The 55952-nt window shown below is 69.7% G+C and carries 50 protein-coding genes and 4 pseudogenes (1 of these 54 running past the window's edge); 20 read left to right on the forward strand and 34 right to left on the reverse strand.

The features are described 5' to 3' along the window. Window positions 1–528: the 3' portion of an aldehyde dehydrogenase family protein gene (locus AB0B50_RS20910; protein WP_362333663.1), read on the forward strand. It extends 879 nt beyond the left edge of the window; the window shows 528 of its 1407 coding nt (coding positions 880–1407); its start codon lies off the left edge, out of view; its stop codon occupies window positions 526–528. Between the two features lie 157 nt (window positions 529–685). Here AB0B50_RS20910 and AB0B50_RS20915 read toward each other — a convergent pair whose 3' ends face one another. Then, window positions 686–1573 carry a LysR family transcriptional regulator gene (locus AB0B50_RS20915; protein ID WP_362333665.1) on the reverse strand — a complete coding sequence of 296 codons (888 nt, stop codon included), beginning with the start codon at window positions 1571–1573 and terminating at the stop codon, window positions 686–688. A 134-nt stretch (window positions 1574–1707) separates the two neighbouring features. On the opposite strand from AB0B50_RS20915, the gene AB0B50_RS20920 reads away from it, so the two are divergent. From AB0B50_RS20920 to AB0B50_RS20950, 7 genes are all read left to right on the forward strand, one after another. After that, window positions 1708–2124 (forward strand): phosphopantetheine-binding protein, encoded by a 417-nt coding sequence (locus tag AB0B50_RS20920; protein WP_362333668.1) that lies wholly within the window; start codon window positions 1708–1710, stop codon window positions 2122–2124. Next, window positions 2118–4982: a beta-ketoacyl synthase N-terminal-like domain-containing protein gene (locus AB0B50_RS20925; protein ID WP_362333671.1), complete on the forward strand. Its 2865-nt coding sequence runs from the start codon at window positions 2118–2120 to the stop codon at window positions 4980–4982. The genes AB0B50_RS20920 and AB0B50_RS20925 overlap by 7 nt, the downstream gene beginning before the upstream one ends. A gap of 41 nt (window positions 4983–5023) precedes the next feature. Then, on the forward strand, window positions 5024–5797 hold the full coding sequence (locus AB0B50_RS20930) for an alpha/beta fold hydrolase (protein ID WP_362333674.1): 774 nt from the start codon (window positions 5024–5026) through the stop codon (window positions 5795–5797). Beyond that, window positions 5797–6855 (forward strand): aldo/keto reductase, encoded by a 1059-nt coding sequence (locus tag AB0B50_RS20935; protein ID WP_362333677.1) that lies wholly within the window; start codon window positions 5797–5799, stop codon window positions 6853–6855. Before AB0B50_RS20930 ends, AB0B50_RS20935 begins: the two co-directional genes overlap by 1 nt. Window positions 6856–6875: 20 nt before the next feature. Continuing rightward, entirely contained in the window at window positions 6876–7292 is a 417-nt protein-coding gene (locus AB0B50_RS20940) for a lipocalin-like domain-containing protein (RefSeq protein ID WP_362333680.1), read from the forward strand. 72 nt (window positions 7293–7364) lie between these two features. Further along, window positions 7365–8189: an SAM-dependent methyltransferase gene (locus AB0B50_RS20945; RefSeq protein ID WP_362333683.1), complete on the forward strand. Its 825-nt coding sequence runs from the start codon at window positions 7365–7367 to the stop codon at window positions 8187–8189. Window positions 8190–8264: 75 nt separating this feature from the next. Further along, entirely contained in the window at window positions 8265–8753 is a 489-nt protein-coding gene (locus AB0B50_RS20950; protein ID WP_362333685.1) for a hypothetical protein, read from the forward strand. 57 nt (window positions 8754–8810) lie between these two features. Here the strand turns inward: AB0B50_RS20950 and AB0B50_RS20955 are convergent, their stop codons facing one another. The 5 genes from AB0B50_RS20955 to AB0B50_RS20975 all read right to left on the reverse strand — a co-directional run bounded on the left by AB0B50_RS20955 (window position 8811) and on the right by AB0B50_RS20975 (window position 13795). Continuing rightward, on the reverse strand, window positions 8811–9452 hold the full coding sequence (locus AB0B50_RS20955; protein ID WP_362333687.1) for a hypothetical protein: 642 nt from the start codon (window positions 9450–9452) through the stop codon (window positions 8811–8813). A gap of 28 nt (window positions 9453–9480) precedes the next feature. Continuing rightward, complete coding sequence (locus AB0B50_RS20960; protein WP_362333690.1) at window positions 9481–11193, reverse strand: pyruvate, phosphate dikinase; 1713 nt, start codon at window positions 11191–11193, stop codon at window positions 9481–9483. Window positions 11194–11256: 63 nt separating this feature from the next. Beyond that, complete coding sequence (locus tag AB0B50_RS20965; protein WP_362333693.1) at window positions 11257–11889, reverse strand: transcriptional regulator; 633 nt, start codon at window positions 11887–11889, stop codon at window positions 11257–11259. Further along, on the reverse strand, window positions 11886–13040 hold the full coding sequence (locus AB0B50_RS20970; RefSeq protein ID WP_362333696.1) for a helix-turn-helix domain-containing protein: 1155 nt from the start codon (window positions 13038–13040) through the stop codon (window positions 11886–11888). The genes AB0B50_RS20965 and AB0B50_RS20970 overlap by 4 nt, the downstream gene beginning before the upstream one ends. Before the next feature lie 167 nt (window positions 13041–13207). Continuing rightward, window positions 13208–13795 carry a histidine phosphatase family protein gene (locus AB0B50_RS20975; protein WP_362333698.1) on the reverse strand — a complete coding sequence of 196 codons (588 nt, stop codon included), beginning with the start codon at window positions 13793–13795 and terminating at the stop codon, window positions 13208–13210. A 1280-nt stretch (window positions 13796–15075) separates the two neighbouring features. Here AB0B50_RS20975 and AB0B50_RS20980 point away from each other — a divergent pair. Beyond that, complete coding sequence (locus tag AB0B50_RS20980; RefSeq protein WP_362333701.1) at window positions 15076–15558, forward strand: flavodoxin family protein; 483 nt, start codon at window positions 15076–15078, stop codon at window positions 15556–15558. A gap of 112 nt (window positions 15559–15670) precedes the next feature. Here the strand turns inward: AB0B50_RS20980 and AB0B50_RS20985 are convergent, their stop codons facing one another. Continuing rightward, window positions 15671–16843 carry an epoxide hydrolase family protein gene (locus AB0B50_RS20985; protein ID WP_362333704.1) on the reverse strand — a complete coding sequence of 391 codons (1173 nt, stop codon included), beginning with the start codon at window positions 16841–16843 and terminating at the stop codon, window positions 15671–15673. A gap of 103 nt (window positions 16844–16946) precedes the next feature. Here AB0B50_RS20985 and AB0B50_RS20990 point away from each other — a divergent pair, with 103 nt between their 5' ends. Then, the gene (locus AB0B50_RS20990) at window positions 16947–17522 is read left to right on the forward strand and encodes a CGNR zinc finger domain-containing protein (protein WP_362333706.1); all 576 of its coding nucleotides are present in this window, start codon (window positions 16947–16949) and stop codon (window positions 17520–17522) included. 179 nt (window positions 17523–17701) lie between these two features. On the opposite strand, the gene AB0B50_RS20995 is transcribed toward AB0B50_RS20990, so the two are convergent. Beyond that, window positions 17702–18739 carry a winged helix DNA-binding domain-containing protein gene (locus AB0B50_RS20995; RefSeq protein WP_362333709.1) on the reverse strand — a complete coding sequence of 346 codons (1038 nt, stop codon included), beginning with the start codon at window positions 18737–18739 and terminating at the stop codon, window positions 17702–17704. 533 nt (window positions 18740–19272) lie between these two features. Between AB0B50_RS20995 and AB0B50_RS21000 the strand changes: the two genes are divergently transcribed. The 3 genes from AB0B50_RS21000 to AB0B50_RS21010 all read left to right on the forward strand — a co-directional run bounded on the left by AB0B50_RS21000 (window position 19273) and on the right by AB0B50_RS21010 (window position 20596). Next, window positions 19273–19716 (forward strand): peptidoglycan-binding domain-containing protein, encoded by a 444-nt coding sequence (locus tag AB0B50_RS21000; RefSeq protein ID WP_362333711.1) that lies wholly within the window; start codon window positions 19273–19275, stop codon window positions 19714–19716. Between the two features lie 167 nt (window positions 19717–19883). Continuing rightward, window positions 19884–20219, forward strand: a complete 336-nt coding sequence (locus AB0B50_RS21005) for a hypothetical protein (protein ID WP_362333714.1) — start codon at window positions 19884–19886, stop codon at window positions 20217–20219. Continuing rightward, entirely contained in the window at window positions 20204–20596 is a 393-nt protein-coding gene (locus AB0B50_RS21010) for a hypothetical protein (RefSeq protein ID WP_362333717.1), read from the forward strand. Before AB0B50_RS21005 ends, AB0B50_RS21010 begins: the two co-directional genes overlap by 16 nt. Window positions 20597–21531: 935 nt before the next feature. Here the strand turns inward: AB0B50_RS21010 and AB0B50_RS21015 are convergent. From AB0B50_RS21015 to AB0B50_RS21040, 6 genes are all read right to left on the reverse strand, one after another. Continuing rightward, window positions 21532–21876: a hypothetical protein gene (locus AB0B50_RS21015; RefSeq protein ID WP_362333719.1), complete on the reverse strand. Its 345-nt coding sequence runs from the start codon at window positions 21874–21876 to the stop codon at window positions 21532–21534. Window positions 21877–22084: 208 nt separating this feature from the next. Continuing rightward, window positions 22085–22423 (reverse strand): STAS domain-containing protein, encoded by a 339-nt coding sequence (locus AB0B50_RS21020; protein WP_362333965.1) that lies wholly within the window; start codon window positions 22421–22423, stop codon window positions 22085–22087. Window positions 22424–22662: 239 nt separating this feature from the next. Then, window positions 22663–23241, reverse strand: a complete 579-nt coding sequence (locus AB0B50_RS21025) for a sigma-70 family RNA polymerase sigma factor (RefSeq protein ID WP_362333722.1) — start codon at window positions 23239–23241, stop codon at window positions 22663–22665. Next, window positions 23238–23498 (reverse strand): hypothetical protein, encoded by a 261-nt coding sequence (locus AB0B50_RS21030; protein WP_362333725.1) that lies wholly within the window; start codon window positions 23496–23498, stop codon window positions 23238–23240. The genes AB0B50_RS21025 and AB0B50_RS21030 overlap by 4 nt, the downstream gene beginning before the upstream one ends. Before the next feature lie 135 nt (window positions 23499–23633). Further along, window positions 23634–24560, reverse strand: coding sequence for a hypothetical protein (locus AB0B50_RS21035; protein ID WP_362333727.1), 927 nt, complete (start codon window positions 24558–24560; stop codon window positions 23634–23636). Window positions 24561–24565: 5 nt separating this feature from the next. Then, window positions 24566–24928, reverse strand: a complete 363-nt coding sequence (locus tag AB0B50_RS21040) for a peptidase inhibitor family I36 protein (RefSeq protein WP_362333730.1) — start codon at window positions 24926–24928, stop codon at window positions 24566–24568. Window positions 24929–25311: 383 nt separating this feature from the next. Between AB0B50_RS21040 and AB0B50_RS21045 the strand changes: the two genes are divergently transcribed. Next, window positions 25312–26109, forward strand: a complete 798-nt coding sequence (locus AB0B50_RS21045; RefSeq protein ID WP_362333733.1) for a phytanoyl-CoA dioxygenase family protein — start codon at window positions 25312–25314, stop codon at window positions 26107–26109. A gap of 439 nt (window positions 26110–26548) precedes the next feature. Next, window positions 26549–27295 carry an aminoglycoside phosphotransferase family protein gene (locus tag AB0B50_RS21050; RefSeq protein WP_362333736.1) on the forward strand — a complete coding sequence of 249 codons (747 nt, stop codon included), beginning with the start codon at window positions 26549–26551 and terminating at the stop codon, window positions 27293–27295. A 146-nt stretch (window positions 27296–27441) separates the two neighbouring features. Here the strand turns inward: AB0B50_RS21050 and AB0B50_RS21055 are convergent, their stop codons facing one another. The 4 genes and pseudogenes from AB0B50_RS21055 to AB0B50_RS21070 all read right to left on the reverse strand — a co-directional run bounded on the left by AB0B50_RS21055 (window position 27442) and on the right by AB0B50_RS21070 (window position 31484). Continuing rightward, complete coding sequence (locus tag AB0B50_RS21055) at window positions 27442–27870, reverse strand: signal peptidase I (RefSeq protein ID WP_362333739.1); 429 nt, start codon at window positions 27868–27870, stop codon at window positions 27442–27444. 306 nt (window positions 27871–28176) lie between these two features. Beyond that, window positions 28177–28398: pseudogene (locus tag AB0B50_RS21060) on the reverse strand (hypothetical protein); the annotation flags it as partial. Between the two features lie 283 nt (window positions 28399–28681). After that, on the reverse strand, window positions 28682–29644 hold the full coding sequence (locus tag AB0B50_RS21065) for a hypothetical protein (RefSeq protein ID WP_362333742.1): 963 nt from the start codon (window positions 29642–29644) through the stop codon (window positions 28682–28684). A 628-nt stretch (window positions 29645–30272) separates the two neighbouring features. Beyond that, window positions 30273–31484: an MFS transporter gene (locus tag AB0B50_RS21070; protein ID WP_362333745.1), complete on the reverse strand. Its 1212-nt coding sequence runs from the start codon at window positions 31482–31484 to the stop codon at window positions 30273–30275. Window positions 31485–31712: 228 nt separating this feature from the next. Between AB0B50_RS21070 and AB0B50_RS21075 the strand changes: the two genes are divergently transcribed. After that, window positions 31713–32648 (forward strand): helix-turn-helix transcriptional regulator, encoded by a 936-nt coding sequence (locus AB0B50_RS21075; protein WP_362333748.1) that lies wholly within the window; start codon window positions 31713–31715, stop codon window positions 32646–32648. Window positions 32649–32697: 49 nt separating this feature from the next. On the opposite strand, the gene AB0B50_RS21080 is transcribed toward AB0B50_RS21075, so the two are convergent. The 8 genes and pseudogenes from AB0B50_RS21080 to AB0B50_RS21115 all read right to left on the reverse strand — a co-directional run bounded on the left by AB0B50_RS21080 (window position 32698) and on the right by AB0B50_RS21115 (window position 40106). Beyond that, the gene (locus AB0B50_RS21080; protein ID WP_362333751.1) at window positions 32698–33972 is read right to left on the reverse strand and encodes an MFS transporter; all 1275 of its coding nucleotides are present in this window, start codon (window positions 33970–33972) and stop codon (window positions 32698–32700) included. Window positions 33973–34053: 81 nt separating this feature from the next. Beyond that, complete coding sequence (locus AB0B50_RS21085) at window positions 34054–34584, reverse strand: carboxymuconolactone decarboxylase family protein (RefSeq protein WP_362333754.1); 531 nt, start codon at window positions 34582–34584, stop codon at window positions 34054–34056. Between the two features lie 122 nt (window positions 34585–34706). Next, complete coding sequence (locus AB0B50_RS21090) at window positions 34707–35576, reverse strand: hypothetical protein (protein WP_362333757.1); 870 nt, start codon at window positions 35574–35576, stop codon at window positions 34707–34709. A 1116-nt stretch (window positions 35577–36692) separates the two neighbouring features. Next, window positions 36693–37433 (reverse strand): peptidase E, encoded by a 741-nt coding sequence (locus tag AB0B50_RS21095; RefSeq protein ID WP_362333760.1) that lies wholly within the window; start codon window positions 37431–37433, stop codon window positions 36693–36695. A 494-nt stretch (window positions 37434–37927) separates the two neighbouring features. Next, window positions 37928–38029: pseudogene (locus AB0B50_RS21100) on the reverse strand (GNAT family N-acetyltransferase); the annotation flags it as partial. 243 nt (window positions 38030–38272) lie between these two features. Next, window positions 38273–38809, reverse strand: a complete 537-nt coding sequence (locus AB0B50_RS21105) for a GNAT family N-acetyltransferase (protein ID WP_362333763.1) — start codon at window positions 38807–38809, stop codon at window positions 38273–38275. A 464-nt stretch (window positions 38810–39273) separates the two neighbouring features. Then, a pseudogene (locus AB0B50_RS21110) lies at window positions 39274–39393 on the reverse strand (glycosyl transferase); the annotation flags it as partial. Window positions 39394–39452: 59 nt separating this feature from the next. After that, complete coding sequence (locus AB0B50_RS21115; RefSeq protein WP_362333766.1) at window positions 39453–40106, reverse strand: CatB-related O-acetyltransferase; 654 nt, start codon at window positions 40104–40106, stop codon at window positions 39453–39455. Between the two features lie 99 nt (window positions 40107–40205). Here AB0B50_RS21115 and AB0B50_RS21120 point away from each other — a divergent pair, with 99 nt between their 5' ends. Further along, window positions 40206–40832 carry a TetR/AcrR family transcriptional regulator gene (locus AB0B50_RS21120; protein WP_362333769.1) on the forward strand — a complete coding sequence of 209 codons (627 nt, stop codon included), beginning with the start codon at window positions 40206–40208 and terminating at the stop codon, window positions 40830–40832. Window positions 40833–41214: 382 nt separating this feature from the next. Here the strand turns inward: AB0B50_RS21120 and AB0B50_RS21125 are convergent, their stop codons facing one another. Beyond that, window positions 41215–42600, reverse strand: a complete 1386-nt coding sequence (locus AB0B50_RS21125) for a hydrolase (RefSeq protein ID WP_362333772.1) — start codon at window positions 42598–42600, stop codon at window positions 41215–41217. A 428-nt stretch (window positions 42601–43028) separates the two neighbouring features. Then, window positions 43029–44249: a metallophosphoesterase gene (locus AB0B50_RS21130; RefSeq protein WP_362333775.1), complete on the reverse strand. Its 1221-nt coding sequence runs from the start codon at window positions 44247–44249 to the stop codon at window positions 43029–43031. A gap of 483 nt (window positions 44250–44732) precedes the next feature. Here AB0B50_RS21130 and AB0B50_RS21135 point away from each other — a divergent pair, with 483 nt between their 5' ends. Next, window positions 44733–45914 carry a serine hydrolase domain-containing protein gene (locus AB0B50_RS21135; protein WP_362333777.1) on the forward strand — a complete coding sequence of 394 codons (1182 nt, stop codon included), beginning with the start codon at window positions 44733–44735 and terminating at the stop codon, window positions 45912–45914. Between the two features lie 432 nt (window positions 45915–46346). On the opposite strand, the gene AB0B50_RS21140 is transcribed toward AB0B50_RS21135, so the two are convergent. Further along, a complete protein-coding gene (locus AB0B50_RS21140; protein ID WP_362333968.1) occupies window positions 46347–46715 on the reverse strand; it encodes an STAS domain-containing protein in 369 nt (122 codons plus the stop codon). A 180-nt stretch (window positions 46716–46895) separates the two neighbouring features. Beyond that, window positions 46896–47143, reverse strand: a pseudogene (locus AB0B50_RS21145) (transposase); the annotation flags it as partial. Between the two features lie 153 nt (window positions 47144–47296). On the opposite strand from AB0B50_RS21145, the gene AB0B50_RS21150 reads away from it, so the two are divergent. Further along, window positions 47297–48112, forward strand: a complete 816-nt coding sequence (locus AB0B50_RS21150) for a phosphotransferase (RefSeq protein WP_362333780.1) — start codon at window positions 47297–47299, stop codon at window positions 48110–48112. 226 nt (window positions 48113–48338) lie between these two features. Here the strand turns inward: AB0B50_RS21150 and AB0B50_RS21155 are convergent, their stop codons facing one another. The 3 genes from AB0B50_RS21155 to AB0B50_RS21165 form a co-directional block, all read right to left on the reverse strand. Further along, window positions 48339–51311: a tetratricopeptide repeat protein gene (locus AB0B50_RS21155; RefSeq protein WP_362333783.1), complete on the reverse strand. Its 2973-nt coding sequence runs from the start codon at window positions 51309–51311 to the stop codon at window positions 48339–48341. Next, entirely contained in the window at window positions 51308–51718 is a 411-nt protein-coding gene (locus AB0B50_RS21160; RefSeq protein ID WP_362333786.1) for a hypothetical protein, read from the reverse strand. Before AB0B50_RS21160 ends, AB0B50_RS21155 begins: the two co-directional genes overlap by 4 nt. 305 nt (window positions 51719–52023) lie before the next feature. Continuing rightward, window positions 52024–53766 carry an ABC transporter ATP-binding protein gene (locus AB0B50_RS21165; protein WP_362333788.1) on the reverse strand — a complete coding sequence of 581 codons (1743 nt, stop codon included), beginning with the start codon at window positions 53764–53766 and terminating at the stop codon, window positions 52024–52026. 74 nt (window positions 53767–53840) lie between these two features. Between AB0B50_RS21165 and AB0B50_RS21170 the strand changes: the two genes are divergently transcribed. Continuing rightward, window positions 53841–54425: a TetR/AcrR family transcriptional regulator gene (locus AB0B50_RS21170; protein WP_362333791.1), complete on the forward strand. Its 585-nt coding sequence runs from the start codon at window positions 53841–53843 to the stop codon at window positions 54423–54425. A gap of 322 nt (window positions 54426–54747) precedes the next feature. Here AB0B50_RS21170 and AB0B50_RS21175 read toward each other — a convergent pair whose 3' ends face one another. Then, window positions 54748–55596, reverse strand: a complete 849-nt coding sequence (locus AB0B50_RS21175; RefSeq protein ID WP_362333794.1) for a hypothetical protein — start codon at window positions 55594–55596, stop codon at window positions 54748–54750. Window positions 55597–55952 lie beyond the last annotated feature (356 nt).

Genomic DNA, 55952 nt, shown 5'->3' on the forward strand with positions numbered 1-55952 from the left:
ACCGGCGTGCTCGTCGAGGGTGACCCGGCGCCGCTGGCCGGTGCCGTCGCCGAGCGCCTCGCCGCGCTGCCGAGCCTGCCGCCGCAGGACGAGAAGGCATGTCTGCCGGTGCAGTCGGTCCAGTCCGCGCGGGCGCTGGAACGGTACGTCCTGGGGCGTGCGAAGGGCACCAGGGCCTGGCTCGGCGGAACCGGATTCGTCGACGAACTCGGCGACGGCAGCGCGGTGTTGCGCCCCGCCGTCCACCAGGTCGACTCGCCCGACGCGCCGCAACTGGGTGCGGAAGTCCCCTTCCCTTGCGTATGGGTGGGCTCCTGGAGCCGCGCGGACGGCGTCGCGCCGCTGCGGGACACGCTCGTCCTGACGGCCGTCACGGGCGACGAGGCCCTGGTCGACGCCCTGGCAGCGGAGCCGACGATCAGCAACCTCCACGTGGGCCGGGCCACGCACTGGCATCGGCCGGGGCTGCCGCACGACGGCTATCTGGGGGAGTTCTTGATGCGCAGCAAGACGCTCGTACGGATCTGAGCCCGCGCAGGGGGTCTCGTGCGCGGTGCGACGGCTCGTGCACGGTGCGACGAGCTCGTACGCGGCCGTACGAGCTCGTGCCCGGCCGTGTGCGCTTGCTTAGCCGTGTGTGTTCGCGTATGGCCGTACGTGTTCGCCCACGGCCGTACGCGTTCGCTCACACCGGCTTGAGCATGGCGCACGCCAGGTCCACGAACGCCTGGCCCGCGGGGCTCATCGGACGCTCCGCGGGCCAGGCGAGCGCCACGCGGGCGCGGATGCGCGGCGCGACGATCTCTATGGGGCGCAGGCGCCCGCCATGCGCCCGCACGATGGGCGCGGGCAATATCGCCGAGCCCAGCCCCCGCTCGGCCAGCTCCACCAGGCGCTGCGGGTCGCCCGTCTCCATGGTGACGCGCGCCCGGACCCCGATCTTCTCGCAGGCCTCCTCAAGGCCGGTCCGCAGCCCCGCGCCCAGCGGCAGGGTGATGAGCGGCCGCTCCGACAGCGTGCTGAGCTCCACCTTCGTCCGCTGCGCCAAGGGATCCTCCGGTACGACGGCGGCGACCACCGGCTCGTCCGCCACCACACGGGAGTTGAGCCCCGGCACGGGGGCCGCACCCGTGCCGATCAGGGCCACGTCGAGACGTCCTTCGCGCAGGGCGGCGACCAGCCGGTCCGAGGCGTCCTCCAGAAGGGAGATCTCCACCTCGGGGTAGGAGCGGTGGAAGTCCGCGAGGAGGTCGGCGACCGGGACCGAGGAGCAGGACATCACGATGCCCGCGGAGAGCCTGCCGCGGACCAGGCCCGCGAGTTCGTCCAGGGCGAGCCGGCCTCCCGAGACCGCGCCGAGCGCCTCACGCGCGTACGGCAGGAGCGTCGTACCGGCCTGGGTCAGCAGGATGACGGGACCCGAGCGGTCGAAGAGGTTCTGACCCAACTCCCGTTCCATGCGCCGGATCTGGGCGCTCACGCCGGGCTGCGTCAGGTGCAGGCGCGCGGCGGCCTTGGTGAAACTCCGCTCCTCGGCGACCGCGAGGAAGTACTCCAGCTGACGCAGGTCCATCCCGATCCCCGATCCTCGATCCCCGATCCCCATAACGATCCGTTCTCCGGCTCAGTCGATCACCTTATTGGACCCGGCGTTCCGCGCCCCAGCACGATGGCGCTGCCGACCGGATCTCGAGAACTGGAGGTTGCATGAAGACGCATGACGATGGCATCGGTGCCCATGACGGACGCACCACCGCGGGCCTCGTGGGGCTGGTGTCGGACCTCTGGTGCGAGGTGCTCGAACTCCCCGAGGTGAGCCCCTCGGACAACTTCTTCGACCTGGGCGGGCACTCGCTGCTGCTGCACACCGTGCGGGACCGGCTGGCCGAGCACCTCGGCAGGGACGTGCCGTTGGTCGACCTGTTCCAGCACCCGACGGTCGGCGACCTCGCCGATCACCTCACGTCCGGGACGTCCTCCGGGGTCGGCTCAGATGCCGCTCCTGGAGGCCGGCTCGCCCGGCTCGAAGCACGGCGCGCCGGACGTGGAGCACGGTCCCGGACGGCTCGGGGCGGCGCGCAGGACGTGGCGGACGTGGAGGACGTGGAGGACGAGGCATGGTGACCGAACAAGGAACGAGGCCGGCAGGGCAGGAGCCCTCGGCGGCGGAATCCGTCGAGCACGGCCAGGCCGTCGCCGTCATAGGGATGGCCTGCCGCTTCCCGGACGCGCAGAGCCCCGAGGAGTTCTGGCAGAACCTCGCCGACGGGGTCGAGTCCCTCACCCGCTCCGCGCCCGCCCACCTGCCCGGCACCCGCGCGGACGGCACCACGGCGACCTATGTGCCCGCGCGCGGGCTGCTGAAGGACCCCGAGTGGTTCGACGCCCGGTACTTCGGCTACTCGCCGCGCGAGGCACGACTGATGAGCCCGCAGCACCGCGTCTTCCTGGAGGTCTCGGCCGAGGCCCTGGAGAACGCGGGCCAGGACCCGGCCCGCTCCCCGGCCACCTTCGGCATCTTCGGCGGCGGCACCGACACCGCGTACGCAGGCATCCTGCGCGAGCGCCGCGAGGAACTGGCGGGGGCCACCGACTGGGAGATCCTGCTCGGCACCGCCCCCGACTACCTGGTCTCCCGAGTCGCCTACAAGCTGGGCCTGACCGGACCCGCCGTCACCGTGCAGTCCGCCTGCGCCACGTCTCTCGTCGCCGTGCACCTGGCGGTGCGGGCGCTGTTGGAGGGCGAGTGCGACGTCGCGCTCGCGGGCGCCGCCGCCGTGCACATGCCGGCCAAGGAGAGCCAGTACACCGAGGGCGGCATCATCTCCGCGCAGGGGCAGTGCCGGACCTTCGACGCCTCGGCCGACGGAACCGTCGGCGGTGACGGCGCCGGTGTCGTCGTACTCAAGCGTCTCGCGGACGCGCGGCGGGACGGCGACCACGTCCTCGCGGTGCTGCGGGGCACCGCGGTCAACAACGACGGCGCGCAGCGCGTGGGCTTCACCGCGCCGAGCGTCGACGGGCAGGCCGCGGTGATCCGCGAGGCCCAGCTCGTCGCCGGGGTGGACGCGGGCACCATCGGGTACGTGGAGGCGCACGGCACGGCGACACCGCTGGGCGACCCCATCGAACTCACCGCGCTCACCCAGGCGTTCCGCCGCGACACCGACCGCACCGGCTTCTGCTGGATCGGCTCGGTGAAGACCAACATCGGACACACCGACGCCGCGGCGGGCATCGCCGGCTTCATCAAGGCCGTACAGGCGCTGCGCCACCGCATGGTGCCGCCGAGCCTGCACTTCAAGGAGCCCAACCCGCAGTTCGACTTCGACGCAAGCCCGTTCCGCGTGGCCACGGGCCTCGCCGCGTGGCCCTCACCGCTCGGGCCCCGGAGGGCGGCGGTGAGTGCCTTCGGCATCGGCGGCACCAACGCGCACGTGATCCTGGAAGAGGCGCCGCCCGCTCCCCGCGCAATCCCCGAACAGCGGGACGAGGGCGTGCAGTTGCTGGTTTTCTCCGCCAAGACCCCCACGGCTTTGGAGGCATCCGTCGAGCGCCTGGCCGGGTGGCTGCGGGGGAGTGGTGACGACGCCGAACTCGCCGACGTGGCATGGACGTTGCAGACCGGACGCCGCGAGCACGACCACCGCGGCTACGCCGTCGTGCGCGACGCGCGGGACGCGGTGGCCGCGCTGACGGGCCGACGCCTGGTGACGTCCGCCGATGCCAGGGCCCAACAGTGCGGTGGGCAGGACAGCATCGCCTTCCTCTTCTCCGGCGCCCCCGGGCGGGCCCCGTCACCCGGCCGGTACCGGACGGACGCCGCCTACCGCGCCGCGGTGGACGTGTGCCGAACCGCGGCCGCCGACTGCGGCGCCGACCCCGACGCGATGCTGGGCCGGGCCGCGGCGCGGGAGTCCCGTACGGCGTTGGCGGCCGCGTTCGCGTACGAGTACGCGCGGGCCCTCACCTGGATCCGCCGGGGTGTCCGACCTGGCGCGGTGCTCGGCACCGGGGCGGGTGTGGCCGTGGCGGCCGCCGTGGCGAAGGTCCTTGCGGTCGAGGACGCGCTACGGCTCGCCGTCGAGCACGGTGACCGCTGGGGCGCTGCGAATGTGCCCGGAGGGCAGGAGGTGGAGGTGCCCAAGGAAGCGGTCGAGGACTTCGCCGAGCTGTTCGCGAAGGCCGATCCCCGTACGCCGCGGGTGGCGGTGTTCTCGCCCGTGCTCGGACGCGCGCTCACCGACGAGGAGGCCGTCGACCCCCACCGCTGGGCGCGCGCCGCGCTCAGGCCCGAGCGGGAGCGGTGCGCACAGGCCGTGTCCGCGCTGCTCGCGGACCCGGGGCGGACGCTCCTCGCGCTCTCGCCGGACGACGTACTGCTCGATCTCGCCCGCACCCGGCCCGAGTTCACGAGCGGACACACGCTGCTTCCGGCCGGAGGCGAGGGCGAGGGAGAGGGCAATGGTGAGAGCGAGGGAGAGGGCGAGGATAAGGGAGAGGGCGAGGACAAGGCGAGCGACCTCGACACCCTCGGCCGGCTCTGGCTCGCGGGCGCCGCGGTGAACTGGCGGCACGTCCACGGCGGCCGACGCCGCGCGCTGACCCCCCTGCCCGGCTACCCCTTCGAACGGCAGCGGTTCCTCGTCGAGCCCAAGTCCGCCGAACCGGAAGCCGCCACCGTCCCGGACGACCCGCAGATCAAGGTGGTCGGAGGGCCGGGCGCAGCGGCCGACGGGCGTCCTGAGGTCTTCCCCGCCCTCCTCGTGCTGTACGCCGAGATCCTCGGCGTGGAGGAAGTCGGCGGCTCGGACGACTTCTTCGACCTCGGCGGCGACTCCCTGATCGCCGCCCGGCTGACCGAACGCGTCCGCGCGCTCTACCCCGTCGACCTCGACGTCCTGGCCGTCTACGAGGCCCCGGAACCCGCCGAGCTCGCCGCCGTGATCGAGGAGCTCCTCTCCGGCACGGACGAGGGCTGACCGCCGTGACCGCGGCACCCCATCAGATCCCGAGGTATCCCATGAAAACCAGAGAACGCCCACCACGCTGGCTGGGCCGCCGCCGCGCGCGCCCCGATGCGCGGCTGCAGGTGTACGTCTTCGCGCACGCGGGCGGCTCGCCCGGCGAGTACCTGCCCTGGTCCGACGAATTGACGGACCTTCAGATATGGGGCGTGCAGCTCCCCGGCCGAGGCGCGCGCCTGGCCGATCCCGTCTACACCGAGCTGGCACCGCTCGTCGACGACCTGGTCTCCCAGGTCTCCTTCACCGGGCCGTTCGTCCTCTTCGGCCACAGCTTCGGTGCCCTGCTCGCCTACGAGACCGCGCGGGCCCTGCGGCGCGCGGGGCGGGACCTGCCCGAGCACCTGATCCTGTCGTCGGGCCCTGTCCCGAACACCACCGGAGCGCGCGACCGGTCCACCTGGCTGCACACGCTCGCCGACGACGACCTGATCACCGCGGCCGAGAAGCGCTGGGGCCCGCTGCCCGACCAGGTGCGCACCGATGCCCGGCTGCGGCAGCTGATCCTCGGCCCTCTGCGGGCCGACCTGGGCGTCATGGAGACGTACGTGCACGTGCCCGGACCCCGTCTCGACATCCCGGCCACGCTGCTGCGTGGCACGCGGGAGGGTCCTCGGTCCGGAGCCGAGGGCGTGGGCTGGGACGAGCACCTCGCGCGGATCACGGCACGGCACGCGCTGCCCGGCGGTCACTTCTACTTCCGTGAGGACCGCGCTCCCGTCCTCGACGTCATCCGCGCGGTGACCGGCCCTCTCGTGGAGGTGAGCGCCTGATGCAGCACATGACCTTCGGACGGCGCTGCGGTCTGCGCGTGTCCGCGTACGCCCTGGGCACGGTCAACTTCGGCACCCGCTGGGGCGGCGGCACCCCGCCCGACGAGGCACGCCGCATCCTCGACCGGTTCGCCGAAGCGGGCGGCACCTTCATCGACACCGCCGACGGCTACCAGGACGGCGAGGCCGAGACGCTGCTCGGCGACTTCCTCGGCCCCCGCCGCGACCACTTCGCGCTCGCCACCAAGTACTCCTACGGCGCGGGCACGGCCGGCTCCATCCAGACCACCGGCAACGCCCGCACCAACCTGGTCCGTTCGCTCGACGGCAGCCTGAGGCGCCTGCGCACCGACCGCATCGACCTGTACTGGGTGCACTTCCCGGACACCGTCACGCCCGTCGACGAGATCGTCATGACCCTCGACGACCTGGTGCGCGCGGGCAAGATCGGCTACGCGGGGCTGTCGAACTTCCCCGCCTGGCGCGTCGCCCGCGCCGTCACCCTCGGTGAACTGCACGGCCGCACCCCGGTGGTCGGCATCCAGACCGAGTACAGCCTCATCGAGCGCACCGCCGACCGTGAACTCCTGCCCATGGCCGAGGCCTTGGGCCTCGGTGTGGCGCAGTGGGGGCCGCTCGGTGGCGGGCTGCTCACCGGCAAGTACCGGCAAGCCGCCGAGGGACGGCTGACCGACTGGAACGGCGGCATGATGCGGCACGAGGACAGTGCCCACCGCACCGCCGTCCTCGACGAGGTCATCGCCGTGGCCAAGGAGGTCGGCACCTCGCCCGCCCAGGCGGCCGTGGCCTGGCTCAACTCCCGGGCGCGCGCGGCGGACACGGCTCGCATCACCGTCATCGGCCCGCGGACCGTGGCGCAGCTGGAGGGGTATCTCGAGGCCCTCGACCGCACGCTCGACGACGCACACCTCAAGCGTCTGGACGAGGTCAGCGCCACGTCGCTCGGCTCTCCGCACGACATCATCGGCAGCACACGCGACGCCCTGCTCGGCGGCGACGCCTCGCGAGTGCGTACGCCTGGAGGTCAGGTGCAGTGACGTACGCGACGGAGCACCGTATGACCGACGAAGCAACTGGAGCCACAGACGTCGCCGAAGCCACCGGTGTCGCTGACGTCGTCGGAGTGTGGCGGCTCGTCTCCTTCCACACGCTCGACGAGCACGGCACGGTCACGCCGGGCCCGCTCGGCGACGACCCGGTGGGCCTGCTCTTCTACACCCCCGACGGCCACGTCGCCGTACACATGACATCTGCGGCGGGACCACCGCCCTACCTCAGCTACGCCGGCACCTGGCACCGCGAGGGCGACCGCGTGGTCCATCACCTCACCGTCGCCGCCGAACGGGAGTGGATCGGTACCGACCAGATCCGGCGCCTGGAGCTGGACGGCGACCTCCTCACACTCACCGGCACCTCGCTGTCGACCCAGGACCGCCGCGTCCTGGTCTGGCAGCGGCTCGCGCCCAGCGGCTGAGAAACGCCCGGCGCACTCCTCATCTCCGTTTACTCGCACGCCACTTCTCCCACTTCTCTCTGGAGGCACACCATGACCGTCCGTCCCGACTGGGTCCCCACCGAGGTCGACACCGACGTCCCGAGCGTGGCCCGTATGTACGACGTCTACGTGGGAGGCGAGAACAACCTGGAGTCGGACCGCGACACGGTGCGCGAGGCGCTCACCGCCCTCCCCGGCCTCGACATCGCGATCCGCGCCAACCGGGCGTTCCTGCGCCGCGCCGTACGCCTGGCGGCGAGCGAGCACGGCATCACCCAGTTCCTCGACGTCGGCTGCGGCATCCTCACCCCCGGCGAGACCAACGTGCACGACGTGGCCAGGCGCACCCACCCGGATGCGCGCGTGGCCTATGTCGACCAGGACCCGGCCGCCGTGGCGAAGAACCGCGCCCTGCTCGCCGACGATCCCAACTCCGTGGCCCTGGCAGGGGACTTCCTTCAGCCGCGCGACATCCTGGACCACGCGGACGTCCGGGGCCTGATCGACTTCGACAAGCCCGTCGCGCTGCTGCTCGTGGCCGTCCTGCACTTCATCGAGGACCTGGACGACCCGTGCGAGAAGATCCGCCAGTTCCGCGACGCGCTGGCGCCCGGCAGCGTGCTGATCCTCACGCACGCCTACGTCGACGGCGCCCCCGACGGCGGCTCCTCCGCTGCCGACCTGCAGGACGTCTACCGCACCTTTGGAGCCAAGCTGCAGAACCGCGGCCCCGCCGAGACCACGAAGTTCTTCGACGGCTTCAAGCTGCTCGAACCCGCCCTGGTCGGCATGGCCGACTGGCGGCCCGACGCGGACACCGAGAGCGACCACCCGATGACCCACACCGGCGTGGTCGGCGTGGCCGTCAAGGAATGACCTAGCCCTTCAAAGGAATGACCTAGCCCTTCAAGGCGACACATCTCCAGATCGATACATCTCCAGGAGGAAAAGATGCAGCAGATCCACGGGACACAGGGGAGATCCGCGTCCTGGCGCCGGGGCCTGGTGACCCTGACCGCCGTCGGCCTGTTGGCGCTGCCCGCCACGGGCACGGCCCTCGCCCAGGACAAGGCGGCGAGCGCGAGCCCGGCCGCCGCCCGCCTGGCCGAGTCGGCCGCGGGCACCTGGTCCGTGATCGCCACCGGCGACGACGGCAACGTGATCAAGACCGTCATGCAGCTGACGTCGGACGGCAAGGCCACCAACGACGCGGGCGCCACCGGGACGTGGAAGACGACCGGCGCCGCCACCTTCTCCTTCCATCTGACCGAGTCCATACACCAGGGCGGAAACCTCGTCACCCGCATCGAGATCGACCAGGACGTCACCCTGTCCGGCACCAGCTTCTCCGGCTCGGGCGCGGCGCAGACGTACGACGGCGCGGGCGCGCTGGTCGCCACCAACCAGGTGACGACCAAGGCGGATCGCGTATCCCGGTAGGAGCGCGACGCGGGGTCCCGCCGAGCTGTTTCGCGCGAGGCCCCGCGCCGAGGCCGGTTACAGCTTCCCGAGCCAGCGGTGCCCTGGGCGCGCACGGGCGAGGAGGCCGGCCAGTGTCGTGCGCTGAGCCGAAGTCATGTGCGGGAGGGTTGCGTCGAAGTCTGCCTGGTCCTTGGGGCGTGCGTGCTTGGCCTTGAACAGCAGGACCAGTTCAGGCGCCAGGTAGGGGATGCCGTCCGGGGTGTGGTGGATGATCTCGCTGTACGGGAGCCGGATCGTCTCGTCGTGTCGGCAGATCCAGGTGCTGCCGTCGTGGGGTTCGCGGAACACATCGAGCAGGTAGTTGCCGGTGGCGGGATCGCGTAGCCAGGTCTGGTGTGTGGCGGCCAGCACGTCTGGTGTGGTGTTCTCCCAGATCCGGCCGCTGCCGACCGCGTCGAAGGCGTATCCCGGGAAGCGGCTGCGAACTTCGGGGAACATCGCGGTGGGGATGGCGATCTCCATGTCTCCGTGCGCGCGCGTCTGCGTGCCGCGGAACAGATCCAGCGCCCAGCCCGCGGCCACGCACCAGGGAGCGGCGATGCCGGCCAGGTGCTGTGCGACCTCACGCGGGGTCCAGCAGGATGACCACCTGGCGTCGAGGGCATCGAGCTCGGCGGGCGACAATTCGATGCTGCCACTGGGAAGTTGCTCGCTCACCAGAAGGAATCTATCAGCGGGATCGGAGCTACTGACTCCGGAGAAGAACGGCCCGCGCCGCGGCGAGGCGTTGCCCTTCGTCGCGGCCCGCGGCAGCGCCCGCGATCTCGTCGACCCAGTCCAGCAACCGCCGCAGCTGCGGGCTGCTCGCGGCCGAGACGACGGGCGGGTCACCGAGGACGACCTCCCCGCCCGTCCCGTCGAGGGCGATGAGGGTGCCTTCGGGCACGGTACGGCCACCCACCCGAACACAGGCGCCGACATCGTCGACAACGAGGTGCGTGGCCCCCACCACGGCAGGCTTCCCCAACGCCCGCGCCACGACGGCCGCGTGACTCGTCGGCCCGCCGCGCGCGGTGACGACCCCCGCGGCGGCGGCCAGGCCGTGCATGTCGAGGGGTGAGGTCTCCGGGCGCACCAGGACGACCGGCCCTTGCGCGGCCAGCCGCGCCGCGTTGTCGGCCGTGGTCGCCACCCTGCCGACCGCGACGCCGGGAGAGGTCCCCAGCCCGCGAGTGAGCACGTCCTCCGCCTCGCCCACCGCGATCCGCGGCGTACGCACGTGCTGGAGATGCTGTGGCGGTACCCGGAGAATCGCCTCGGCGCGCCCGATCGTGCCCGCGTCGGCCAGGTCGACGGCGACTCGGACCGCGGCGCGTCCGACGAACCGCCCGGGGCGCACCTGGAGGACCCACAACTCGCCCGCCTCGAAGGTGAATTCCACATAACACGCGTCGCGGTAGTGCTCCTCGAGACGTTCCAGGGCGTCCAGCAGACGGGCCCACACCTCCGGCTCCCGGTCGGTCAGTTCGTGCAGAGGCGTGGTCAGGAAGCGTCCCGAGACGACGTCCTCGCCCTGGCGGCCGAACAGGACCTCGCCGAACGGGACATGCTCACCGGTATTGGGGTCGTGGCTGAACGCGACCCCCGTCCCGCTGTGCTGATCGCGGTTTCCGTACACCATTGCCTGTACGGTCACGGCCGTGCCGAGGTCGTCAGGAATGTCGTGCAGTGCGCGGTACGTCTTCGCGCGCGGTGTGTGCCACGACGAGAAGACGGCGGCGACCGCGAGCTCCAACTGCCGCCTCGCGTCCTCGGGTACGGGCTCGCCGCTCCGCTCCCGGATGAGTCGCTCGACATCCCGGACCGCCTCGGCGAGACGGCTTACGTCGGCACCCTTTCCGACTGCATCGGCACCCTGTCCCGATACGTCGGCACCTTGTCCCGTTACGTCGGCATCCCGTCCGGTCACGTCGCCACCTTGCCCGGCGATCGTACGGTCGACGGCGGCCAGGCTCTCCCGGCCGGCACCGAGGACCTCGGTGGCGAAGCCGGTCAGGAACCGCAGCCGTGAGTCGAGCGCGAAGCGCGGGTCACCGGTCTCGTCGGCCAGAGCCGCGGTGGCCTCGGCGGTGAGTCCGAGATTGAGGACGGTGCTCATCATGCCGGGCATCGACACGCTTCCGCCGGAGCGGACGGAGACGGTCAGCGGCCGCTCGGCCCCACCGAGCCTGCGGCGCGTGGCGGCTTCCAAGCTCGCGACGGCAGCCACCAGTTCGGCGCCGAGGCCGCTCGGAAGCTGCCCGTCCCGGAAGAAGGCGCGGCACGCCTCCGTCGTGATCACGAACCCCGGGGGCACGGGCAGCCCGAGACGTCCGAGCACGACAAGACCGTGCGCCTTGCCGCCAAGGACCTCTGCCGACTCATCGACGTCCGCCGAGAGCGGGTGAATCCAGGTCATCGCATCGTCGTCTTCGTGTCGCTGGTGCCGGGTCGGTGGAACGGGCGGGTTCGGCGGGCGGGTTCAGTGCCGCGGGATGCCGAGTGTGGCCAGCAGATCCTCGTGGAGCTGGAACCACACCGTGTGATACGAGGAGGTGCTGTCCGCCACGTACTCCAGTTCACCGGCCTTCGCGCGGGCGAGGGCGTCGGCGAGCCGGACGGGGTAGCGCTGGAACCGCATCAACGCCGCGGACAGCTCCGCGCAGACGGGCTCGGCGCGTTGATGGAATTCCACGAACCGGTTCAGGACCTGGGCGTCGTAGGCGGGGTCGGTGTGATCGTTCATCGACATGGCGCCGTCGGCGGACCGCATCTGCCAAGCCGTGCACAGGTCGAGCAGCTCGGGGTTGAGGACCAGGAACCGCTCGAACGCCGCGGTCACGGCCTCCCGGGAACCGGCAGCCTCCAGCTCATCGGCGATCCGCTCCGCGTCGGCGGCTCGGCCGGCCTCCGTGAGCCCCCATCCGCCGAAGTCGCCCGCGGTGTGGGTGACAAGTCCCGCCACGGCGAGGTCGATCAGCTCCGACTCCACGTCGGACTCGGACAGCCCGGTCACCGCGGCCACCGCGGCGCGCCCCGAGAAGCCGCCGCAGCGAAGGGCATGGAGTACGAGGAGGTCGGCACCGGTCGGTCGGGACGAAACGGGCTGGGTCATCGTGAGGCCCCATCGCGAGAGGTGTGGGAGATGCCAGAGGTCGTGCGCCCGACGGTCGCCGCGGCGTGCGCGGCACCCCGGCCGCGGGCTCGGGCGATGAGCGCGCCCTGCCGCACACGCACCGCGTGTTCGGAGGTGTCGTCGGCGTCGGTCACGCCGACGGCCGAGGCCAGCAGGCCGCTGTCATCGAGGACGATGCGCAGGCGCGGCCGGACTTCCGGGCCGAACACGCGCCGCAGACACCGGGTGAAGTCACCGATCCGCAGCTGTACGAGACGTCCGATCTCGGCAGGGTCGCCTGTCGCCACGGCCACGGTGACCCGGTCGCCGTCCTGCGCGGCGCGGACGGCCTCCTCGGCGGCTTCGAGGCGATGGCTGCCGAGCACCACGACCAGGCCGTCCTCATCGAATCCGACGGCGCGACCGGTGATCAGGTCCCGCAGCTTCTCCGGCGGGTTCCACGGCTCGTGGCAGACCCGCGCCGGAGGGATGTAGGGCAGGTACGCGGGGTCCCAGGTGTCGGCGAGGGCGAGTGTGCCCAGGTGCGCGCAGGCCTGTGCGACGTCGAAGGGGTCGCCGAACACGAGCGCCGGATCGACCGACGCGCCAGGACCGTCCAGCAGCCGCAGCACCAGCTCGGCCCGCCGTACCTGCCGTGCGGGCGCGGCACCTTCCGGAGCCCGCGACTCCAGCGCCAGCGCCAGCAGCAGCGACTCCAGTCGGGTCACCTGGCCGAACGCGGTGCGGATCGGCTCGTCGTCGAGCACCCCGGACAGGGAACGCAGCTGCACCGGCCCGAAGGCGGCCGCGTCCCCGGCCAGGGGAAGCTGCTCGAGCCAGGAACGGGCGAACGCGCCGAGTGCTTCGGCGGAGGACAGGGGAGCGGGCGACGGAGCGGTGGGGGACGGGGGAGCGGTCGTGGCAGCGGGTTCGCTCGCGCCGTGCTCGACCAGATCGAGCAGCACCGCCAGATAGAGCGCGCGCTTGCCCGGGAAGTTCGAGTACACCGCGCCACGGGTGAGTTCGGCCCGCTCGGCGATCTTGTCGACCTTCGCTGCGGCATAGCCGCGCTCGGTGAACTCCGCCCTCGCCGCGGTCAGCACGGCCGCGCGCGTGCGCTCCTGCTGCTGGGCCCGAGTGAGCCGGACCATCCGCTGCTCCTTCCTGCTCGTGTGCCTACGAGAAGCCTGCGGAAGAAAGCTACAGCAACATCCCGATGATGAGAACATCTGAAATTGGGGTGACGTGGGACCCGGATGGACCCGGCCTGCAACGGCCAGGCGGGCGGCACCGGCTCAGCGCGGGGGTGTGCGTGCGCTCAAGGCCGGATGCCGGGCCCGAACCCCGTCCAGCGAAGGGCCGTCGGCAGATGACTCATGTCGTTGTACTGCACCAGCACCGGCGCCGCGCCGTCGTAGTACTCGATCGCCGTCACCGCCGCGTTCCCGCAACTCATCCCCAGCCACCGGGCCCTCGGCGCGTCCAGGGCGTCCCGCACCAGCCAGGCCACCTGATAGGCGTGGGTGACCAGGACCTCGTGCGTCTCGGTCTCCGCGGAGCACGCGAAGCGCTTGGTGAGCGCGTCGGCAAGGCGTTCCCCTTCGGCTGCTTCGGCGGGGTCGTACCCGTCGAAGATCCCCGCCCACGCCGCCGGAAGCTCCTTCGGTACGTGGGGGACGTGGTCGACCAACTCGGCCGCCTCCCGCACGGGAACACCCCGCAGGCGCCCACCGATGAGCTGAGCCGAGCGCACGGCCCGGGGGAGCGGCGAGTGCCACACGGCATCGACAGGCAGGCGAGCCAGCCGCTCCGCGAGCAACTCCGTCTGCCGCTCGCCGACCTCGGTCAGTGCCCCGAACGCGTCCGCCGCACCATGCCTGACCGCGTACAGACGCCGAGTCGCCATGACGGCCCTTTCCCGGAGCGGCAGTTGGATGTCCAGAACACTCGGATGCTAGCAACATCCCAAGTACGAAGGGAGAGTGGAGCGCACGGTCGGCGGAGCCCTGTCACGCAGGCTCCAGCCATGCCGCCAGATCCCCCGCCGTGACCCGCGCCAGCGGCGCCGCGTCGACAGGCCCAGGGTAGAGCCGGTACGTCGTACCGCCCGCGGCGCTCTCCCGGTGCGCTACGGATCTTTTGCAGAGAAGAAAAAAGAAGGAAGCACACCGCGGAGCCGCCCCCGCATACGCAACGGTACGCGGGGACGGAAGGGACGTCACACGATTAATCGCTGGTGAGCGACCCGGCCGACGCGCCCGCCGCACCGCTTGCTCACGACGCACCGGCCGTTCCTGATCTTGAGCGGCGGCCTCGCCGCTGCTCTGGCCTGCTGCACGTGGCCGGCCGCGCGCCTTCGACGAGACCTTCGGCGGGAAGGTCCCTCAGAACGGCGTCGATGTCTCAGGACAGGGGCGGCCGCACGGCCAGACGGGCCCGGGGCGTCACTGCTGCGCGCACTGCGCCGATGGTCTCGCGAGTGAGGTGGTGCCATCGCGAGGCACCATCGAGATAGGTCTCTTCCAGGATTCCGGCACTGCCATCGACGACGGCCTGGTGCACACACCGGCCCAGAAGCCGTCGTCACCGGGCCGCTGAACACCTTCCTCCTCGGCTTCGAAGCCGTACGGGGAGGCGTCCAGACGCTCTGGGAACAACCCAAGCCGGCGGGTTCCCGCCTCCGCCTCCTCGCATGGCCGACTGCTGCTGATGTAGAGGTACTGGTCCCATGCCGAAGTGCGCGAGGCGGACGGGGTGGCCGGCGGCGTCGATGCGACGGGGGGCGATGAGCGCCGCGTAGTCGGGGTGGTGTCCGTCGCCGGACCGGGCGGGGCGGGCGTTCGTGCGGACGGAGGTCAACTGCCGGGTAGAAGACGGACACCATCAGCTTCCGGGACTCCGCCGAGGGCGCCCGCGGGTCACGGCGCCTGTCGTCCACGAGCTGGAGGGTGTCCCGACCGATCCCGTACGGCCCGGCAGGACATGGAAGGAAGAGCGGCGCGGCTTCCTGCAGAAGGGAGGGCGTCAGCTCAGGAGCACGCTGAGTCCCGCCGGGGCCGACCGAGTCGACGCCGAGGCGGGGGCGTCGATACCGGGACCGGTGGGTGACGGGGGTCACGGTCGAGCGGTGTCACGGTTGTGGATCGGGCGGTGTCCTATGGGCACCCGACCGACAGGAGCATCGCCATGAAGGCCATGATCGTTTGTGTTTCCGTATCGCATGGCAACACGAAGAGGATCGCCGACGTCATGGGGAACGTTCTGGAGGCCCCTGTTGTCGCCCCTGAGCAGGTCGACATGGCAGAGCTCTCCACCTGTGACCTCGTGGGATTCGGCTCGGGGATCTACTCGATGGCATTCCACCCGCGGCTGCGTCAGTTCGTCCGTTCTCTCCCGAAGGGGGAACGGCGCAAGGCATTCGTGTTCGCCACCAGCGGGTTTCCTGAGACGCGGTTCCGTCCCTTCACCCGCCCCCTCGTGCGGCTTCTCGAGCGGCGGAGCTTCGAGGTGGTCGACAGCTTCTCCTGCCGCGCACTGGACACCTGGATTCCGTTCAAGCCCGTGGGCGGCATCAGGAAGGGGCACCCCGACGCCACCGATCTGGAGGCGGCACGAGCGTTTGCTGAAGGGCTGCGCGTCAGGACCGGCTCCATGTCCCAGCCGATGTGAGAAGCCGCAACTGTGGTGAGGGCGCAGTCGGGTGTGTTGGCGGGTGGGCGTCGAGGTCTTCCAGGAGGGAAGACCCTGCACTGCCCATCCGAGTGCCGGCACCCAGCCGTGCTCACCGATGGGCGGCCAGCACTGCCGCGAGGCCCTCTTGCAGATCCTTGACGAAATACTCGGGAACCTCCAGAGACGGGAAATGCCCCCCGATTTCGGGTTCCCTCCATCGGACGATCCGCCGGTACCGCTCCTGCGCCCAGGGGCGCGGGCACTTCTCGACGTCGCGGGGATACATGGTGATCGCTGATGGGACGTCGACCCGAAGTTCGGGGTCCAGCGCGTTGTGGCTTTCGTAGTAGATGCGGGCCGACGACGCACCGGTCCGCGTCAGCCAGTACAGGGTGACGTCGTCAAGAACCCTGTCTAGGGAAATCCTCTCGAACGGACTGTCTTCGGTGTCCGACCACTCGGCGAACTTGTCGAGGATCCAGGCAAGAAGCCCGACCGGCGAGTCGACGAGCGAGTAGCCGATGGTCTGCGGTCGGGTCGCCTGCTGCTTCGCGTACGCCGCGCGGTGGCGCCAGAAATCGCGGGTCTCCTCGGCCCACTTGCGCTCGACCGCCGTCAGCCCGTCCGTGGTCAACCCGGGCGGCCCCTCCGCGAACGTGGTGTGGATACCGAGGACGTGTGCCGGGAACCTGCCGCCGAGAACCGTGGTGATATTGCCTCCCCAGTCGCCGCCGTGGGCTGCGAACTTGCTGTAACCGAGCCTTCCCATCAGCTCCACCCATGCGGCCGCGATCTTTTCGGTTCCCCACCCCGTGGTGGCCGGCTTGTCGCTGTAGCCAAAGCCGGGCAGCGACGGGACCACGACGTGGAACGCCGGCGCGTCTGCGTCTTTCGGATCTGCCAGCTCGTCCACTACATCGATGAACCGAGCAATGCTGTCCGGCCAGCCGTGCGTCAAGAGCAGCGGAGTGGCATCTGCGCGCGAGGACCGGCGGTGCAGGAAGTGGATTCCCAGATCATCGATGGTCGTGCGGAACTGGCCGATTCCGTTGAGGCGCGCTTCGAACGCCCGCCAGTCGTACCCGGTGCGCCAGTACTTCACGACATCGACGAGGTCGGCGAGAGGAACGCCCTGTTCCCATCGGCGTGGGCCGGGAGGGGCGCCATGGACCGTCTGGGCCTCCGGCAGTCGCGCCGCGTCCAGTCGCGCGCGCAGATCGTCGAGGTCGGCGTCAGGTGCGTGGGCTTCAAAGGCTTGCACGTCGCGGGTTGGACGGGGCATGAGACCTCCTGGCCGTCGTGGAACCGGCTACGACCTGTCGAGAACCGGCTAAGGCGGTTCTAGCAGTCCTCCTGGTCATGCCGCAACCGGCTAAGGTGGTTCCATGCGTGCTGCGTTCCCTGACTTCCGCCTCGGTCCTGTGCTGGCGACCAGCTTCACGGGGACGCTGTCGGAGCGTCATGGCGACGCTGTGGAGCGCATTCCCACGCCGCACCGGCTCGTCGACTGGCTGGCAGTGAGCGGCCTCGCCGTGGACGCCTGCACCACTGCTCAGCTCGACCTCGCCCGGGAACTGAGGGAGTCGATTCACGCCGCCGCGACAGCGGCCGCGATCCAGGACGCTCTGCCCGCTTCTGCGGTCGAAGTCATCAATGACTGCAGCGCTCAGGGCCGGGCCGCCGCGATCCTGACACCTGAGGGCAAGCGGCGATGGCGGCTCAGCTCGGTTTCCCGCGTGGAGGATGCCCTCGGCGTGATCGCCGCCGACGCGATCAGCGTCATCGCGGGCGAACGAGACGGAAAACTGGCCTTGTGCGCATCGCCAACCTGCCGAGCCGCCTTCTTCGACACCAGCCAAAGCCGCACCCGTAAATGGTGTGACATGAACACGTGCGGGAATCGCCAGAAGAAGGCGCGCTTCAACGCCAACCAGCGCAAGAACTCCAGATCGGCGGAGTGATCGACACCCTCGGTGCATCCAAGTGGGCCCCACGCCTGTGGCACTTCTGACGCGTTGGGTGGTGCACCCCAGCGGCACCACCGAACGCCATCCACTCCTCACACCGGCCCGCACAAGAGATCCACACCCGCGCCTGACGCCACACATGAGGACGGTGGGCGCGTCGGCACGGACGGCCTTCAGGCGTGGGCGCCCACGGAGATCGGCCCGATCGTGAGGGTCGGTCGCGCTTCGAGGACCGCACCGATCCGCTGCACTTGTTCGTCGAGCAACTTCCGCTGCCGGGCAGCCAGTGCACGGAACGGTTCGACGGTGATGGCGACCGACTTCCCGGTCTTCTTCTGCTGCCAGACACCCGCGACGACACCGTCGACCATCAGCACGGGAAAGTTGCCGGCCTGTCCCCGCGCGAGCGCGCGGTCCCACGCGTTGCCGGGGAACAGCAGCTCCCGAGGCTGTGAGCCGACGACGAACGCGTCGAAGTGCGGCAGGAGCAGAACGCCTCGCGCCGGGTCACCGAACGTCGTGTCTCCGGCGGACACCCAGCCGGGCTCCCCGTCGACCGACACTTCCGTGAGATCGTTCCGCTCGAAAACCTGACGCGCCCAGGCGGGCGTGGTGGCCAGCCACCGGGCGAAGTGTTCGGGGGTGGCAGGGCCATACGCGTACAGGTAGCGACCGAGGAGCCAGTCGGCCGCCTCGGTGTGCGGGGCGGGTGAGAAACCGGGGAGCCACCGGGCCGGGTTGGTGTAGGTGACCTTGCGGCCCTTGTTCGGCCCGAAACACAGGACACCGCGGTGCCCGGCGATCTCGGTCATCTGACGCCAGCGCGGCCACAGGGTCTGAAACGCGGGCATGACCGGTTCGACGGCCCACGCCCCGACCTGGCCGGCCAGCGCCTCGGTCAGCTCGTCGACGGTCAACTGCGCGTCGCTGAGGATCTCCCCGACCGCGGCGACGAGTTCGTCGGTCTGTTCTGCGCTGAGCCGAACGTCCGGGGCGAGCATGCCGCGGGAGGGAACCGCGCCGAGCGCGCCGCACCACAAGCCGAGCTCGGAAGCGGGGAGCAGATGGACCGTGCCGCGCGGGCCGAAGGACTTGACCAGGTTGTGGTCCGTCCAGAGCGCGTCCTGCACGTGTGCGCGGGTCGTCTCCGCCGAACGCAGGCCGATCGACACCTCGGCGGCGGACAGGACCTGGGCATGGGCCCCGCACATGGCTGAGGCAGCCGCGGCCGGGCCACTGTGTGCCGCGTGGGGCGCAAGACCATGACGGCGCAGCCTCCGCCCACACACATCACTCCACTGCAGCTTCACGTACGGAACCTCGATCGTGTCTACGGATACGGGTGTCTCGACAACCCGTTCAGGTCGTCACCCACGCTAGACCCGCAGAGCTGCGCAAGGAGCCGCGGTCGCTCTCGTCGTACCGAGCACGGCGTGTTCTGCCGTGACGCGGCGCTTCGCCGAGCGCCGGACCCGCCTCTGAGCAGGGACTGTGCGCTCAGGCGCACGCAGCTACCGGTCGGAGCCCGGCACTCGGCAGGCTCTTCTCAGCGAGAAGCGCGTTCACCACGGGACATCCGGACCCCGGCACCTGACATCGCCGCAGGCCTTCCGACTCGTCCCAGGGCTTTCATCCGCACGGACACAGGCTGCTGAATCGGTCGACCGGCGCGCGTCGTGGGACGACTCACCTTGGCTGCCCGTGCCCCCACACGATCGATCACTCCACGACAGGAGGAATCACAGTGAAGCGACAGCTTGTACTACTCGGCGCCAGTGCCGTCTTGGTGGGCGGTTCAGGCCTCGCTGCCCCGGCCGCATCTGCCGTCTCCCGCGCAGACGCCAGCGCGGCAGCCGTCCACTGCGATGGCGCGAAGTACGTCGCCAAGGGCTCCAACTGGCACTGGCTGCCCAAGGCCGGCAGCGGCAGCCTCACATGTGAGATGGGCCGAGGAGCCAACGGCAAGCATGTCTCCGCCCTGCAACAGACGCTCATCCGCTGCTACAACCTGAACACCGGAGGCTACGACGGCGACTTCGGGCCGAGCACGGAATCCGCCTTGCGGACCGCTCAGAGCCGTGCGGGAACACCCGCTGACGGGATCTACGGACCACATACCCGTGACGCGCTCAAGTGGCCGGTCTTCAACAGCTCGGGCGGCTTCACCGGAAGCTGCGTCAAGCACTGACGAAAGTCTGTACCAGAAGCCTCTACCGGACAGGCCGTTGGTCCTTCCAGGATCACGAGGTGAGTTTTGAACAGTGGGGCCCCAGGCAGGGGCTGCCGAAGCGGCGAACAACCGGCAGGAAGCTCCTCAAGCGGGCATTGATCGGGTGCGGTGCGACGTGCGTCGGCATGGTTGCCGTTGGTGCCGTCATCGGATCGCAGATGGACGAGAAGGACACGGCGGAGGCGGTCACGCCGTCCAGGACGGCGAGTGGCCCAAGGGCGTCCGAGTCGGCTGCCGCGCCGCCCCCGCAGCCGACCCTGTCCGCCTCGCCGAGGAGCGAGAGCAAGCCTGAGCGGAAGCCTTCGAACGAGGGCAACTGCGCGAAGGCGTACGCGACTCTCCAGGAGCACAACCCTGTGGGCCCGGCCCGCAAGGGCTCGGAGCTGAGCCATGAGGAACGCAGGGCCATCCCTGATCAGCAGCAGCGAATCATCGACTCGATGCAGTGGAAATGCGCCTGATCCCGGTGACGGCAGCAGCCGTCCTCGCGCTCGCCGGATGCGGTGTACTCGATGCGGAAGAGCCGGAACCCGTGGACGTCACCGAGAAAGTTCTCTCCGGTTTCCCCGGCGGACCTACAGCGGACAAGGCCCGTGGATACGTCGACAGAGTCCTGAAGGCTGACGACCGCCATGTGGAGGTGACGTTCACCGGCCGTCTGCCGGACGGCTGGGTCAGATACCAGGGTGACTCATGGGACGACTACATCGCCGCTCTCGTGATGAAGTCGGCCGATGCGCATCTGGGGCCGTGCCACCACAGCGTGACGCTGAAGTACGGAGAGGACGCGTACCGCTGGTACGGGCGTAGTCACTGCCCCGTCGGAGGAGGGTCGTAGCCCTTGGGCCCCCGCGGCGGCACGCCGACACGTAACCCCAGAACAGGCAGTCCTGAGATCTTCGAGGCCAGCCGGTGGCGTACTGATCGGAGTGTTCCGCGGGCCCCCAGGACACCCCGCAGGCCGGTTGGCCCAGCGCCGCAGGAGTACCGGCTCCTCGGGCATCGACAGCGCCCAATGGGCGTCCTCACTGGCGTTGATGGACCCGACCCACTCGTTGTGGAAAGCCGTACCCGCTTGCGTAATCGTCGTGCCCGAGGGGACCTCGAACGAAGCGAATGCCCAGACGCTCGAGCAGACCAGGACGAACTCCTGCGCGGGGACGTCCCGAAGGGCAGCGACAGCGGTTTTGGACCAGCGCTGGTCACGCGCGTCATCAACGAGCATCTCGCCGATGAAAGCCCGGAGGTCATCATGCGACGTCCGGAAGGGCTTGAAGACGTAGTAATTGAACTGGCCCTGCACCCACTGGGAGTTGAAGGGGCGTGGGACCCACATCCAGCTCCACCCAGGACCGGAGCCTCTGTGAACAGCCTCTGATTCCGGATAGTCGCGATTGGACATCACGGGTACGAATAAGTCATCCGGAGCATCCAGTAAGTAATCCGGAGCATCCAGCTTCTGCGTGATCCTCCCTGCGATCACCAATCGGGCTACGTCATCGGAGACACGTAATCCCCACCCGCAACCTCTTCAGCCGGCGGCAGGTTACACGGACACACCACATGGCGACCGGCTTTGAGGCGCCTCTCCACCGTTGCCGCACATGCCCGGAGCGGAAGACGGAACTCCTCCACGCCCTCTACCTCTCCTGCGAGGCGGGACAGGTGCACGGGCTGGGCATGCTGGGCCTGGTGTGCGGGGCCGTGCGCGATGCCGCGTACGGCGTGCTGTCTGTCGTCGCCCGGCCACGGACTCAGTCCGACGCGACGGACTCAGTCCTCCACGTCGGAAAAGCCCTGTGCGATGCGGCGATGTGCGTCTGCGGCCTGCTGTCCCTGGGCGGGGCTGATGGTGGATCCCGGCATGCGGCTCAAGCGTTCGATCTCCTCCGCGAAGCGAAGGTGCGCGCGTCGTGCGTGCTCACGACAGGCGAGGCAGGTGACGCGGTCCGGGCGCGGAGAGGTCATCGCGTACGGTACCCGCAGCCCGCAGCCGGTCGTGACGAGGCTGGGCAGGTCCCCGGCCAGACCGAAGGCGGATGCCACCACGTTGCGGACAGCGGCATCGCCGCGGACCACCTGCGACTCGACATGGATGTGCGGATCGTCTCCGCCCATGAGCCCTCCCCGGTCCGGCAACTGGACTGAATCAAGAGTGCTCCAGCCCGGCCGCATCCTGTTCAAAAGGAGTCTGCCACCTAGCCCCCTTCAGCGGACTCGGCTGCCAAGGGCGTCCAAGACGCGGTCAGCGACGTCGATCCGGTCTGCGAACGCGGAGCCCGCGATGTCCTGTCCATCGACCAACTCGTCAGCTGCGGGGACATGCTCAGCGGTAGCGTCCGGCCGTGTCTTCGCACAGGCCTGGCGCCGGGTGAGGTGACCCGTCGCCTTCCGAAACGTAACCCTCGATCTCCAGAATGCGGTCGAGGCGGGTCGCCACGAAGAGCCTCTCCAAGGAACGAGGTACGTCCTGAAGGATCAGGCGGCGCCCGAGACGCGCCGCGCGACGATGGGCCCCCATGATCACGCCGAGTCCCGAGGCGTCGCAAAAGGTGACGCCCCTCAGGTTCAGCACCAGGTCTCCGGTGCCGTCGTTCAGCGCTGAGTGCACGACGTCGCGGACGTCCTTGGCAGCCGCCACGTCGAGTTCTCCGGTGAGTGCCAGCGTGTCCGATGCGCCGGTGTGCGGCGGCCACTGCGGCTTCCCGGCCGAGGACGGGGCCTCCCGCTTCATCCAGTCCATCAGGTCCTTGACACCGTCGACGGCGCTCGGCGTCGGCCGATGTGTGTCGACCACGCGGTCGAGCTGCCGCAGGAGGTCGTCGGCGTCCACTGGCGTGCCGGTCACTGGTGTGCCGGTCCGGGGAGGGGTGTCGGGCCCATCCGGCCGTTCCTGACGGTTGCTCATCCTGCCGCCTCCTCTCCCAGGTCGTCGTCCCTCCAGGACGACGGGAAGACCACTTCGTCCCCCAGCTCCACCGCAAGGGTGTTCCGTGCGTTGCGCACATGGACTCGCACGGTGCTCTGGGCGATGGTCAAGTGTTGGCTGATCTCACGGTTGGTCCATTCACCCTGCCACTTGAGGAGGGCAACTCTTCGCTGCGCGGTGGGCATGCTGTCGATGACCTTCCAGCACTTCTGCAGCAGCAGATTGGACACGGCCGTGCGCGGGGTGTCCAGGTCGGCCACCGGGTCCTCGTATCCGACGCCACCCCCAAGACGGTGGCGTCCGGTCGCGCCCCACTGGTCGAAGACCTTGTTCTTCACCACCTGGTACAGCCAGCGTTTCCGGCCGCCGGCCCCGTACTTCCGCAGCGCGTCCCACCGTAGGGCGGCGGCCTGGAACGTCTCCTGGACCAGGTCGTGTGCCAAGTGGCGTTCGGCGCCCAGCATCCTGGTGGCGAACCTGACCAAGTCGTCTCGGTGCCGCAGGTAGAGGTCCACGACCTCCGCCCAGTTCTCCGGTGGAACCCGGGGCGTCACGAGGCCCTCTCCGTATGCCCGCTGCCGACCTGGATCACCATCCGCGGACCCCCTGCCCCTCGCTCCTGCGCCACCACCGTGCCGGGCGGCGCCTGCGTCGTGATGGCCAGCAGTGTCTTGCGGCGCGACCTCTCGGCAAGGCCCCGGGCCGCCGCGGTGACGAGTACGACACCGCAGGCCGACCAGGGCAACAGGTGCAGGCCGAGGCCGATCCACTCAACTGCCCATCCGGGCACGGGGAATGTGAAGACATCCATGCTCGTACATCTCCAGCCGCGGCAAAAGCGTTTAGCGCCGCGAGCGGTTCTCCGCCCCGCGCCCGACGCCCCGCGCCGCCTCCGCGGTCGAGTGCCGCGGTTCCCCGTCCGGTCTGCGCGAGGCCGTCCGGGGGTTCAAGTCGGGCCGTCAGCAGCTGTGTTGCGAGGTGTTGCCGTGCCGGCAGGTGTGTCGGCGACGACTCGCTGGCGAGCGGCGGAGACTCGTTCGGCGAGGCGGTGCGCACTGTCGGGCAGTTGCTTCTCCGCGCGACGCTGCCCGGTGCGGATGATGTCGGCGAGCTTGCTCTCGTCCTGGCATTGGGCGTCGCCGACGGCGAGGTCGAGCTCCTTGCGTGCCACGCGACGCAGGGCCTCGGGGGTGGTGCCTGCCCCGGCCAACTGCTGCTGTATCGCGCCGCGGGCATCATCGAGTGTGGAGTACGGCTCTCCCCTGGAGCGCATGCAGCGGGCCCAGGCACGTTGCCCCTTGGCGTATGCCTTCGTGCTCGTCACGTCATCGAGGAGCTTCGCGTTCACGCCTTCGAGGGCCAGGCGGGCCTCCTCCCAGCCCCGTCCGTACAGTTCGATCTGGCTCTGGTAGACGCAACCGTTCGTGTTGACCCGTAGGGAGGGCGCGTGGCGGGCGGTGATGGTGCGTTCGTGACGGGAGGTACCGACCAAGGCCCGTTCCCAGCCCTTGCGTCGCTCGGTCGACCAGCCTTCGGTGAGGCGTACGTTGGGGTCGGGTCCCGGCGCCGCGAGTGCCGCGCTGGTCATGCCGTAGCCGTCGTCCTCCGCTTCTTCGCGCGTGAGCAAGCCGTACGGGTTGGCGCCGGGAGCGGGGACAGGCGGCACTCTGCGGTAGCCGAAGCCCTTGTCCCGCATACAGGAGGCGACGGCGCGCTCCTCCGCCTCGTGAAGTACTCGTTCCTCATCGGGGGCGGGCTGCGCTGCGCCGTTCAACGGCACCGGCAAGGGCATGGACGCCCGGTGGTCGGGTGCTTGGGAGCACCCGACCACCGTCAGCAGCGCCGCTGCCGCCACTGCTGTTCTGATGCGCATGTGTGTCACGGACACCAGCGGTTGGACGCCACGTTCTTGTAGTACGCCGTTCCGGTCAGGTCACCGATGCCGTAGCCGCGGCGGATGTCGACATGACTGCCCGCATAGCCGGTCTTGCTGTAGATGCGTACGGTGCACTGGGTGCCGCTGTTGGACACGGACAGGGCGTTGTTGAACTTGTTGTACTGCAGCAAGTTGCTGTTGTCGCCCGCTACCTCGCCGGGGTCGCCCACGTAGTTCTTGTTCAAGTAGGCGCAGAGCTTGGTGCTCGGGCACGCGGCGGCGCTCGCGGGAGCGGCGACCGCAACGGTGACTCCGCCCGCCGCCATGGTCAGGGCGGCTGCGGATGTCAGCAGCTTCTTGAGCATCGTTCCCCCTTTCGACTCGCACTGGTCACCTCTGGACCGTGCGCCCACAGATTTCACCGGGCCGTGGCTGGACGACAGAGTTCCGTGCGCGACGGCCGAAATTCGAGGGTTTCCTGGCGAGAGGGACGCTCTTGATACCTGGTGTGACATACGTGCCTACTCGGCCGCGATCAGCGGTTTGAGCTCGGCCACGAGCGCCTCGCGGCTGTCCCCGCTCAGCCCGCAGGCGCCGAGCGGAACTGACCAGTCGAAACCGCAATCGGATCCGACCCCTCTCGCGACGCAGGAGGACGGCCCCCTGCGGGAACGAGTGTTGAGCACCCGACAAAGTCGGTGCGGAAAATGTCGGGTGAGCCGGACCGGCGTCACCGCACGATGGAGGCATGGATGACACGACCTTGGTATCCCGTTTCCTGCGCGATGGCTTCGTGAAGCTGGAGGGCGCCGTCGCACCGCGCGTGGCCGCGGACTGCGCGCGGCTGCTGTGGCGAGAGACGGGCTGCGACCCGGACGATCCAGCGACGTGGACGCAGCCCGTGCACTGGGTGCCGGGCATGGCGCAGGGGCCGTTCGCCGCCGCGCCCAACTCTCCAGCCCTGCACCGCGCCTACGACTTGCTCGTCGGCGCGGGACGCTGGGCGCCGCGCTACTCGCTGGGCACGTTTCCGCTGCGCTTCCCGCACGAGGACGAGCCGGACGACGCGGGCTGGCACATCGAGGGCAGCTATCTGCCGGAGGGGGAGAGCTGGTACTTCACCAATCTGCGCTCCCGGGGCCGAGCGCTGCTGATGCTGTTCCTGTTCAGTGAGGTCGGCCAGGAGGACGCGCCGACCCGGATCCGAGTCGGCTCGCACCTCGACGTGCCGAAGGTGTTGGAGAAGTACGGGGAGGACGGGGCAAGCGGGCTGACCCTGGCCCCCGACCTGGTGGCAGCGTCCGACCACCGGCCACTCGCCCTGGCCACAGGGGCCCCGGGCGACGTCTTCCTGTGCCATCCGTTCTTGGTGCACGCGGCGCAACCGCACCATGGGGTGCGCCCGCGCTTCATGGCCCAGCCACCGCTGATGCCGGCAGCACCGTATGAACTGGAACGGGCCGACAGCGCGTACTCTCCCGTGGAGGTCGCGATCCGTCGTGGCCTGGGACAGGACACCTCGCCTGATGAAGTGCACGCGGTGTAGCCGGAGCACCCCGCCTCACTGAACCTCGATGCCCTCGACGCCGACGGGCGGCACCACGGAACTTGCGCAGCCGCGCTCATGTGCGCCGGACCCCTGCGAGGCCACACTGGGGCCGGACGCGGCGGCCTCCGCACGTTGGATCCCTGTCGGCCAAAGGCAGCGAACGGGTAGGGGGTACCCGTCCGCCGATGGTCAAACGTCTCAGCGAAGCAGTTCCACTGCCAGGAGGATTGCGCCAAGGCCGTGAAGGCGCCCCGCGGCACCAACCTGTACGCCCTGCGTGAGGCCGAACGTGTCACCCCTTTGGCCATGCCGATCGCGTCATGCGTGCTGCGTGTCCTGAGCGATCGAGGCCGCCGGGCAGCGGCGCCCAGCCGGCCGTGCAATCGCACGGAATAATCCCGGCGACGTCGACGGCCATCTGGGATAGTGACCGCCCATGGATGAGGTGAAGGTCGTCGTTGCCCATTCCGAGCGCGCGACCCTGCGCGTCGGCGATGTGTTCTTGAAGGTGGACGCCGATCAGGAGCGCATGGACGTCGAGGTCGAGGTGATGGCCTTGGCGCCGGTCCCGACCCCGGAGATCCTGTGGCGCAAGCCGCCCGTGCTCGCGATCGCCGCGGTCCCTGGCACGGTGCTCGGCCGTCTCGGCGAGCCGTCGACCACACCGCCGAAGGCGTGGGCCGCGGTGGGCGCCGCCATCCGGAAGTTGCACGACGCCCCGTTGCCGCCCCGTCCCGGCCGGGCCGGCCGGAGCATCGACGAGTTGGCGGCGGAACTCGACGCCGAGTGCGAGTGGCTCGTGACGAACGGCGTCCTGCCCGCCGACCTCGTCACCCGCAACCGTCAGGTCGCCGAGGCCGCGCTCCGGCCGTGGAATCCGGTGTTCACGCACGGCGACCTGCAGATCGCCCATGTGTTCATCGAGGGTGACGAAGTCACCGGCATCATCGACTGGTCCGAGGCGGGCCAGGGTGATGCCCTGTACGACCTCGCCACCGTGACGCTCGGACACGAGGAGCGCCTCGATGACGTCATCGCCGGCTACGGCGCCGACGTCGACCTGGAGGTGATCCGCGCGTGGTGGTCCTTGCGAAGCCTGCTGGGGATTCGTTGGCTGGCCGAGCACGGCTTCGACCCGACCACGCCGGGCTGTGAGGTCGACGTACTGAGAGCCCAGATGTGAGGCCGCGCAGGCCCGACTGTCGGGAGCGTGTGCTGATGACGCATTGAGCGGGCCATCCTCTGGGGGCGCGTCGCCTGCCCCTCAACCCCGGCTCCCGGCAAAGTACGGTGCGGAGTCGTCGTCGGCGGATGACGCGCGGCCGACCGCTACGAGGCCACCGTGCCGGTCGTGTCCCGCAACGGACGGCTATGACCAGCAACGGATTCGTCCTCGTCGATGACCTTGTAGCCGGGGACAGAGGGCCAGCGGACCGTCAGTACCACGGACTCTTCCTCCGCGAACCACGAGTGATCGACGCCTCGGCCCCACACGACGTAGTCCCCTTGCTGCTCCAGAAGAACACTGCGCCCAGGAAGTTCCACCCGGAAGCGCCCCGTGATGAGGACCAGCAGCGCGGTGCGCTCTTCGCCGGTCACCCACTGAGCCCGCTCATCGCCCTGCGCGTGGACGCCCCATTTGATCTCCACATCCTCGCTGTGCCGAGGATCCGAGGCGTCCTTGAAGTGCCCCAGCAGCCACCCCCGGTCCAGTGCCGCATCCTTGCCCGCATTGCCCACGTACACGCTGTCGGTCATGGCTACGGAAGGTAGCAGCCAGCCGTATCAGCACTCACACACGCAGCCACCGCCACTTTCGCAACAGGCCCTGAGCCCTGTCCGGCAGATCGAACGCTGCCGGACAGGGCTCAGGGCCGAGCTCAGGGCCGAAACCTTCGGCGATCAGTCGCACCGGCCGCACAGGTGTCCGTGCCGCACTGTGGAGCGCGACCGGCGGGCCAACACAGGAACGGGCGCCCACCGGCCGCGGTGCGCCCGGTGTGGCGGTGGACCGTACGGGGACTGCCAGGCAGGCCGGTCGGGGCGGCCCGGTCCGCTCACGTGGAGCCCGGGGCGTGTGGAGCGCACGTCCATCCGCTCCAGGGCAGTGAGCTTGGTGGAGTCCCCGCCCTCGGTGCACAACGCGAGGAGCCAGGCGCCGAGGAGCTTGTGGTGCGTATGCACGGGGAATCCGCCGTCTGCCCGGAAGCGCCCGGAGGCGCAGCTGTGGCAACGGCGGCGAAGGGTTGGCAGACAGGTGGGTGCGACCACCCAGTTGTCGGACACAGAGATACACCGGTTCCAGTGAGAAGACCGCAGCGAAAAGGAGCACGTCGCAGATGTGCGACGCGTGACGGATCAGCGCTCGGGGGATCTCACTTGGTGTACAACGGACGTCCTCGACAGGGGGACTGGGGCGGGAGCACGGTAACGGTGCGGGGGCGTGCGGTTCCACTGATTTTCGGGCGGACGGTGCCGGCTCGCGGCGGGCGCCCGCACAACACAGACGCCCGACCCACCGGACATGCCTTGGAGCGCAGCCCACCAGCGGCAGAGCGTTCCGTCCTTGTCAGGCGGTGCAGTGCTTCTGTGAGTCCAGGCGCACCTTGCGACCGGTGAATTCCTCCAGGACGGCGATGTTCTCGGGGGCGTAGTTGGTCGCGGTGATCTTGTCGGCGTCCTTGCTGCCGAGCTTTCCGGTGTAGGGCGCGGACTTCTCCAACCAGTAGGCCGTGCGCAGGAACTGAGTCAGGACCAGGTCGCGCAGCTTGGGCTCGGCCTTGATCTTGGCCCAGTAGGCGGGGTGCTTGCCCTTGGCGACGCGCAGGTAGAGGAGCAGGTACCGCAGGTTGGTGGCGGCGATGTCACGGGCGTTACTGGCGCCGACCCCCTTGATGTACTCCTGGAGCACCGTCACCGCGGGCAGTCCGGTCAGACCGGCGTTCTGCTCGGCCAGTACTCCCTGGAGGCGGTAGGACCCCTGTTGGCTGTCCCTCAGGTAGATGTCGTCCATGGAGGAGCTGAGGTTGTCCTTGATCAGCGGCAGGATCTCCTTGCGGGGGAAGCCGCCGTGCAAGGGCACCTTCAGGGCCTGCTGACCGGCATTGATCCACGACGCAGTGTGGACGTCCCACTCGGTCCGGGCGGCGTCGAGGTCCCACATGTGGGTCTCCTCGTGGATCGCCACCATCATCGACTCGGCGAACCCGTCGAAGCTCCGCTTGTCCACGAACTGGTCCCAGTACTTGTCGTTGACCTGGGCGATCGCCAGCGCCTCTCCGCTGGGCCAGCGTCGCTTGTACATGGCCTGGAGGGTCCGCATCCAGTTCGAGGAGTTGAAGGCGGCCTTGAGGTCGCTCAGATCGGCGTTCGGCTGCGACGGTTCGTCGTAGCAGTAGGGATCGGGGACACGGCTCTGTCCGGTGACTTCGGAGGTGCTGGCCGACGCGGGACCGGAGGCGAGTGCGGTGCCCGAACCCAGGGCCAGGACGAGGCATGCGGTCAGCAGACGGGCGGAACGTCCACGGTTCACGAGAACCTCTTCTCGAAGCGATCGTGTGGGGGCACGGCAGGTGACGGCAGCTGCACCGCCCGCCGCTCGCCAAGCAACGTATTGCCCCGCACGTCCCACGCCTACCTGTCATGTACCCATAACATTCGCGTGTGGGTTCCCGGCTGCTGCCCTCCCCCCCCCTCGGGGGGCGTCCGTCGCGTTCTGAGGCCGACGGCGGCGGCCCTGTGGCGTGAAGGTGAAGCGGTCGACGACGTCACCTTCACCGAGGCGCACAGCAAGAAGTACCGGCTCCTCGAGTGCCGGCCAGGTCGTGTGGCCGGGTTCGGTTCGGTTCCGTTCCGCAGACGGAATCCGACCACCGTCGGCTGGGTGCGGCCCTGGGAGGCGTGGACGAGCGTCTTGTCGTAGTTGGGATCGGTGCTTGCGATGAGGGCAGAGGGAGGCCCGAAGGCCGCCGTCACTTCGGGCCGCACCCGGTCCTGCCCTGCCCATCGGCCAAGATCCTCCCGCAGTGCCGCGTAGGCATCCGCGCTCAGTTCCCGGTCGTGCTTCAGCCCGCCCGCCCACCGTGTGAACACCGTCCCGGCCTGCGGGAGTTCAGCGCGGAACATCGATCAGGGCGAACTGCCGCAAGCCGTGCACGGTTTCAAGATTGGCCGTGGGCTTCTAGGGCACCGCGGCCCTGGGCCTTCCGCCCCACGGCCCCGGCGGCACCCCGCCGCCGCTGGGCGACCGTCACACCTACCGCCAGCAGCAGCCCGACCCCCGTCAGTAGGCCGCCGACCCCGTTCAAGGCGGCGTACCCCATCCCGCCGTCGATGACCAGACCACCGAGCCAAGCGGCCACCGCGGCGCCCGCGTTGAAGGCCCCGATGTTCGCCGCCGAGGCGAGCGTCGGCGCCCCCTCGGCCTGCTTGAGGATCCACGACTGGAGCGCCGGTACGGTCGCGAAGCCGACGGTGCCGAGCAGGGCCAGCGTGATCGCCGCCGGCACCTTCGCATGCGCCGTGAAGGTGAAGGCCACCAGCACCGCCGACAGCAGCGCCAGCACGATCAGGATCGTGCGCAGCGGTGCGCGGTCCGCGGCCTTGCCCCCGAGCAGGTTACCGACGACCAGCCCGGCCCCGTAGAGCACCAGGAGCCAGGGGATGCTGCCCGCGGCGAAGCCGGTGACGTCGGTCATCATCGGCGCGACATAGGTGAAGGAGATGAACAGCCCGCTGATCCCGCAGGCGGTCATGGCCAGCGCGATCCACACCTGCGGGCGCCTGAACACGGCCAGTTCACGGCCGAGCCGCGCGTCCGGGTCCGCCGGTGCGTTCGGCACCAGAACGGCGACCCCGGCCATCCCCAGCACCCCGAGCACCACCACGCCCCAGAACACCGAGCGCCAGCCCAGGTGTTGGCCCAGCACCGTGCCCATCGGGACGCCGAGCACATTCGCCAAGGTCAGACCGGTGAAGAGCGCCGCGATGGCCCCGGCCTTGCGGTCCGGCGCGACCAGCTCCGACGCGACCACCGAGGCCACCCCGAAGAACGCTCCATGGGTGAGCGCGGAGATGATCCGCCCGGTCATCAGGACCCCGTAGCCGGGCGCCACGGCGGCGAGCAGATTGCCCACGACGAACAGCACCAACAGGCCGAGCAGCACGTGCTTGCGCGGCAGCCGGGTCGCGGCCGCGGTCAGCACGGGCGCGCCGACGACGACGCCGAGCGCATAGCCGGACGTCAGCAGCCCGGCGTCGGCGATGGTCACCCCGAGGTCTCCGGCGACCGCGGTCAGTAGTCCATTGAGGATGAATTCGGTACTCCCGATGGCGAACGCGCTGATCATCAACGCGATGAGGGCAAACGGCACGACAGGCTCCCGGCCTCGACTCGTTTCACAACGGTTCGCCGCGCCTCTGCGGCCGCGAACCGCACGGACGAACAAGACCCTCGAACGACCGGGCCGACTTACCCAGCCCGCCGTTCTCCGTACGAACGCCGTCCCTAGTGGCGCCGCCCCTACTGCAGCCGTCCCTACTACTCACAGCATCAGGACCGGCTGTTCCGCCGCTCCGGCCCGTCGAGCACAATCGGCCCCATGCACAACACGCCCGCCATACCCGCGCCCTCAGCAGCCCCCCGCGCCCTCAGCCCGGCCGTCGAAGGGGGCACCCCGGCCACCCAGTCGCTGGGCGCGTTCCTGCGCTCGCGCAGGGCGCGGCTCCAGCCGGAGGACGTCGGGCTCGTCGCGCACGGCACCCGCCGCCGGGTGCCCGGCCTGCGCCGCGAGGAGCTGGCCATGCTGGCCGGAGTGAGCGTGGCGTACTACACCACCCTCGAACAGGGACAGAGTCGCAACGCCTCCGAAGGGGTCCTGGACGCGCTGGCCCGCGCACTGCGCCTGGACGAGGTGGAGCGCGCCCACCTGCACGATCTGGCCCGTCCTCCGCGTACTGTCAAACGCCCAGCGGCCCGCACCGAAGCGGCCCACCCCCGGATGCGGCAGCTACTCGACGCGGTGGACGCGGTTCCCGGCCTCGTCCTCGGCCGACGCCTGGAAATCCTGGCGTGGAACCACACGGGCCACGCACTGATGGCCAGTCACCTCCCTTACGAGGCCCCCGCCGACCCTGCCCGGCGCCCCAGCTTCCCCCGGATGCTCTTCCTGGACGCGCACACCCGCGAACTGCACGTTCCCCGCTGGGAGGACGAGGCCCGCGCCAACGTCGCCTACCTCCGCCTGGTCGCCGGCCGCCACCCCGACGACCAGGACCTGGCCGCGCTCATCGGCGAACTGTGCATCAAGAGCGAGCGTTTCGCGGAACTCTGGCAGCGCCGCGGTGTACGGGAGTGCACCCACGGCATCAAGGAGTTCCACCACCCCCTGGTCGGCCGACTCTCGCTCTCGTACGACATGCTGCGCCTCCCGGACCGCCCCGACCAGCAACTCCAGCTCCTCAGTGCCGAGCCGGGTTCCCCCTCGGAGGCCGCCCTGCGCCTCCTGAACACCCAGCTCACATTGTCTGGCCGGTAGCGCGCGCTGTGCGGGGCGCAGCCGGTCGGAGAGTGCTGTGCGGGGCGCTTCACGCGGCCTTGGACAGGGTGGAGCGGTCGGTGCTGGGTGTGTGCCGGGCGGCTGTCACGGGGCTGGTCGTCGCTCCTCGTCCGTCGTGGCGCGGCCACAGGAGAAGGGCACCGATCGCTCCCGCTGAGGCAAGGACCGCGAGGACGGGCCAGGCGAGGGTGAAGCCCGCGTTCGTGCCGAGCCATCCCGCGATCGGATACGTGATCAACCAGGCCAGGTGCGACAGGGAGAACTGGGCCGCGAACGCCTCGGGGATCGCGTTACGTTCGACGGAAGCGCGCAGGACCATGCCGGTCGGCGTGATGATCAGCGCCATGCCAATGCCGATCACAGTCCATACGACGGCCGTGCCGATCCATGAGGTGAGCCCGACGGCGATGAGCGTCACCGCGGCAGCAGTGCCGCCGACGAGGACTCCGGCTCCGGCCATCATGACGGTGCGGGGAGTCAGCCGGCCGAGAACCCGAGGCAGTACGAGGGCGGTCAGGAGGGTTCCGGTGCCGGAGGCTGCGAGCATCCAGGCGACGCCCGACTGCGAGCCGCCGAGTTCGTCACGAACGTAGTTGACCGTGTTGACGACGACGATCGAACCTGCCGCAGCGACCACGAGGTTGAGCGCCATGATGCCGCGTAGCCGTGGCGTCCTGAGGAAGGTCCTGATCCCCGCTGCTGCCTTGTCCCATGCCTTGGCGTGGGCACTGGGGCGGGCGTCGGGGACGCGCGTCGACAAGACGAGCAGGGCGGAGATGAGGAATCCGGCGGAGGTGCCCAGGAACAGCCAGTCGAAACTCATGAACGTCAGGGCGACGGCTGCCAGGACGGGGCTGAGCAGGCTCTCCATGGTGGAGGCGACCTGGGAGGCGGACAGGGCCCGCGTGTAGGCGGACTCGTCGGTGACGATGTCGGGGATGACGGCCTGGAAGGTCGGGGTGAACGCCGCGGAGCCGGCCTGGAGCAGACCGATCAGGACGTAGATGTGCCAGACCTCGGTGACCAGCGGCAGCGCCAGGACCACGGCGCCCCGGACCGCGTCGAGGAGGACCAGGAGCGTTCTTCGGGGGAGCCGGTCGACGTACGCGGCAGTCAGCGGGGCTATGACCACGTACATGACCATCTTGATGGTGAGGGCGGTGCCGAGGACCATGCCGGCGCGCGGGCCGGCGAGGTCGTAGGCGAGCAGTCCGAGGGCCACGGTGGTGAGGCCGGTACCGAACAGGGCGATGACCTGGGCACTGAACAGGTGCCGGTAGTCGCGGATGGCGAACAGACGCATGGCGGGTTCCTTCCGTATCCATGCGGCGGGGCACGGCTCCGGGGTGGCGGCCGTGCCCCGCGCGTACAGGCGGGGGTGTCTTCAGGCACCGGTGTCGCTCCCCGGCGTGAGACCGGCGAGCAGATTGAAGGCGCCGGTGAGGATGTTGAGTGCGACGACGCCGACGACATCGGCGATCGCGCGGTCGCTGTAGCCGTGCTCCCGCAGCGCGATGACCTGTTCGTCGGTGATCGACGCAGGTTCGCGATGGACCTGGAGGGCGAGGGTGATGACCGCGGTGATCGCGGGGTCGGCCGAGGTGCCCGCGTGGGCTCGCTCGATCTCTTCCTCGTCAACTCCCAGGGAGCGGGCGGCACTCACATGCGCGTCGAGGCAGAGCCGGCATCCCTGCAGAGCCTGGACGGCGATCGAGATCCGTTCGCTGATCCCGCGGTCGAGTTCGGCTCGTCCCATGGCACGGCTGAGCTGGAGGTAGCCGCCCAGTACGGCTGGTGAGTGCGCCATCGTGGAGACCATGTCGCCGATCTGGCCGTGGCGGGCGACCAGGTCGGCGAGGAGGTCGCGCGAGGCACCGACCGCCGTGTCGGGCGTGAGTTGGGTCAGGCGGGGCATGACGCTCCTTCTGGTACGGGGGGTGTGCTGAGGGCGTTCGGGTTCGACGCGCGGAGCGTCCTTTGGCCGCGCCCTTTGGCCGCGCCGTGTGCCACGGCAGCCGGCCAGTGGCGTGCATGCGGTCAGTGGTGTGCGTGGTGGCTGTGGTGCGCGTGGTGGTGGCTGGCGTGCTCGGGTGTGGCCTGGGGTGCCGCGTCCGAGTGGGGAGCGGTCGCGGCGGTCCGCACCGTGAACTCGGCCGTCCGGACAACGCCGTTGTGCTGGAAGTCCAGGTACAGGCGGTAGGCGCCGACCGTGGGCGCGACCGCCATGAAGGCGATCTCGGGTCCCGGTGCGGTGGTGCCGTCGCCGGGTTCGCCCTCCGGGTGGACGTGGAGGTAGCCCAGGTCGCCGACCCGCAGTGCGACCAGGTGCCCGTACGCGGCCAGGTAGGGCTGCAGATCGGTGACGGGGCGGTGGTTCCGGCTGACGGTGAGGGTCAGTTCGCTCGCCGTGCCGGGCACAAGTGCGCCGTCGAGCGTGACGGTGTATTCGCCGATCTGGGCGATCCCAGTGGCCTCGGGGAGCGGGCGCGGCTCATACGGTCCGGCGACGGCGACGTCGATCCCCAGCGTCATGGTTCCCTCGTGGCCTGCCGGGTGGACGTCGGCGAAGAATCTCCAGTCGCCCGGTTCCAGGGCCAGTTCGACGCTCCAGGTGCCCTTTGCGTCTCTCACCGGGTGCACGTGCTGGAACCCGGCAGTGTCGCGCCGGACGGCGATGAAGTGCAGTTCCTTCTCGTGCTCGGCCATGTACTCGGTCACCGCCTGCCCATCGGGGCCGATCACCCGGAAGCTGACCGTCTGCACACCGGCGGTGAGGATCGTCGAGTCGACCTCGAGGGTGTATCCGTTCTCGGAGACCGACAGGCCGCCGGGCTGGGCTCCGCCGTGGCCGCCGTGCCCGCCGTGGGCAGCGTGGTTGCTGTCCTGGTGGCCGGAGTGATTCTTCATGACAGCTCCCAAGGTGTGATGCGCCTTTCGGCGTTGTCCGTTGAGGACGTTGATCGCAACCATATACCCCCTAGGGGTATTCCGAACAGCCTCGATGGCGGAAATCTCGGGAGGGCTCACCGGAGCGGATCCGCCAGGGGAGTCACCCGCCTCCCGGCCCCCTTGGCGCCGAGGTCTCCGGCGCGGGCCTGCGGTGGTTGCCGCGACCGGGCGACGCCACGCCTCACGTGGTGCGCGCCGCCCGCCGCCGGGCCGTCCTGGACGCCGTGCAGCAACTCACCGCGCTCGGCCTCGGTGGCGACCTGGCAGGCGAGGGCGACGCCGCGTGAGGCGCGGCGAGACCTGGGCTCTCGCAGACGGCCGTGATGTCCTGCTCGTCTCGCTCGCGGGCCTCGATGAGGCGTTCGGCGCCGTCGATGGCACCTTCCAGTGATCAACGCCCCCCGACGGCGGCCGATCCGGAGGAGGTCGGCGATGCCGCGGGGGCATGGGAACGGCTACCGGCCGAGCGCCGGGCGCCGCGCGGCGTTACGACGTGAACGCGGACCTTGGACAGACGGCATGCGGGGCAACGATGAACACGCCGAGGTGGTGCTGACCATGTCGGCCGAAACCGGACCGCGCAGGATATGGCGCGTGGCCATGCCGGTCAGAGTCCTTGCCTGCTGTGTGTCCTTGGCATCTCTCGTCATCAGCGGAAGCGGGGTCTGAGGATGCTTCACAGGTTCCCTTGGGAACGATGACATGCTCCTCTGTCTGCTCTTTCTCGGTGGAGCGACCGCCGGCTTGTTGTATGCCTTCGCGACGTCGGTCGCGATCACGGCACACGATGGAAGAGTGCTGCGTGGCCGCGCCGTGGAGAAGCCGAACTATGCGCGATGGCTGGGACGGTGGGCACGCGCGGACCGGGTAGTACGGGACATTCGATCCGCGTGCAGGCTCGCGGCCGAGAGGGCGGCGAGTCACTCCTGGCGGCCGGGTCGTTCGGCGCCCGGAGCAACGCCACGGAGCGGGCTGCGAACGACCCGGGGGAGAGAGCGATCCTGGACAATGACTCCACTTGCGCCGATGCGGCCACCGGCCCCCGCTCCCGGCAGCGCCGCTCGGGTCACCAGTTCACGCGGGCGGAGTGAGCCGATGTGCCGAGACGAGCAGACGACACGGCAGAGCCTGCTCCCTGACTCCACTGTCCCCGTCCGGTTCCACCCGATAGAGCCGGGCCCGAGGCGTGCGCGTCACCGAGCCCGTCAACTGACCGTCGGTGAAGAGGGCACCGACACCGTCCTCCAGCGCCCAACCGGCCGGAAGCGTGCGGCTTGCCACTGCTGCTCGGTAGGACGGTCGGCGTCCCGGCTCACTGTCGTAGTGCGGACAGACCGAACCGGGCAGCAAGCCCAGCCCGTCAGAGAGGTGCGTCAGCGGCCCGAACGAGTCGGTATGCGAGCCCTCGGCCCAGCAGTTGGCGCCGGCGCTGATCCCGCACACCAGGGTCCCGCGGTCGAAGGCCTCGCACAGGAGCCGGTCCACGCCGTGCACACGCCAGACCGCCAACAGATTCGCGGTATTACCCCCACCCACATAGACGACGTCCTGGGAGAGCAGGAACGTTCGCAGGCCGTCGTCGTCGAGCTCCCGCCGGAACAGCCGCAGGACATCGGGCTCGCAGGAACGTGGCTGGAACGCCGCGAGGAATTGCTCGACGTAGGCAGGGGCGTCGCCACTGGCTGTCGGCACGAAGCACACCTTGGGCCGAGGCGCACGTACCTGATCGAGTACCCAGTCATCCAGCAGACCGTCGGCGTCGATGGAGAAGCCGCCCCCAAGGAGGACCACACGCCGTTCTGGAACGACAGCCACGAGGATGCCTCCTCAGTACACGGTTCAGGCATGGGCGATGCCCCGAACAGTGCCAAGTCGTCGGTTGCGTCGCAATCGAATAGACGCCTTGTAGCGGGAGGTTGGCCATGTGCGCGAAACGGTGAGTGAGGGGGATGGTGGAACGGCGAGCGAGGGGGATGCTGGGGGTCAGCCAGTGTTTCTGACGGGCGATCGCGCAGCGCCGTGCTGGGCACTGCCCCTCAACGGGCGGCTGCGAACGGCGTCTTGCAGCAGGCTGAGCCTCCAGAGGCGGGCTCCTGAATGCCGGGCAGCTCGTCAGGGTTTGATGACTGCAGCCCCAGGACTCCGACGCCCAGCGCCTTCACCCGTCTCCGCGCACGGTATCTGGAGGCCGATCACGAACTTTCCGCACCGGGACACGTGAGATCCGTATAGGGAGTTCGAGCACGTCATGGCGATCACATGACGAGGAGGCCTGCCACGGGGGGGGAAGACCGTTAGTGGGCACGGACTTCGCTGGGCGGCCAGAACAGGCCGATCGAACCCACCACCAAACCGCTCTCGCGCTCGATGATCAGGCGGTGGCCGTACGCGTCGAGCCAGGCGGGGTGCTGGTCGCAGGTCCTGGAAATCGGATACGGCATCGTGGCCTCCCGCCGAGACCGGGGCTATGCCCCCGAGGCCCCCAGGCCCTGACGGAGTTCGCCCTCACCGCACCCGAGGTCCACACTGTCCGCTGATGTGGCACTGTCCCACCCGTCCTCAGTCCGCGTGCTGGAGAAGGCCGGCTTCCACCGGTGGGCCACCGAAGGGAACGCGGAGAACCTGGCCCGGTTCAGGAACAGTCGGGCACGCGCTCAACGGGGCGGTGTGACCGGGGACCACATGCCGAACCACTGCTCGGCGCCGTAGGCCTCGTACCGCTCCACCTCGATGAACCCCAGCTTCGCCGCGAGGCGCATCGAGCGGGTGTTGGCGGTCTGGGTGGCGAGCACCACCGGTTCGCCGGGAAGCGCGTCGGCGAACCAGTCGAGTGCCGCGGTGCAGGCCTCGGCGGCGTATCCGCGTCCCCATGCCTCTGGCAGGAACAGGTAGCCGAGTTCGGCCCTCCCGGCAGCCTGACGAAGGTGCCCTGTTTCTTTGGTGAGTGTGATCTGGCCGATCATCGCTCCGTCGAGGTCGACTACGAAGCGGCCGGGGCGCCCCTTGGGTGCCTCGGGCACCTCGCGCTCGAGCTCGTCACGCGGCCTGGGGCCGCCGAGGTAGGTGCCCACCTCTGGCGAGGCCAGCAGCTCGATGATCGCCGCACGGTCCCGGCCCTCGGGCTCTCGGAGCACGAGCCTGTCGGTCGTGATGGGGGCAGGCGGCCAGGCGACGGGTCCGAGGTCACTCATGCCGATCAGCCAATCAGCAGGTTCGAGAGCGATCAAGATGTGCAGACCGATCAATGCACGAACTCGGCGGCCGTTCTCACGACGATGCTCGCAGTTGAGGTTGGGACGTGTTGGCCTGACGGGTTGTGGGGTGGGTGCCCCCGCTTGCCGTGGTGGCGATCGAGGGCTCCCCAGGTCTTGAGCGCGCTCTGGTCGACGCTTCCGGATCAGGTCGTCGACGGCGCTGCCGTGCCGTTCAATTCCCAGACGACCGTGCCGCAATCATCGATTGCGAAGGTGAATCCTGTGAGGTGAACCATGAGTCCGTCATGTTTCCATGGGCCCCGCATTGTCGCTCAAGTGCTTCGCACAAGTAGGTCCCGGTTACTGCTTCTGTGTAATGGGCAGATTCCTTTGCCAGTTGTCACGCTGGTCCTGTCGTGCGGTGCCGTAGGTCGGCACCATCCCATGACGAAAGTGACGGTGTTGGCGTAGGTGACCCGGTGCCCGCGGGCCACCAGCTCGTGCATGAGCGCGAGGCCGGGCAGGACAGGGCTGACGATGGGGACGCCGACCCTCGCGCTATGGGCGCGGCGACGGGACACGGGCGACCACTCGCTTCTGGCGCGGGAGCTGGTGCGGGCGGTGCGGCGAGGACGCGATGTCAGGGCTGATCGATCTGCGCGGCGGCCTCTTCCAGGTCGGCGACGGTCCCCGACATGATCGTCCGTACGTGCCTGGTGATGTGCTGCACGGGCCAGTCCCACCACGCCACGGCGAGGAGCCGGGCGATGTCCGCGGCGTCGTAGCGGGTGCGGATGAGTCGGGCGGGGTTGCCGCCGACGATGCCGTAGTCGGGGACGTCGCCGGTGACCACGGCGCCTGCGGCGATGATCGCGCCGTGACCGATGCGTACCCCGGGCATGACCGTGGCGCCGTGGCCGAACCACACGTCGTTGCCGACGACCGTGTCGCCCCGGCCGGGCAGGTCGGTGATCAGGTCGAAGTGCTCCGCCCAGGAGCCCCCCATGGTGGGGAACGGGAAGGTGGAGGGACCGTCCATGCGGTGGTTGGCGCCGTTCATGATGAACCGGGTGTCCGTCCCCAGCGCGCAGTACTTCCCGATGACGAGCCGCTCGGGACCGTAGTGGTACAGGACGTTGCGCGTCTCGAACGCTGTCGGGTCGTCCGGATCGTCGTAGTAGGAGAAGTCACCGACCTCGATCAGCGGCGACTTCACCAACGGCTTGAGCAGGACCACGCGCGGGTGCTCGGGCATCGGGTGGAGCACGGTGGGGTCGGCGGGAACGGGCGGCATCGCGGAGGCGGTTCCTCTCTGGTCGACCTAGAACGACAACTGTCGCGTTAAGATGCTGACACGGCCCTGCCACCTTGATCAACCGGATACTGATTGCCGATGACAGATCCGCTGGACACGACATCGGACCGCCGTCCGGGCGGTCGCACCGCCCGCATCCGCGCCCAGGTTCTCGACGCGGTGCTCGCCGAACTCGCGGAAGGCGGTCACGAAGGACTCACGATGGAGGGTGTCGCGGCGCGGGCCGGAGTGCACCGCGCCACGGTCTACCGGCGGTGGCGCGATGTCGGCGGCCTACTCGTCGACGTCATCGACGCCGCAGGCGAGATCGACTGGCAGCCGCCGGACACCGGCTCACTGCGCGGCGATCTGACGGCCCTCAACCAGGAGATCCAGGAGTCTCTGGTCGTACGGCCGTCGTTCGCCGTCGCCCTGATGGCCGCCTCGTTCCACTTCGAACAGGCCGCGCGGGCCCAGACGCAGCTGTGGGCGGACCGGTACGCCCAGTGCGAGATCCTCGTCGAGCGTGCCATCGAGCGCGGTGAACTCCGCGCACAGCACACGGACGCGCGCAGCCTGCTGATCGCCGCCACGGCGCCGATCAACCACCAACTGGTGCTCCTGCGTGCCGATCCGGACCCGCAACTCCCCAAACGAGCCGCGGAGGCGGCCGTCCTTGCGGCTGCCGCGGGCGCCTTCTCCGTCCGTCGGGAAGAGAGCGTGTGATCGAGGAGACAGGGAGCGAGGGAGCGAACGCAAGCGTCATCAAGAGCGCGGCACGACCTGGGGCGCGCTCCCGTGCAGGCGGATGCCGGCCGCCCAATGATGAGGGCTCTCGTTCTGCTGGATTCCGGGATGTCTTCGATCGGAAGGCGGGTGGCGGTCGACGGGGTCGCCAACTCGGAGCTCGCCGTGCGGGTGTCCTGCTCCGAACGCACCGTCAAGAACGTGACGTTCGGCCTCACCACCCCCGCCGCCTGCACCTGTGCGACCGCGACAGGGCGCACGTGGTGGGCGTACGCCCTGCGCGAGAGCTACGTGTGGAGGGTCGGACGGGCAGTGGAGAGCGTCTGTCGGGGCAGTGGGTCCCGCCCTTTCGTACCGGGAGTCAGACGGTGAAACGCACCGCCTCCAGCTGAATGTTCTCCTCCATGGGGCTGCCCCCGTACTTCCACTGCCCGGGATCGGTGCACGTCTGCTCCAGCCACTCCCTGTCCTTCAGATAGGCGTCGAGGCACACCGAGCCGTCGAAGACCTGGAGGGTGTAGCCCTGCATCGGGGGATCCGACTCCTCGGTGCTGCCGATGACCATGTCCGCCTGGTCGTCGCCCTTCTGCCACTTGTCGCCGTCCCGCCAGCCCTCGGTGACATAGGCGCTGGCGCCGGTGACGCCGCCCGTGCCGGACACCGCGATGTTCAGCGCCTTGATGGGTGTGCCCTTGCCGGTCGTGCCCGCCTCGGCCCCGTCGCACACGGCGTCCTGCCAGCCGTCGCCCTCGACAAACGCCCGGTAGCAGATGTGGCGGCCCTCGCTGCGGGCGGCGAGCTCACGCACCGCGGTGGCCGCCGTCCGCTCCTCCTCGGGGTCCTCCTGTCCGCCCCCGCCGCCCTCCTGCCCGCCCTTGTCGGAGTCGTCGCCGGAGTCATCCGGCTTCTCCTCCTCCTTGGGCGGGGGCGCCGGGCTGCTGGGCGGCGGGGGAGGGCTGTCCGGCTTGAGCCGGCCCGCCTGCTGCGGCTTCTCCCGCGCGGCGGTCTGCAACTGCGGACGGTTCGACATCCAGATCACCACGAACGCGATCGCCAGCGCGACGACCACACCGAGGACGGCGGCCAGCCAGCCCGGCAGGATCCCGCGCTGCACGAAGGTCCCGTTCACGTCGATCGGTTCGGCGCCGGAGCGGCGTACGGCCAGGGCGTAGGGCTGTTGCTGTTTGGACCCGAGCCAGATGATCTGCTGGGGCCGCAACGTCGCCCGCACGAACGCGGCCCTGCCCGGGGCGATCTGGACGTTGCCGGGCTCCAGTTCGTACGACAGCTGGTCTCCCGTGTCACCGCCGCTGAGCGACGCGGTGACCGGGGTGTTGCCGAGGTTGTCCACCGCCAGCTGCGGCCGGCCGCGGAACCAGCCCCGCACCGTCGGCGGCACCAGCTCGGCCCGTACCTCGGTGAAGGGGGTGACGGTGATTTCCCCCTCGGTGACCGTGGCGGCCCCCGGATGTTCCGTCGGTGTGATCCGCACCGCGTAGGAGTGCGGGCCCGCGGTCACGTCCGGCGTTCGTGGCGGCGTGCATCTCAGCTCCACCGAGCCGATCGTCCCTGGATAGAGCCGAAGCTCCGCGGGCTCCACCGTGGTCCAGGGGGCGAGGTCGCCGACCGGTTCGATGCGGTACGCGTCGACGACGTCACCGTTGTTGCGCACCCGTAGCCGCACCGTGGTGGTGCTGCCGGGGTCGACGGTCGTAGAGGCAGGTTCCAGGGAGGTCCAAAGGCTCACCCGACGACGCTAGGAGAGAGCGCGGAGCACGTCAGGAGTCTTGCGGGCAGGGCCGCCTGGCCGAACGGGCAGGTGTGCCGGTCGTTCCGGCGCCATCTCGTGGAGGAATACGCGGTATTGACGGGAAGTCAGGAGACGGCGAGTGTTCAGTGCGACGCGGCGTGAAGGCACCCCGGGCAGCGGCCTACGCCCATGGCGGACACCGGAAAGCCGGGCAACGGCGCGGTCGTGAACTACCCCGCGAGGATCACAGATCAGCCAAGCCGACCGACGTCGAGAGCGACGAGGAGCATGTGAGTGCGTCCTGCGTCCTGCGTCCTGCGACCTGCGTCCTGCGTCCTGCGTCCTGCGACCGGGCTCGGCATCACCCTCGACTGAACCGATCAGCTCGTGGACAGCTCCGAGCGGATGAGGTGTCCCGCCCGGTGCTACGGCGAGGTGGGCAGGTGCGGAGAGCGGAGCACGAGCAGGGTGATCTCGCTGGGGGCGAAGACACGGAACGGCGGGCCCCAGAAGCCGGTACCGCGGCTGGTGTAGAGGAGGGTGCGGGCGCCGTGGTGGCTGAGGCCGGCGAGGGCGGGCTGGTCGATGCCGACCAGGTGGTGGAAGGGCCAGATCTGGCCGCCGTGGGTGTGACCGGAGAGCTGGAGGTCGATGCCGTCGGCTGCCGCCCGGTCGACGAACTTGGGCTGGTGTGCCAAGAGCAGGACGGGCAGGTTGGGGTCGGCGCCGTTCAAAGCTCCCGCGAGATGGGCGCGGTGACCCGCAAGGCCGGAGGACTCGGCGGTGACGTCATCCACGCCGGCGACCACGAGGGTGTCGCCTCCGCGTTCGAGCAGCAGATGGCGGTTGCGCAGCGGCTCCCAGCCCAGCTCGTCCATCAGGTCCACCCAGCCCTGGGCCTCGCTGTAGTACTCGTGGTTTCCGGTGACGTAGACGCGGGCCCGGGTTGCCCGCACGGTACCGAGCGGGAGGGCCTGGGCGCGGCGGCGTTGGGCCGTGCCGTCCGCGATGTCGCCGGTGTGACAGACCAGGTCGGCTTCCAGGGCGTTCACCGTCTCGCACACCCGAGCCGACCAACGCGCGCGATCGAGTGGGCCGTAGTGGGTGTCGGTGATGAGGACGACGCGGGTACCGTCCAGCCCGGCCCCCAGTCGCTGGAGCCGTACATCGAGTCGCCGTACGCGTGGCACGCGGCGGGCCTCGGCGTACCCCCAGGCGAGCAGGGCGGCGGTGACCCCGAGGGCGGCCCAAGTGACGATTCGGGCCCGGTCCTGGCTCTGGCCGACGCCGGTCATGGTCAGGGCGGCACGCAAGAGGACCCCGGCCAGAACGGACCAGGTGAACAGGACCCAGCTGGCGCCCAGAAGGGTGTCACCGATGATCGCCGCCCGGTCGTGCTGGCGTCGGCCGTGGCCGCGCACCATCGCGAGCGGCATACCGACGAGGCCGAGGGCGAACAAGGCGGTGCCTACCAGCGTGACGGGCAGCGGCCAGTGCTGGCCGCTGTGCAGGAGCACCCAGCAGGGCACGGCCCACAGCAGAACGGGGGCGATCACGGGGATGTAGCGCATCAGGCGGTGCAGTCGGCTCTGCCGCGGCACTTGCGTTTCCCCCCTGGCGGGCCGGGTGTTGCTGGTGTCGGTCACGCTTCCCCTCCCTGACCAGGCTGCCGTCTCGCGCACTGTATCCGGTCGCCCTCCGGTCGGCCGGAGGGAGGCTGTGGAGGCTGTCGAGCACGCCTCCCGCAACCAGGCACTCCAGGGCATGTGCAGTACTCGGACGTGGACTTCCTCACCGCGCTCGCCTGCGTGACGAAGGCGGCGGCCAGGTGGTCGACGAACTGGGACGCGAGGGCGGGCGGCTCGTGGTCGAACCCCGTCGGCCCGAAGGTGCGCGGTCTTCCAAAGCGGACGACCGGGCGGGGCGGACCGACGACGGTGCGCCCCGTCACCGGCCCCGCAGGGTGCCCAGGTACGACCTGGTGGCAACCGATGGGCCCCTGGTCCCGTTCGCGTAGTACCACGGCCCTGTCTTCGCTCCCATGGTCAACCGCGCGGCTTGAGGCAGATGTCACACACAGCACAGGGGCACATCCGGCCCAAGGTGACGATGACCTGGAGGCACCACCCATGAAGCGGTTGGCTGCACGTACGACTTCACTTGCGATGGCGACGGCCGCACTGCTGGGAGCGGTCACCGCCGCTCCCTCAGCACAGGCGGGGGAGCGGGCGGACCGGGGACACGAGGCGACCCAAGCCGCACTGCGCGCGCTGGTCGAGAAGGGAGAACTGCCCGGTGCCGCCGCCAAGGTCCGTGACAGCAACGGGAGTTGGAAGGGGGAGGCCGGTTACGCCGACACCGGCACGAAGCGCGAGCGCTCGACCGCCGACCACTTCCGTGGCGGCAGCATCACGAAGACCTTCATCGCGACCGTCCTGCTCCAGCTGGAGGCCGAGGGTCGGCTGAGCCTGGACGACACCCTCGAGGCATGGCTGCCGGGCCTGGTCCAGGGCAACGGGTACGACGGCAGCAGGATCACCCTGAGCCGACTGCTCAACCACACGAGCGGCATCGCCAACTACACCGACGACCCCGTTATCGCCCACAACTCCGCCGGCCCTGGCTTCCTGGAGCACCGGTACGACACCTACACGCCCCAGGAGCTCGTGGCGGCCGCCCTGAAGCAGCCGCCGCACCCCGAGCCGGAGAAGGCACCGCGGTACTCGAACACCAACTACGTGATCGCCGGGATGGTCATCGAGAAGGTTACGGGCCACGCGTACGCGCGCGAGATCACCCGACGGATCATCGGACCGCTGAAACTGCGCGACACGTCGTTCCCCGGCAAGGCGCCACAGCTGCCGAAGCCGCACCCCGTCGGGTACTCCCGCCTCCATCAGAAGGACCCCGACGCCAAGGTGGTCGACGCCACCGAGCAGAACATGACCTGGCTGGGCGCGGCAGGAGACATCATCTCCACCACCGGCGACCTCAACCGCTTCCAGCGGGCCCTGATGCGCGGCGAGTTGCTGCCGCGGGCCCAGATGGAGGAGATGCTCCACGAGGTGCCGGACGGAGAGGTCATCGGGTACGGGCTGGGCGTCGAGTTCGCGAAGCTGTCCTGCGGGGCGCGGGTGGTGGGCAAGAGCGGTCGCACCAACGGTTCGCTGTCGGCGATGGTCGGCACGACGGACGGCAAGCACCAGATGACGTTCAACATCAACGGCGACTGGCTGCGGGATGGCTCGATGTACACCGACGTGATCGAGGCCGAGTTCTGCGGCAAGCCCCCTGTACCGACCGAACGCTAGTGCCCCAACGGAATTTCGGGGTCTGGCCTGCGGGTTTCGTTGGGCGACCGAAGCGCAGCGGGCTGTGGAGTGCTCTGGGGCGGTCTCACGGAGGCCGCCCCTCGGTCGTGCGACAACTCCGCCGGGAATGACAGAACCAGGGAAAGCGTCATGTTCAGCTGACCGACTGACGGAACGGCAGCCTTCGCCGGTTCTGCTGTGAACCCACGATTTTCCAGCAGTAGTCCAGCTGACGCGGCGACGAGCCCTCCAGATGCCGCTGACCGCCCTGCCACTCCGCTGGAGTCATCGGCGGGCTCGACGTCCTGTCCGGCCACCAGGGCCTCGACCACTTGGATTCGGGCCGCCTCGTCGCTCCAGACGATGTGCGGCTTGCCCGGAGCATGTAGTCGTGGGCCCCCGACCGGCTCCTCGGGCGGACGCGCGAGACTTCTAGGAGCCGTCCGTGAGGCCGTCCCACCGATCATCGCTTCCATCGATTCCGCGTGTCTTCGTCAACAGCTCTTCAAGGCCCAGGATTTGCAGTACTTGCCTGACAGGCCTGGACGGCTGGATCACCGTGAGGAAGCCACCTGCTGCTCGGCAGTGTCGGTAGTGCGACAGCAGGACGTTGACACCACAGGAATCAATGAAGGTGACATCGGAGAGGTCGAGGTCCACCATCCGCGGCTGCAAGGGGATCAGCACCCTCGTCAGGGACGGGGCGCTCGCCACGTCCAAGTCTCCACAGACGTGCACCAGTACGGGATCGAGACCCAAAACCGCATCCACGTGCAGCGGCTGAGACGAGGGGGCAGCCATGTCGTGTGCCCTCCTTGGGGGGACAACCCGGGTGATGCGTCCGGCACAGGAGAAGGGAGTATGCCCGAATCTCCGCTCCGCACCCATGGCAGTGGTGGCAAGCTCCTCCCCACGCATGCTCGGGCGGAAGTCGGCGTTGCCCGGGGTGAGCAGGCTACGAGATCCAAAGTGCTGTGTGGGCTCGGTCGGCCGCGCCCAGGGGCGACGCGGATCCGCCGCAGCCTCATGGGTGAGCCGGGGGTCTGCTTCATGAGCCGGAACGTGTGCTGCAGGTCGAACCTGCGCAGGAACGCCTGCCGACGCACATCGACGTCGACGGTCGTCATCCCGGTCTTCGAGGACCACAGTCAGAGCGGCAGTGGGTCGTTGCCGCCGGGCAGGCGGCCGACCTGGAGGCGGATCAGCGTGCCCTCGATGACCAGGCGTCCGTCGGCAGCTGTGGTCACGTGTGGTTTTGGTCGGAGCACGTGTTCAGACGAAGGCCGCCTCCGAGTCTGACGAATGCCCAGGTGCGTGACCTGGTTCGAAGCGCATTTCGAGACCGCCCCACACACGGCCGGCCTGACGGTAGCGTGATCGACATGACGGCTGAGGGCGAGATGGCAGAGGGCGAAGCCCTGGTCGGGGGCATGATGAACGCGGGCGCGGTCTTCCGCCGCGGTGCCGTGGTGGAACGCCCAGCGCCGCGCAGCGCACGCGCTCTTCATGCTCATCTCCTCGCACTCGCAGAGCACGGGTTCAACGCGGCTCCGAGGCCGGTCCGTCTCACCGCAGACGGACGAGAACAGCTGACCTTCATCCCCGGCGACGTCGCTCTACCGCCGTTGCCGTGCTGGGCAATGACCGAGACGGCGTTGCGATCGGTGGGAAACCTGCTGCGGCGCCTGCACGACGCCAGCGCGGCCATCGCGGTTGACGCGGGTGTCGAGTGGCCCCGGTCCCTGGCCGACCCGGCGGGAGGCACGATGCTGTGCCACAACGATGTGTGCCTGGACAACGTCGTCTTCCGCGACGGCCGTGCCGTGGCCCTGATCGATTTCGACTTGGCGGCCCCCGGCCGAGCGGTGTGGGACGTCGCCATGACCGCCCGCTACTGGGTTCCCCTGCTCGATCCCGCGTCCGCGGCGGGTTTCTGTCCCACGGGACTGGATGCCCCGATGCGACTGCGGATCCTCGCCGACAGCTACGGCCTCTCCCCACAGGAGCGCGCTGAACTGCCCGACGTCATCGAACAGGCCACCGCATCCTGCCGAGCCTTCGTCGCAGACCGAGTGGCCGCCGGTGACCCCGTCTACATCCAGGCTCTGTCCGAGCGCGGTGGTTGGCAGCGTTGGGACCGTATCCAAAGGTGGCTGGCGGCCAACCACGAGGTGTTCACCGCTGCCCTGTCCAACTGACGGCTCAGAGGTCGAGGAACAGGCCAGGCTCAGCGCCTGTTCAGCCGACGACGCTGTAACGAGCATGCACCTGCGGCTGCTCCTGCGTGCCCGGCGGGCCGCAGAGAACCATGACGCGAACGGTCTGTCAGGTACGGAACTGCGGGATACGGTTGATCCTGAGCGCGCGGAATGGCCCCTGAGGCCAGGGGGCAGGAGTCAGGGCCCAGGAGTCAGGGGTCAGGGGTCAGTCGGGATGGCCCCTGAGGTCGTGCAGCTGATCACGGCAGTACGTGGCCCACTCCTGGGCGCCGATGGACTCGTAGTTGCCGAGTGCCTGACGGAAGCGACGGCGAGCTGCGTCGTACTCGCCCTGGGCGCGGTGGGTGTCGGCCAGGCCGGTGAGGGCGTTGGCCTGGCCGAGGCCGTCTCCGGTGTCTTTGGCCAGGTGCAGTGCTTGTTCGTAGAGCGTGGCGGCGGTGTCGTGCTCGTTCCGGAGGCGGTGGGTGTGGGCGAGGCCGGTGAGGGCGTTGGTCTGGCCGCGGGGGTCACCGGTGTCTTTGGCCAGGTGCAGTGCTTGTTCGTAGAGCGTGGCGGCGGTGTCGTGCTCGTCCCTGAGGCGGTGGGTGTGGGCGAGGCCGGTGAGGGCGTACGTCTGGCCGCGGGGGTCGCCGATGTCTGCGGCCAGGTCCAGAGCCTGTCCGTAGAGACCGACAGCTGTGTCGTGCTCGTTCCGGAGGCGGTGGGTGTCGGCGAGGCCGGTGAGGGCGTACGTCTGGCCGCGGAGGTCTCCGGTGTCTGCGGCCAATTCCACTGCCTGCGGGTACAACTCGGCCGCCGTCTCGTACTCGCCCCGGAGGCGGTAGGTGGCGGCGAGGCCGGTGAGGGCGTATGTCTGGCCGCGGAGATTGCCGGTGGCCTTCGCCAGGTCCAGTGCCTGTTCGTAGAGCGTTGCGGCGGTGTCGTGCTCGTCCCTGAGGCGGTGCGTGTGGGCGAGGCCGGTGAGGGCGTTGGTCCGGCCGCGGGGGTCGTCGGTGTCCTTGGCCAGCTCCAGAGCCTGCTGGCACAGCCCGATGGCTGTGTCGTGACGGCCGTCGTAGCGCAGCCAGCGGGCGCACTCCATGGCCAGTCGGTTCGCTCTGTCCCAGCGGTCGGTCATGGCCCCCGCCGAGGCGGCTTCCAGCTCGTCGGAGTGCGCATGCAGCCACGCCAGTGCCTCCGGCGGTCCGCTGAAGGAGGCGCCCGCCGCCGACGCCAAACGCCGGGACGTCTGCCCGGCGAGGGGGAGCAGTGCCGCGCTGAGGTGCGTCAGCAGGTGGTCGTACAGCCGTTCACGGGCTGCCGTCCGATCCACGACGGCGTCCACGGCGGTGGCCTGCCTGGCCTGGATCAGGAACAGGTCGTGAAACGCCGCCTGCCCTTCCGGGCCACGCTGCAGCAGGTGCACGTCCACAAGGTCGCCGAGACGCAGCGCCGCCGCCCCCGGCGAGAGGCCCGCCATCGCCGCGATGGAGTCCTTGGGATAGGTGCGGCCCGGATGCCAGGCGCAGTGCCGCACCACGGTGCGCAGATGCTCGGGCAGGACTGCGTAGGAGGTGCGGAAGGCGCGGCGGATCGCCTCGTCCGCCGTGGGGAGTTCGGCGAAGGGCCCGCCACCCGCGTCATCGCCATCGGTCATGGCGGACAGCACGTCCGCAGGATCGGCGTGCCGCAACTTTGCGCCGGCCGGCCGCAGGGTCAGGGGGAGAAGGCGGCATTGGCGTGCCAGCGCGGTCAGGTGGGCGTCATCGGCCGGGTGCGGACGAAGGTCGCCCATCTCCCGCAACAGCCGGACCGCCGACTCCTCATCGAGCTCCCCCAGCGGGATCCTGCGGTGCTGGGCGACGGGAAAGTCCTGATTGCGGCTGGAGATCAGGCACAGGCAGTGGGCTTCCGGGCCCGGGAAGAGAGGGGCGACGAGATCGGCGTCGGGCGCGTTGTCGAGTACCAGAAGGACCCGGCGGCCCGCGAGCCAGGCCAGCCACTCGCGTCGGCGCTCCTGCAGGCCCGTCGGGATACGGGGATGGCCCACCCAGCTCAGCAGCCTCTCCAACAGCGCCTCGGGCGTGGCCGGTGCCGCCGCCACGGCGCCGGGGCTGCCGTCCGCCGCCGCCTCCTCGAACCCGTTGAGGTCGATTTCGAAGCGCCCGTCGGGGAAGCGGTCCTTCACCCGCACCGCCGCCTGCCCCAGCAGCGCCGACTTGCCCACCCCGCCCATGCCGTGGACCAGCAACACGGCCGGGCCGCCACCGGGTTGCAGGACCTCTTCGGCAGCGGCCTCGATCGTGGCCAGCGCGCCCTGGCGTCCCACAAACACCGCGTCCACCGGGCCGAGCGTCGACGGTCCACACAGCGGCTCGACCGGTGGCGCGACCGCGCCGTCATAGGCAGGGTTACGGCCGAGCACGATGACCCCGCCGTGGTTACGGGTCCCCAACTGCGGCTCGGGCAGCACGAGTCCGGCCACCTCGCGCCCCGTGAGGTTGTCACGCAGGCAGGCGTACACCGTGGAGATGTCCAGCAGCTGCAGCTCCTCACCGCGGCGGCCCTCCGGGTGCTGCGGCACCGGCCCCGTCACGCCCTCCGTCAGCAGCCGCAGCAGCTCCCCGGTGAAGGCGCTGTACGTCGCCCCCGGTGGGCACACCGCCTCTTCCTGGCCGGAGGCGGCGGTCAGGACGACTGCGCCCTCCATGTCCGCCAGTTCGAAGAACCTCTCACCAGCAGGGCGGCCGACGGTCGCGGACATACCGCCGTCGACGGCTCGACCGGCAAAGCAACAGTCCAGGACGAGCACGCGGCGGGCAGCGTTGGAATGCGTCACGATCTGACGTACGTCCGAGTAACGCAGCCAGCGATGCGGGCGGTCCACGTCCACATCGGGAAGTGCGAGGCGCAGCTCGGGGTCGCCGGGGGAGGAGTCACCGTGGCCCGCGTAATAGATGAGCAGCGTGTCCGTCGCCTCCTGTGCGGCGGCCGCCAGTTCATCGAGTAGGCCTCGGGAGTCGGTCGTCTGCAGCCGGTCCAGGCAGTGCTCCGGGGCCAGCCTCCACCCGTCGTCGCCGATCAGGAAGTCCCGCAGCCCCTCCACGTTGCCCCGCACCCCGGCCAGCCCTGGCAAGTGGTCGTAGGTGTGAGCGCCGATCAGCACCGCACGGGACTGGTCCGGCACCGGGAGGGTCACAGCGCGGGCTCCGCGTCCGCACCCGGTTCCGCATCCGGGTCGTCCGTGACCGCGGGGGATTCGGGAAGCAACTCGAGGAGTCGCCGAATCTCCTCGGCCGAGTGCTCGCCCGACACCTGCAGCGTGATGTCACCTCGGGTGAGGGTGAGCGTCGGGGGAGTGGGGCCGCTCGTCCGACGTCGGTTGCGCAATGAATCATGCAGGGCCACCGCGAGCGCCCCGTAGGCGGCCGACTGCGTCAGGACGACGTTCAGCACCTCCAACGTGCCCATGCTGCCGTCATCACGCCGGCTCCGGGAGTTGATGGCCAGGCGCCTGCTCCGCGGGTGGTCGCGCAGGAAGCCGCGCAGCGCGGCGAGGGCAGGCCCGCCATCGGGCACGGATATCTGAACTTCTACGACGTCCACACGCGCTCCCCCGGACAGCAGGCCGACGCGCGGCCGGATACGTAGCTCGACATGTGGCTCCATGTGCGACCAACAACCATTCCGCAAAGAGTAGTTGACCATTACGAGGATAGTGCCGGATCACCCTCGGTGAGCGTGTGCGTCAGGTGCGATGCGCGAGCGGACTCCGTCCGGGTTCGGCAAGTGGGGCCGAGGGCTGGTCTCATGGGACGGCGGGCCACGCGGACGGTCAACGCGACGCGGATCGCGTCGGTGAAGCGGGCGGGAAGCGTGTCATGGTCGTGGAACGAGCGCCGAATGGCGGCTCACCCCGCCGGCACCTCCTGCGCCATCCGCAACGCCTCCACCAGGTCGCGGTAGAGCTCGTCGCCCGCCAGCAGTTCCTCGTGGGTGCCTTGCGCCCGGATGCGTCCGGCCTCCATCACCAGGATCGAATCGGCGTCGACCACGGTGGAGAGCCGGTGTGCGATGGTCACCACCGCGCCGTCGCGGGCCCGTTGCCGGATGCAGTCGTGCACGGCCGCTTCGGTGAGCGCGTCGAGCTGGGCGGTCGCCTCGTCCAGCAGCAGCACGTCCGGCTCTCGGAGCAGTGCCCGTGCGAGCGCGATCCGTTGCCGTTCGCCGCCCGACACCGCCGCCGTCGACAGCTCCGTGTCCAGCCCGTCGGGCAGCGAGGACACCTTGTCGGCCAGGTGTACGTCGGCGAGCACCCGGCGCAGCGCGTCCTCTCCGGCGTCGGGTCGGGAGAAGAGCAGATTGTCGCGGATGGTGCCGGGTACGACGGGCGTGTCCTGCTCCACGTAGGCCAGCCGGGCGCGTACCGCCGCATGGCCGTGCTCCGCGTACGGGGCGCCGTCCAGTCGCAGCTCTCCCTCCTGCGGCTCCAAGAACCGCAGGAGCAGCGAGAACACCGTGGTCTTGCCGGCCCCGGACGGCCCGACGACCGCGAGGTGGCCGCGCCGCGGGACGGTCAGGTCGACATCGCGCACCGCAGGCTCCTGGCCCGGCCCGTACGCCGCCGTGACTCCGCGCATGTGCAGCACGGGCCCGTCCGTACGCTTCTGGGGCCCCGGCGCCGCCGGTGGCGCGTCCTCCTCCAGCGGCAGCCCGGCCACCGCCTGGATCCGTTCGGCCGCCGCGATACCGGCCTGCAGCGCGGTGAGGTTCTGCGACAGCTCCGTGATCGGCTCCATCAGCCCGAAGGCGTAGAGCAGGAAGGCGATCAGGCTGGACACCGCCAGCTCCCCCTCGCTGACACGCCACGCTCCGACGCCGAGGATGAGGATCACCGCGAGCTGGATCCCGGACCAGGCGATGCTCCACACCGTGGCCTCCAGCCGCACCGACCGGATGCCGTACTGGGCGGACGCGCGCGCGTCTTCCATGATCCGCTCGGTCTGGCGTTCCTCGGCGCCGCTGGCCTTGACCGTACGGATCGCGCGCAGCGTGCCCTCCAGCGTGCCGCCCACCCGCCCCACGTGTTCCTGCGCCCGCTCCTGTGCCTTCGCGATCTTCGGCATCAGCGTGGCGAACAGGACGATCACCACCAGTACCGCCGCGAGAGTGGTGCCGAGCAGCACCAGGTCGAGTACGCCCATCAGCACCAGCGTGCCGATGAGCATCACCACGCCGTTGATCAGCCCGATCACACTGGACGATGCCGCCTCGCGGAGCAGCACCGTGTCCGAGACGGCCCGCGAGACCAACTCGCCCGGCGGCCGTTTGCTGACGGAGGGCAAGGTGGCGCTGAACATCCGCCGCACCATCGACTCCCGCGCGTCCAGCACCACTTGCTCGCCGAGCGTGCCGAGCAGGATCCACTGCACGCAGTACAACACCGCGCCTATGACCAGCAGCCCCAGCAGCGCGAGCACCGGTCCGCGCAGCGAGGTGCCCGCGCCCAGCGCGTCCAGGACTGATTTGGTCACCATCGGTGTGGCCAGGCCCAGTGCGGACGCGGCCAGTGCCAGCAGCAGCCCGCCGCCGAGCGCCCGCCGGTGGGGCCGGGCGAAGGACCAGAGAACGCGAAGATTCTTCGGAGCATTCATGCTCCTCAGTGGAACATCGATGTTCCATCACGGTCAAATGTGTTTCATTACGGAACCGCGCTACGGTATGGACCATGGACATCGCCGTAAGCCAGGGCAGCAAGCGCGAGAGCGGGGCACGCGCCCGCACCCGGCGCGCCATCCTCGACGCCGCCGCCATCGTGCTGGCCAAGAACTCCGCGGCATCGCTCGCGGACGTGGCCGCCGCGGCGGAGGTCGGCCGGACGACGGTGCACCGCTACTTCCCGGAGCGCTCCGACCTGCTGCGAGCCCTGGGCGTGGATGTTCTCGACAAGGTCGCCGCCGCCACTGAGCGGGCCCGTGTGGAGGACGGCCCGGCGCTCGCCGCACTGGAGCGCCTGTGCCAGGAACTCTTCGGGCTCGGCGAGTCCCTGACGCTCGTCTTCGACGAGTCCCTGGCAGCCACGTGGAATTGGGAGGGCTGGGAGGAGGACACCGATGCCGACCGCGCCCTGATCCGCCTCATCGAGCGCGGCCATGCCGAGGGTGCCTTCGACACCGGACAGGACGCCGACTGGATCGTCCAGGTCCTGTGGTCCCTGCTGTACGTGGCCTGGCAACGCAGCCGCGACGGCGGCAACTGGCACGAAGCGCTCACCCTGTGCCTGCGAACGCTACGGAAGGTGGTTGCGCCGTAGGGCGTCAACCTCCGCTTTTTGCAGAGGCGTTGGTCATTCGCAACGCGCCGGCTGTCGCCTTCCCGGCCCCTGCGCGCACGTCACGGGCACCCCGGCAGCTCTGGGCCTCCAGCATGGACAGCGCCTCGTACAAGGCGCCCTCGGCTGCGGCCGCCTCTGGTCCGTATCTCTGGCGCACTGTGGAGCTGCCTGGCACGGCGGAAGCGGTCGCCCCGCGCCGAGTCCTCGTACGCCGTAATACACAGGAGCTCGTCACCACAGGGGATCCGACTCGAAGGGCACCCCGACCATGCGTCGCGCCAGGGCCGGTGACCCGCACGCATCACGAGGGAACTGCCTCGGTGGATGAACTGGAGTTTCCCGGCGCAAGGGGCCCCGGTGGGCGTTGGATTCCGCCTGCGGCTCTGCGGCGCAGACGGTGGTGCATCATCCCCGCCGCGCACATCACCACGGGGACGGCGACGGCGGGCACGGTCCACCACGGGATGCCGATCCACACCGACGGCAGGCCCACGCCGAAGCAGACCGCGGTGATGGTGATGAGCAGCCGCTTGCCGAACGGATTCCAGGTGAAGGGCTCGTGGTCACGGGGCCGGGCAAGACGCACCGCACCGAACACGAGGGTCTGAGCCGCGACGAGTGCGGCGAGCACGCCGATGGCAGCGTTCATCTGGAGCTCGTCACGCGGCGCCTCCGAGGTGTTCTGCCGTACGCCGTCCTTGCTGAGCACCACGATGTCGCCACGCCAGGCGGTGGCCGTGACCCGGTCGCCGGGTGCGAGCCGCTCCAGGAGCGGCCCCCCGTCCCCGAAGGGCACGGTTTTCCGCCAGGAGTCCCGATACGTCAGGGTCGCCTCGTAGGAGGAACTCTTCCCCGCGGTCTTGTTCACCGTCTTCTCCACGGTGAGGTGCCAGGTGCTCAGGCAGTCCGTCTGGCCCTGCTTCATGGCAGGGGAGGAGCACGGCTCGGCCGCGCGGTAGTCCTGGTAGCGCTCGCTGTCGGAGGGCAGCCACCAGGAGAAGACCAAGCAGCAGGCTGCCGCCGGTATCAGGGACAGCAGGATCAGCAGCACGCCCGTGAACCGCGTCCGGACCGGCGATCGTCGGCCGGCACCGTCCTTGCTCGAAAGCCTGCCGGAGCTGTGCGCCGCAGCCATCGCCCGTGTTGTCATCGCCCGCCTCCTCCGCCCCAGCTTTCATGAGCCCGAAGCGGGAACACAACGAGGTCAGACGGCAATCTGAGAGCGGTGGTGGCTTCCGCGTTCCAGCACACCTACCGCGGGGTCGCGGAGCGGAGTTCCTTGCGTCAGCCGTTGCAAGGACCCACAGCGGGCAGCCGAAGGCGGGTGTGGCACAGGACGCGTGCGGCGTTCCAGGGGTTCTCTCGAAGCTCTCGGACGGTGGCCGCTCCGGCGGCGGTATCCGGCTGCGGGGCGCGGGCGAGTCGGCGGATCCCCTTCTTGGACGCGCCCACGGGGTGGGGTGGCCGGGAGTCGTGCATCGGACGGCCCCGCCCGCGTGCCGTCTG

This window comes from Streptomyces sp. NPDC041068 (assembly GCF_040647455.1).
Classification (GTDB): domain Bacteria; phylum Actinomycetota; class Actinomycetes; order Streptomycetales; family Streptomycetaceae; genus Streptomyces.

Coding starts and splice junctions, on each gene's coding strand:
- AB0B50_RS21135 (WP_362333777.1), top strand. CDS start 44,733: ATGAAGCGGTTGGCTGCACGTACGACTTCACTTGCGATGGCGACGGCC.
- AB0B50_RS21015 (WP_362333719.1), bottom strand. CDS start 21,876: ATGGGCGGAGACGATCCGCACATCCATGTCGAGTCGCAGGTGGTCCGC.
- AB0B50_RS21030 (WP_362333725.1), bottom strand. CDS start 23,498: ATGGATGTCTTCACATTCCCCGTGCCCGGATGGGCAGTTGAGTGGATC.
- AB0B50_RS20960 (WP_362333690.1), bottom strand. CDS start 11,193: ATGACCTGGATTCACCCGCTCTCGGCGGACGTCGATGAGTCGGCAGAG.
- AB0B50_RS21035 (WP_362333727.1), bottom strand. CDS start 24,560: ATGCGCATCAGAACAGCAGTGGCGGCAGCGGCGCTGCTGACGGTGGTC.
- AB0B50_RS20930 (WP_362333674.1), top strand. CDS start 5,024: ATGAAAACCAGAGAACGCCCACCACGCTGGCTGGGCCGCCGCCGCGCG.
- AB0B50_RS21150 (WP_362333780.1), top strand. CDS start 47,297: ATGACGGCTGAGGGCGAGATGGCAGAGGGCGAAGCCCTGGTCGGGGGC.
- AB0B50_RS21050 (WP_362333736.1), top strand. CDS start 26,549: ATGGATGAGGTGAAGGTCGTCGTTGCCCATTCCGAGCGCGCGACCCTG.
- AB0B50_RS20925 (WP_362333671.1), top strand. CDS start 2,118: ATGGTGACCGAACAAGGAACGAGGCCGGCAGGGCAGGAGCCCTCGGCG.
- AB0B50_RS20965 (WP_362333693.1), bottom strand. CDS start 11,889: ATGACCCAGCCCGTTTCGTCCCGACCGACCGGTGCCGACCTCCTCGTA.
- AB0B50_RS21140 (WP_362333968.1), bottom strand. CDS start 46,715: ATGGCTGCCCCCTCGTCTCAGCCGCTGCACGTGGATGCGGTTTTGGGT.
- AB0B50_RS20920 (WP_362333668.1), top strand. CDS start 1,708: ATGAAGACGCATGACGATGGCATCGGTGCCCATGACGGACGCACCACC.
- AB0B50_RS21075 (WP_362333748.1), top strand. CDS start 31,713: ATGCACAACACGCCCGCCATACCCGCGCCCTCAGCAGCCCCCCGCGCC.
- AB0B50_RS20935 (WP_362333677.1), top strand. CDS start 5,797: ATGCAGCACATGACCTTCGGACGGCGCTGCGGTCTGCGCGTGTCCGCG.
- AB0B50_RS21175 (WP_362333794.1), bottom strand. CDS start 55,596: ATGACAACACGGGCGATGGCTGCGGCGCACAGCTCCGGCAGGCTTTCG.
- AB0B50_RS21105 (WP_362333763.1), bottom strand. CDS start 38,809: ATGAGTGACCTCGGACCCGTCGCCTGGCCGCCTGCCCCCATCACGACC.
- AB0B50_RS21045 (WP_362333733.1), top strand. CDS start 25,312: ATGGATGACACGACCTTGGTATCCCGTTTCCTGCGCGATGGCTTCGTG.
- AB0B50_RS20995 (WP_362333709.1), bottom strand. CDS start 18,739: ATGTGCGGGGCCCATGCCCAGGTCCTGTCCGCCGCCGAGGTGTCGATC.
- AB0B50_RS21115 (WP_362333766.1), bottom strand. CDS start 40,106: ATGCCGCCCGTTCCCGCCGACCCCACCGTGCTCCACCCGATGCCCGAG.
- AB0B50_RS20945 (WP_362333683.1), top strand. CDS start 7,365: ATGACCGTCCGTCCCGACTGGGTCCCCACCGAGGTCGACACCGACGTC.
- AB0B50_RS21165 (WP_362333788.1), bottom strand. CDS start 53,766: ATGAATGCTCCGAAGAATCTTCGCGTTCTCTGGTCCTTCGCCCGGCCC.
- AB0B50_RS20950 (WP_362333685.1), top strand. CDS start 8,265: ATGCAGCAGATCCACGGGACACAGGGGAGATCCGCGTCCTGGCGCCGG.
- AB0B50_RS20985 (WP_362333704.1), bottom strand. CDS start 16,843: ATGCCCCGTCCAACCCGCGACGTGCAAGCCTTTGAAGCCCACGCACCT.
- AB0B50_RS21055 (WP_362333739.1), bottom strand. CDS start 27,870: ATGACCGACAGCGTGTACGTGGGCAATGCGGGCAAGGATGCGGCACTG.
- AB0B50_RS20940 (WP_362333680.1), top strand. CDS start 6,876: ATGACCGACGAAGCAACTGGAGCCACAGACGTCGCCGAAGCCACCGGT.
- AB0B50_RS21090 (WP_362333757.1), bottom strand. CDS start 35,576: ATGAAGAATCACTCCGGCCACCAGGACAGCAACCACGCTGCCCACGGC.
- AB0B50_RS20915 (WP_362333665.1), bottom strand. CDS start 1,573: ATGGACCTGCGTCAGCTGGAGTACTTCCTCGCGGTCGCCGAGGAGCGG.
- AB0B50_RS21170 (WP_362333791.1), top strand. CDS start 53,841: ATGGACATCGCCGTAAGCCAGGGCAGCAAGCGCGAGAGCGGGGCACGC.
- AB0B50_RS21085 (WP_362333754.1), bottom strand. CDS start 34,584: ATGCCCCGCCTGACCCAACTCACGCCCGACACGGCGGTCGGTGCCTCG.
- AB0B50_RS20990 (WP_362333706.1), top strand. CDS start 16,947: ATGCGTGCTGCGTTCCCTGACTTCCGCCTCGGTCCTGTGCTGGCGACC.
- AB0B50_RS21120 (WP_362333769.1), top strand. CDS start 40,206: ATGACAGATCCGCTGGACACGACATCGGACCGCCGTCCGGGCGGTCGC.
- AB0B50_RS20975 (WP_362333698.1), bottom strand. CDS start 13,795: ATGGCGACTCGGCGTCTGTACGCGGTCAGGCATGGTGCGGCGGACGCG.
- AB0B50_RS21080 (WP_362333751.1), bottom strand. CDS start 33,972: ATGCGTCTGTTCGCCATCCGCGACTACCGGCACCTGTTCAGTGCCCAG.
- AB0B50_RS20980 (WP_362333701.1), top strand. CDS start 15,076: ATGAAGGCCATGATCGTTTGTGTTTCCGTATCGCATGGCAACACGAAG.
- AB0B50_RS21005 (WP_362333714.1), top strand. CDS start 19,884: ATGGTTGCCGTTGGTGCCGTCATCGGATCGCAGATGGACGAGAAGGAC.
- AB0B50_RS21040 (WP_362333730.1), bottom strand. CDS start 24,928: ATGCTCAAGAAGCTGCTGACATCCGCAGCCGCCCTGACCATGGCGGCG.
- AB0B50_RS20970 (WP_362333696.1), bottom strand. CDS start 13,040: ATGGTCCGGCTCACTCGGGCCCAGCAGCAGGAGCGCACGCGCGCGGCC.